At 69.4% G+C, this 57671-nt stretch carries 50 protein-coding genes and 1 tRNA gene (2 of these 51 cut by a window edge); 36 read left to right on the top strand and 15 right to left on the bottom strand.

Features of this window, described 5'->3' with window-relative positions; all coding sequences use genetic code 11:
- Positions 1–620: the 5' portion of an alpha/beta hydrolase gene (locus tag FHX72_RS16315; RefSeq protein WP_183626483.1), read on the bottom strand. It extends 217 nt beyond the left edge of the window; the window shows 620 of its 837 coding nt (coding positions 1–620); the start codon lies at positions 618–620; the stop codon falls past the left edge of the window.
- A 146-nt stretch (positions 621–766) separates the two neighbouring features.
- Here FHX72_RS16315 and FHX72_RS16310 point away from each other — a divergent pair, with 146 nt between their 5' ends.
- Positions 767–1402 (top strand): TetR/AcrR family transcriptional regulator, encoded by a 636-nt coding sequence (locus tag FHX72_RS16310; RefSeq protein WP_183626481.1) that lies wholly within the window; start codon positions 767–769, stop codon positions 1400–1402.
- Here FHX72_RS16310 and FHX72_RS16305 read toward each other — a convergent pair.
- The gene (locus FHX72_RS16305; RefSeq protein WP_183626479.1) at positions 1386–2066 is read right to left on the bottom strand and encodes a GntR family transcriptional regulator; all 681 of its coding nucleotides are present in this window, start codon (positions 2064–2066) and stop codon (positions 1386–1388) included. The genes FHX72_RS16310 and FHX72_RS16305 overlap by 17 nt on opposite strands.
- On the opposite strand from FHX72_RS16305, the gene FHX72_RS18640 reads away from it, so the two are divergent.
- Both FHX72_RS18640 and FHX72_RS18635 read left to right on the top strand, forming a co-directional pair.
- On the top strand, positions 2043–3410 hold the full coding sequence (locus tag FHX72_RS18640) for an ATP-binding cassette domain-containing protein (protein WP_221186995.1): 1368 nt from the start codon (positions 2043–2045) through the stop codon (positions 3408–3410). The two genes, FHX72_RS16305 and FHX72_RS18640, sit on opposite strands and share 24 nt — an antisense overlap.
- Positions 3407–4387 (top strand): ornithine cyclodeaminase family protein, encoded by a 981-nt coding sequence (locus FHX72_RS18635; protein WP_338110154.1) that lies wholly within the window; start codon positions 3407–3409, stop codon positions 4385–4387. The genes FHX72_RS18640 and FHX72_RS18635 overlap by 4 nt, the downstream gene beginning before the upstream one ends.
- Positions 4388–4425: 38 nt before the next feature.
- Here the strand turns inward: FHX72_RS18635 and FHX72_RS16295 are convergent, their stop codons facing one another.
- Positions 4426–5415: a Gfo/Idh/MocA family protein gene (locus FHX72_RS16295; protein ID WP_183626477.1), complete on the bottom strand. Its 990-nt coding sequence runs from the start codon at positions 5413–5415 to the stop codon at positions 4426–4428.
- Between the two features lie 105 nt (positions 5416–5520).
- Between FHX72_RS16295 and FHX72_RS16290 the strand changes: the two genes are divergently transcribed.
- Both FHX72_RS16290 and FHX72_RS16285 read left to right on the top strand, forming a co-directional pair.
- Entirely contained in the window at positions 5521–6804 is a 1284-nt protein-coding gene (locus tag FHX72_RS16290) for an acyltransferase family protein (RefSeq protein ID WP_183626475.1), read from the top strand.
- A gap of 80 nt (positions 6805–6884) precedes the next feature.
- Positions 6885–7112, top strand: a complete 228-nt coding sequence (locus FHX72_RS16285) for a hypothetical protein (RefSeq protein WP_068466719.1) — start codon at positions 6885–6887, stop codon at positions 7110–7112.
- A gap of 6 nt (positions 7113–7118) precedes the next feature.
- Here FHX72_RS16285 and FHX72_RS19835 read toward each other — a convergent pair whose 3' ends face one another.
- Both FHX72_RS19835 and FHX72_RS19830 read right to left on the bottom strand, forming a co-directional pair.
- Positions 7119–7310 carry an ArsB/NhaD family transporter gene (locus tag FHX72_RS19835; protein WP_068466722.1) on the bottom strand — a complete coding sequence of 64 codons (192 nt, stop codon included), beginning with the start codon at positions 7308–7310 and terminating at the stop codon, positions 7119–7121.
- A gap of 39 nt (positions 7311–7349) precedes the next feature.
- Complete coding sequence (locus tag FHX72_RS19830) at positions 7350–7751, bottom strand: SLC13 family permease (RefSeq protein ID WP_377604002.1); 402 nt, start codon at positions 7749–7751, stop codon at positions 7350–7352.
- Here FHX72_RS19830 and FHX72_RS16275 point away from each other — a divergent pair.
- Together FHX72_RS16275 and FHX72_RS16270 are read left to right on the top strand one after the other, a co-directional pair.
- The gene (locus FHX72_RS16275; RefSeq protein ID WP_183626473.1) at positions 7689–8411 is read left to right on the top strand and encodes an ATP-binding cassette domain-containing protein; all 723 of its coding nucleotides are present in this window, start codon (positions 7689–7691) and stop codon (positions 8409–8411) included. The two genes, FHX72_RS19830 and FHX72_RS16275, sit on opposite strands and share 63 nt — an antisense overlap.
- Complete coding sequence (locus tag FHX72_RS16270) at positions 8408–9142, top strand: ABC transporter permease (protein ID WP_183626471.1); 735 nt, start codon at positions 8408–8410, stop codon at positions 9140–9142. Before FHX72_RS16275 ends, FHX72_RS16270 begins: the two co-directional genes overlap by 4 nt.
- 3 nt (positions 9143–9145) lie before the next feature.
- Here FHX72_RS16270 and FHX72_RS16265 read toward each other — a convergent pair whose 3' ends face one another.
- On the bottom strand, positions 9146–9505 hold the full coding sequence (locus FHX72_RS16265; RefSeq protein ID WP_183626469.1) for a hypothetical protein: 360 nt from the start codon (positions 9503–9505) through the stop codon (positions 9146–9148).
- 68 nt (positions 9506–9573) lie between these two features.
- On the opposite strand from FHX72_RS16265, the gene FHX72_RS16260 reads away from it, so the two are divergent.
- Complete coding sequence (locus FHX72_RS16260; RefSeq protein WP_068493899.1) at positions 9574–10533, top strand: carbohydrate kinase family protein; 960 nt, start codon at positions 9574–9576, stop codon at positions 10531–10533.
- 140 nt (positions 10534–10673) lie between these two features.
- Here the strand turns inward: FHX72_RS16260 and FHX72_RS16255 are convergent, their stop codons facing one another.
- The 3 genes from FHX72_RS16255 to FHX72_RS16245 form a co-directional block, all read right to left on the bottom strand.
- Positions 10674–12272: an amino acid permease gene (locus FHX72_RS16255; RefSeq protein WP_183626467.1), complete on the bottom strand. Its 1599-nt coding sequence runs from the start codon at positions 12270–12272 to the stop codon at positions 10674–10676.
- Positions 12273–12482: 210 nt separating this feature from the next.
- Positions 12483–13175 carry a membrane protein YczE gene (gene yczE / locus FHX72_RS16250; RefSeq protein WP_221186994.1) on the bottom strand — a complete coding sequence of 231 codons (693 nt, stop codon included), beginning with the start codon at positions 13173–13175 and terminating at the stop codon, positions 12483–12485.
- 107 nt (positions 13176–13282) lie between these two features.
- Complete coding sequence (locus tag FHX72_RS16245) at positions 13283–14236, bottom strand: L-lactate dehydrogenase (protein WP_068478334.1); 954 nt, start codon at positions 14234–14236, stop codon at positions 13283–13285.
- Positions 14237–14355: 119 nt separating this feature from the next.
- Between FHX72_RS16245 and FHX72_RS16240 the strand changes: the two genes are divergently transcribed.
- The 13 genes from FHX72_RS16240 to FHX72_RS16180 all read left to right on the top strand — a co-directional run bounded on the left by FHX72_RS16240 (position 14356) and on the right by FHX72_RS16180 (position 32325).
- On the top strand, positions 14356–18933 hold the full coding sequence (locus tag FHX72_RS16240) for a proline dehydrogenase family protein (protein WP_183626465.1): 4578 nt from the start codon (positions 14356–14358) through the stop codon (positions 18931–18933).
- Positions 18934–19468: 535 nt separating this feature from the next.
- Positions 19469–20974: an FAD-binding oxidoreductase gene (locus FHX72_RS16235; protein WP_183626463.1), complete on the top strand. Its 1506-nt coding sequence runs from the start codon at positions 19469–19471 to the stop codon at positions 20972–20974.
- Between the two features lie 239 nt (positions 20975–21213).
- A complete protein-coding gene (locus FHX72_RS16230; RefSeq protein ID WP_183626461.1) occupies positions 21214–23004 on the top strand; it encodes a circularly permuted type 2 ATP-grasp protein in 1791 nt (596 codons plus the stop codon).
- Positions 22998–23939 carry an alpha-E domain-containing protein gene (locus tag FHX72_RS16225; protein ID WP_068478330.1) on the top strand — a complete coding sequence of 314 codons (942 nt, stop codon included), beginning with the start codon at positions 22998–23000 and terminating at the stop codon, positions 23937–23939. The genes FHX72_RS16230 and FHX72_RS16225 overlap by 7 nt, the downstream gene beginning before the upstream one ends.
- On the top strand, positions 23936–24784 hold the full coding sequence (locus tag FHX72_RS16220) for a transglutaminase family protein (RefSeq protein WP_068478328.1): 849 nt from the start codon (positions 23936–23938) through the stop codon (positions 24782–24784). The genes FHX72_RS16225 and FHX72_RS16220 overlap by 4 nt, the downstream gene beginning before the upstream one ends.
- A gap of 2 nt (positions 24785–24786) precedes the next feature.
- Positions 24787–25734, top strand: a complete 948-nt coding sequence (locus FHX72_RS16215; RefSeq protein WP_183626459.1) for an alpha/beta fold hydrolase — start codon at positions 24787–24789, stop codon at positions 25732–25734.
- 88 nt (positions 25735–25822) lie between these two features.
- The gene (locus FHX72_RS16210; protein ID WP_068493905.1) at positions 25823–26872 is read left to right on the top strand and encodes a lipoate-protein ligase LplAB; all 1050 of its coding nucleotides are present in this window, start codon (positions 25823–25825) and stop codon (positions 26870–26872) included.
- Between the two features lie 122 nt (positions 26873–26994).
- Complete coding sequence (locus FHX72_RS16205; RefSeq protein ID WP_183626457.1) at positions 26995–28134, top strand: DUF6177 family protein; 1140 nt, start codon at positions 26995–26997, stop codon at positions 28132–28134.
- A 2-nt stretch (positions 28135–28136) separates the two neighbouring features.
- Positions 28137–28472, top strand: coding sequence for a hypothetical protein (locus tag FHX72_RS16200; protein WP_068478322.1), 336 nt, complete (start codon positions 28137–28139; stop codon positions 28470–28472).
- A 1-nt stretch (position 28473) separates the two neighbouring features.
- Positions 28474–28842, top strand: a complete 369-nt coding sequence (locus FHX72_RS16195) for a DUF6507 family protein (RefSeq protein WP_183626455.1) — start codon at positions 28474–28476, stop codon at positions 28840–28842.
- Positions 28839–31292 (top strand): DNA/RNA non-specific endonuclease, encoded by a 2454-nt coding sequence (locus FHX72_RS16190; RefSeq protein ID WP_183626453.1) that lies wholly within the window; start codon positions 28839–28841, stop codon positions 31290–31292. The genes FHX72_RS16195 and FHX72_RS16190 overlap by 4 nt, the downstream gene beginning before the upstream one ends.
- Complete coding sequence (locus tag FHX72_RS16185; protein WP_068478316.1) at positions 31282–31752, top strand: hypothetical protein; 471 nt, start codon at positions 31282–31284, stop codon at positions 31750–31752. Before FHX72_RS16190 ends, FHX72_RS16185 begins: the two co-directional genes overlap by 11 nt.
- 63 nt (positions 31753–31815) lie before the next feature.
- On the top strand, positions 31816–32325 hold the full coding sequence (locus FHX72_RS16180; protein WP_183626451.1) for a DUF6301 family protein: 510 nt from the start codon (positions 31816–31818) through the stop codon (positions 32323–32325).
- Between the two features lie 167 nt (positions 32326–32492).
- Here FHX72_RS16180 and FHX72_RS16175 read toward each other — a convergent pair whose 3' ends face one another.
- Positions 32493–32801 (bottom strand): hypothetical protein, encoded by a 309-nt coding sequence (locus tag FHX72_RS16175; protein ID WP_068478313.1) that lies wholly within the window; start codon positions 32799–32801, stop codon positions 32493–32495.
- Positions 32802–32848: 47 nt separating this feature from the next.
- Positions 32849–33196, bottom strand: coding sequence for a hypothetical protein (locus FHX72_RS16170; RefSeq protein WP_068478311.1), 348 nt, complete (start codon positions 33194–33196; stop codon positions 32849–32851).
- A gap of 140 nt (positions 33197–33336) precedes the next feature.
- On the opposite strand from FHX72_RS16170, the gene FHX72_RS16165 reads away from it, so the two are divergent.
- The 5 genes from FHX72_RS16165 to eccCa all read left to right on the top strand — a co-directional run bounded on the left by FHX72_RS16165 (position 33337) and on the right by eccCa (position 41162).
- Complete coding sequence (locus FHX72_RS16165; RefSeq protein ID WP_068478309.1) at positions 33337–34074, top strand: FHA domain-containing protein; 738 nt, start codon at positions 33337–33339, stop codon at positions 34072–34074.
- Positions 34071–34571 carry a hypothetical protein gene (locus FHX72_RS16160; protein ID WP_068478307.1) on the top strand — a complete coding sequence of 167 codons (501 nt, stop codon included), beginning with the start codon at positions 34071–34073 and terminating at the stop codon, positions 34569–34571. The genes FHX72_RS16165 and FHX72_RS16160 overlap by 4 nt, the downstream gene beginning before the upstream one ends.
- Before the next feature lie 107 nt (positions 34572–34678).
- Positions 34679–36055, top strand: coding sequence for an EsaB/YukD family protein (locus tag FHX72_RS16155; protein WP_183626449.1), 1377 nt, complete (start codon positions 34679–34681; stop codon positions 36053–36055).
- Positions 36056–36141: 86 nt separating this feature from the next.
- Positions 36142–37176, top strand: coding sequence for a hypothetical protein (locus FHX72_RS16150; protein WP_183626447.1), 1035 nt, complete (start codon positions 36142–36144; stop codon positions 37174–37176).
- The gene (gene eccCa / locus FHX72_RS16145) at positions 37173–41162 is read left to right on the top strand and encodes a type VII secretion protein EccCa (RefSeq protein ID WP_183626445.1); all 3990 of its coding nucleotides are present in this window, start codon (positions 37173–37175) and stop codon (positions 41160–41162) included. Before FHX72_RS16150 ends, eccCa begins: the two co-directional genes overlap by 4 nt.
- A 192-nt stretch (positions 41163–41354) precedes the next feature.
- On the opposite strand, the gene FHX72_RS16140 is transcribed toward eccCa, so the two are convergent.
- On the bottom strand, positions 41355–41642 hold the full coding sequence (locus FHX72_RS16140) for a GNAT family N-acetyltransferase (RefSeq protein ID WP_068477897.1): 288 nt from the start codon (positions 41640–41642) through the stop codon (positions 41355–41357).
- Positions 41643–41768: 126 nt separating this feature from the next.
- On the opposite strand from FHX72_RS16140, the gene FHX72_RS19825 reads away from it, so the two are divergent.
- Positions 41769–42698 (top strand): D-alanyl-D-alanine carboxypeptidase family protein, encoded by a 930-nt coding sequence (locus FHX72_RS19825; RefSeq protein ID WP_183626443.1) that lies wholly within the window; start codon positions 41769–41771, stop codon positions 42696–42698.
- A gap of 69 nt (positions 42699–42767) precedes the next feature.
- Positions 42768–45260 (top strand): hypothetical protein, encoded by a 2493-nt coding sequence (locus tag FHX72_RS16130; RefSeq protein WP_183626441.1) that lies wholly within the window; start codon positions 42768–42770, stop codon positions 45258–45260.
- A 215-nt stretch (positions 45261–45475) separates the two neighbouring features.
- Here FHX72_RS16130 and pgm read toward each other — a convergent pair whose 3' ends face one another.
- The gene (gene pgm, locus FHX72_RS16125) at positions 45476–47104 is read right to left on the bottom strand and encodes a phosphoglucomutase (alpha-D-glucose-1,6-bisphosphate-dependent) (RefSeq protein ID WP_068477902.1); all 1629 of its coding nucleotides are present in this window, start codon (positions 47102–47104) and stop codon (positions 45476–45478) included.
- A gap of 67 nt (positions 47105–47171) precedes the next feature.
- Between pgm and pheA the strand changes: the two genes are divergently transcribed.
- Positions 47172–48119, top strand: a complete 948-nt coding sequence (pheA, locus tag FHX72_RS16120) for a prephenate dehydratase (RefSeq protein WP_183626439.1) — start codon at positions 47172–47174, stop codon at positions 48117–48119.
- A 26-nt stretch (positions 48120–48145) separates the two neighbouring features.
- Here pheA and FHX72_RS16115 read toward each other — a convergent pair whose 3' ends face one another.
- Positions 48146–48454, bottom strand: coding sequence for a hypothetical protein (locus FHX72_RS16115; RefSeq protein ID WP_183626437.1), 309 nt, complete (start codon positions 48452–48454; stop codon positions 48146–48148).
- A gap of 442 nt (positions 48455–48896) precedes the next feature.
- On the opposite strand from FHX72_RS16115, the gene FHX72_RS16110 reads away from it, so the two are divergent.
- Both FHX72_RS16110 and FHX72_RS16105 read left to right on the top strand, forming a co-directional pair.
- A complete protein-coding gene (locus tag FHX72_RS16110) occupies positions 48897–50243 on the top strand; it encodes a hypothetical protein (protein ID WP_183626435.1) in 1347 nt (448 codons plus the stop codon).
- Positions 50244–50365: 122 nt separating this feature from the next.
- Complete coding sequence (locus FHX72_RS16105; RefSeq protein ID WP_183626433.1) at positions 50366–51400, top strand: NADH:ubiquinone oxidoreductase subunit 4 (chain M); 1035 nt, start codon at positions 50366–50368, stop codon at positions 51398–51400.
- A 56-nt stretch (positions 51401–51456) separates the two neighbouring features.
- On the opposite strand, the gene FHX72_RS16100 is transcribed toward FHX72_RS16105, so the two are convergent.
- Complete coding sequence (locus FHX72_RS16100) at positions 51457–52647, bottom strand: diacylglycerol/lipid kinase family protein (RefSeq protein ID WP_183626431.1); 1191 nt, start codon at positions 52645–52647, stop codon at positions 51457–51459.
- Positions 52648–52731: 84 nt separating this feature from the next.
- Between FHX72_RS16100 and serS the strand changes: the two genes are divergently transcribed.
- The 5 genes from serS to FHX72_RS16075 all read left to right on the top strand — a co-directional run.
- Positions 52732–53997 carry a serine--tRNA ligase gene (gene serS / locus FHX72_RS16095; RefSeq protein ID WP_068477918.1) on the top strand — a complete coding sequence of 422 codons (1266 nt, stop codon included), beginning with the start codon at positions 52732–52734 and terminating at the stop codon, positions 53995–53997.
- Positions 53994–54830, top strand: coding sequence for an HAD family hydrolase (locus tag FHX72_RS16090; RefSeq protein ID WP_235812632.1), 837 nt, complete (start codon positions 53994–53996; stop codon positions 54828–54830). Before serS ends, FHX72_RS16090 begins: the two co-directional genes overlap by 4 nt.
- Positions 54831–54838: 8 nt before the next feature.
- Entirely contained in the window at positions 54839–56278 is a 1440-nt protein-coding gene (locus FHX72_RS16085; protein WP_183626429.1) for an LssY C-terminal domain-containing protein, read from the top strand.
- A 118-nt stretch (positions 56279–56396) separates the two neighbouring features.
- A tRNA-Ser gene (locus tag FHX72_RS16080) sits at positions 56397–56484 on the top strand.
- 29 nt (positions 56485–56513) lie between these two features.
- Positions 56514–57671, top strand: partial view of an LCP family protein gene (locus tag FHX72_RS16075; RefSeq protein ID WP_068477919.1) — the 5' portion only. 192 nt of this gene lie beyond the right edge of the window; only the first 1158 of its 1350 coding nucleotides appear in the window; the start codon lies at positions 56514–56516; its stop codon lies beyond the right edge, outside the window.

The following is a 57671-nucleotide window of genomic DNA, read 5'->3' as shown; positions in this document are numbered from 1 at the left end:
AGGGGTGCCCGGTCGCTCCGGGCGTAGTCGACGTGGCTTGCGCCGCCCTCCTCGTTGAAGGCCGCGGCGACTCCTTCGAAGAAGACCCTGTTCACTGAGTTGACGGCGAACTCCTCCCAGAGCTTGTCCGACTCGGCGCGGCTGAGGTCGTTGCCAAACGTGTAGTGGAAGTGCGCCTTCGAGATGGGGGACGCCCCGTTCTTGTTGAACGGATTGCGGAGGACGGGGAAGCCGGAGCGCACGGTGGAGAAGGGCAGCGTCGTGATGCCGGCGGGCTGGCCGGGGGTGACGCCGACGTAGGCAACGCCGAGGTTGCGGTCGGCGAGCATCTGCGTGAGGAGTCCGCCGAAGGAGTGGCCCATGATGATCGGCTTCTCCGGAAGGGCGCGGATGATGCGCTCGTAGTGGTCGGCGATCTGCGCGAGGCCGACCCCCTTGAGGGCCGCGGGGTTGCGGCGGATGTCGCCGACGCTGCGGTCATCGATCCCGGGCCAGCCGGGCACGATCACTTCGTGGCCGCGGGCCCGGAAGTGCTCGGCCCACGTGTTCCAGCTGGTGGGGGTCATCCAGAGCCCGTGGATGAGGACGATGGGGGTCTTGTGCTGGTCGTTGCTGTTCATCTTGATCTCTGTGGTGCGTCTGGGTGGTTCTGGGGTCTGTGTCTGGCTGTGTTGAGTAGAACGATCGTTCTATCTTGCTGGAACCATACTTCGGAGATTCAGAACTTGTCAAGCGAAAAGAGAAAGATCGTTCTACTATTGGACACATGGCCAAGCGAACAACCGCAGGCGGCGCATCCGCTGCCCGAGAGCGACTTCTGGCGACGGCATCCGCCCTCTTCTACGGGGAGGGGATTCACGCGGTTGGGGTCGACCGCATCGTGAGCGAGGCCGGCGTGACCCGGGCCACGTTCTACCGGCACTTCCCGAGCAAGGAAGACCTCGTCGAGGCCTACCTCGGGGTCGAAGACGCGCGCATTCGCGAAGCGCTCGAGGGCGCGGAAGCGATGGCGCAGGGCCCGGAGCAGCTCATCGAGCTCGTCATTGGCGGCCTCGCCGAGGATGTCGCTCGCCACCACACGAGGGGCTGCCCGTTCATCAACGCGGCGGCCGAGTACCCCGCGAGCGACAGTGGCGTGCGCGTCTCCGTCGCTCGGCACCGCGAGTGGTTCAGGGGTGAGCTGCAGGCCATGCTCGAGGGCGCGCAGCATCCGGAGCCGCAGGCGGCCGCTGCCCAGTTGGTCCTGCTGCGCGACGCCGCGATGGTGGGTGGCTACCTCGACGGCTGGGAGCGGGTGAGCCCCGCGTTCACCGCGGCGGCACGCGCTGCGTCGGGGGTGGATGCTCGCGCCGGGTCGGCCAGCGAGTCCGGCGTCGAGGTTGGGGCTACTGAGGGGAGGTAGCCCGTCGGCGCCGTGCCTTCACTGCGGGCGCCTCGCGCGGCAGCTGAGCTTCAAGGAGCGGCATGGATTCGATGCGGCCGCGCTCCACGTGCGCCGCGTTCAGCAGTTCTGCCACGTCGGCCTGGCCCGCGACGATCGCGTCGACGATGTCGCGGTGCTCGATCCACATCGCTGCGGTGTCGCGCTGGGGGGTTAGGCGGAAGAGCCAGCGCACGCGGCCGCTCATGAGCTTCGTGACGCGGCGCAGCAGGGCGTGGTCTGCCAGGGCGATGATCTCTTCGTGCAGGTCGGAGTTGCGTGTCGAGGGTGGGGCGTCCGATGGGGCATCGGGGGTTGATGCGCCGTGTGCCGAGCGCAGGGCGGCCAGCATGGGGGTGACGTCTGCTCCGGCGCTCGCTCGCCTCGCTGCGAAGGCTGAGGCCATCGGCTCGAGCTGGCGCCGCAGGTCGAAGACCTCGGTGGCGTCGGTCACGGTGAGCACGTGGACAACCGCGCCACGACGCGGCTGGGAGGTGATGAACCCCTCCGATTCCAGGATCGGCAGCGCTTCCCTCACTGGGATGCGAGAAACCTCGAGTCGTTCCGCGATCTCGCGCTCGTTGAGCTTCGACCCCATCGCGAGCTCGCCCGTGATGATCTGGTGGCCGCCGCCGTGCGCGTGCACCAGCCCATGAGCCGCAGAGCGGCCCGCGAGCGAGCCGTCGAGCTGTTGACCGCCGTCGGCGTCCGGGATGCGGTCGAGCGCGCGGCCACCCGCCTCCACCAGTGGTCGGGCGGCATGCGGCAGCGGGCAATGATCGCGATGGCCATCGCCCACGACCCGCTCCTCTTGATCGCCGACGAGCCAACGACCGCCCTGGACGTGACCGTGCAGGCGCAGGTCATGGACCTGCTCGCCGAGGTGCGCGAGCGCACTGGGTCTGCGCTTGTCCTGATCACCCACGACTTGGGCCTCGTCGCCGAGAACAGCGACCGGCTCGCCGTCATGCAGCACGGCCGCGTCGTCGAGACCGGCGAGACGCGGGCAGTGCTCGACCACCCCGCCGAGGACTACACGAAGCGCCTCATGGCGGCCGTCCCGGCTGAGAGCGAGCGCGTGGCGCGGCCGGTGTTCGAGGGCGAACCGGATGCTCTGGTCGCCGATCGGATCGTGGTCGAGTACCACGGGCACGGCCGTCGCAAGTCGGTGCGGGCCGTTGACGGGGTCTCCCTGCGCATCGCAGCTGGCGAGACCGTCGCCGTCGTCGGCGAATCGGGATGCGGCAAGTCGTCGCTGGCCAAGGCCGTGCTTGGCGTGCAGCCAGCGGCCGAGGGCACCATCGAGCTCGGCGGCGTCGATCCGTGCCAGCTCGACCGCGACCCGGCGAGGCACCTCGACCTCGTCTTCGGGCTCGCCGAGAAGTTCGACGCGCCCATCGACATCCACCTGCACGAGCCCGACCAGCTCGCCCGCTTCTCCGCCGAGCTCATCGTCGAGCGCACCCGTGCGCTCGGCATGACCGGCAGGGTGACGATCTCGCACGGCTACGGGTTCGCGGAGCTGCCGCGCGAACAGCTTGTTCCACTCGTGGAGCAGTTCGCCGAGCTCGACGTCGCCTGGGCGACCATCGCGCCGGCCAAGCCGCTGCCCACGCTGCTGTTGGCCGAGCACGGCATCCGTGTCGGCCTCGGCGAGGACGGCCAGCGCGACTACTGGTCCCCGTACGGCAACGCCGACATGCTCGATCGCACCTGGCAGCTTGCCTTCACCAACGGGTTCCGGCGCGACGAGGACATCGAACACTGCATGGCCATCGCCACGGTCGGCGGCCGCTCCGTGCTCGGCACCGCGCCCGCGCTGCGGGGCGCGCTCGACCGCCCAGGGGTCGTCATCGGCGACCGCGCCGACCTGCAGCTCGTCGCGGGGGAGACCGTGACGAGTGCGGTCATGGACCGCCTCCCGGACCGCACCGTGCTCTTCGGCGGGGCTGTCGTGGCGGACGCGCTCGAACTCGTGGCTACCTCGTGATCGTGCTCACCGCCTCGCAGCTCGAGGCGCTGGTCGACCGCTCGGCGACCGAGCGCGCGGTGGCGGAGATCTTCGTGGAGATCGCTCGCGGCGCCGCCGACCAGCCGCCGCCCACGTCCATGAAGACGGATGCGGGCACTGGCCGCTACGTGCTCATGTCGGCGCTCTCGGAGGCCACGGGAACCGCGGCCGTGAAGCTGCTCGCCGATGTTCCAGACAACGCCGCGCGGGGGCTGCCGACGCAGCGTTCGATGATCACGGTGCTCGACCGAGAGCTCGGGTCGCCGGTCGCGCTCCTGCACGGCGGCGTGCCGACTCGCGTGCGCACGGCCGCGGCGAGTGCCGTGGCCACGCGTGCGCTTGCCCGTGAGGACAGCCGCGTGCTCGGCCTCGTGGGCGCCGGTGGGCTCGCTCGAGAGCACGTCGAGGCGCTTCGCGGCGTGCGCGACTGGGATCGACTCGTCATCTGGTCGCGCACTCGCGAGCGGGCCGCCGCGCTCGCCGACTCACTCGAGTGGTCGGGCGGCATCGACGTCGTCGACTCCTGCGAGAGCGTCTTCGAGCGGGCGGACACGATCTGCACGCTCACCCCGTCGGTCAGCCCGATCGTGCGTGGCGAGTGGCTGCGCCCTGGTCAGCACCTCAACGTGGTCGGGGCCAGGCCGCGGGCCGACGAGCGCGAGGTGGATGCGCTCACGATGTCGCGCTCGTCCGTCTGGGTCGACGACCAGGCGACGGCGCGCTCGAAGTCGGGCGACCTCATGCTCGCGGTGGCCGAGGGCGCGCTCAGCCTGGACGACGTCGTGGGCACGCTCGGCGAGGTGCTGGCCGGGGTGCGACCTGGCCGCACGAGCCCGCAGCAGATCACCCTGTTCGACTCCGTGGGGATCGGCGCCCAGGACCTGGCGATCGCAGACCTCCTCGTGCGCGAGGCGCGCTCGCGCGGCGTCGGGATCGAGCTCGACCTCGGCGCCTGAGGAGCTGGTGGGGCGCGGCTGGGGAGTATCGGACCCGGCTAGTTGGCTCCCGCGAGCACGGTCGCGTGCCAGGCGTCGAGCAGGCGCGCGACCGTGCGGGTCTGCTCCCAGGGCATTGCGCTCGACTCGAGCCGCCCGTCCCTGAGCGCGCGAGAGAGCGCATCCGCTTCCTCCGCGAACGGGTGTACCTGGTCCACCTCGATCGTGTCTCGTTGCCCGTCGTGGAAGTGGTCGAGGGTCTGCGGCGAGAGGTCGCGGTCGCCGTAGGCGCTCTCGAGTGTGATCCAGCCGCCCTCGCCGACGATGTCGGCCCGCTTCGACAGCTGGGTGTCGATCGAGCAGTCGACGTAGGCGGTGAACCCCTCGGCCTCGAGTTGGGCCGAGGAGTAGACGTCGACGCCCGCCTCGACGCGTCCGTGCGCTTGCGTGAGGTTCAGGTGTTCGAGCGCGATTCCAGCTGATGCCGCGGCGGCGACAGCGAAGGAGACGGGGTAGCCGCCGACGTCGAAGATCGCCCCGCCTGCGAGCTCAGGGTCGAAGAGGCGACCGTCAGCGCTGCCGGCGGTGAAGCCGAACTGCGTTCGCACCTTGAGCGGGGTGGCCGGCTGACTCGCCTCCAGCCGTCTGTCGACGGCCCGTGCGAACGGGCTGAAGCGGTGCTTGTAGGCCTCGACGACCGGAAGTCCCGCCCGCTCCGCGGCGGCGAGTACTCGCTCTGTCTCGGCGGCACTCGGCGCGAGCGGCTTCTCGCAGAGCACGGCCTTGCCCGCCTCGAGCGCCGCGATCGCGAGCTCAGCGTGCGTGGTGTGCACGGTCGCGACGTAGACGGCGTCGACGTCGTCGCGGGCCAGGATCTCGGCGTACGTGCCGGAGATCTCCGCGCCGTAGCGGGCAGCGAACACGGCTGCCCGCTCGGGGTCCCGGCTCGCAATGGCCCGTAGCTCGCCATGTTCGGAGCTTGGCAGCCACTTCGCGAACGACTCCGCGATCGCGCCCGGCCCGAGGATCGCCCACCTGGTCTTCTGCATGCGCCGAAACTACCGGAGCAGCGCGACGAACACCCACAAGTCGATCCAGATTGGGGTGGTTGGCGGTAGGTTCTGGATTCAGCAACACCAGGGAAGGGCGACGACGTGGGCGAGACGAAGCAGCGGTCAGTCGCCATCGACCTGTCGAAGCGTGACCTGACCCTCGATCTCGCGCGGGTGTTCTGCGTGCTGCTCGTGGTTGTCATCCACCTCCTCATGGTCGCGATCGGGGTGGATGCGTCGGGGCAGCTGGTCGTGACGCGGCCGCTCGAGGCGCAGCCCTGGTTTGCGCTCGCCACGTGGGCCGGCCAGATCATGCCGCTCTTCTTCGTCGTCGGTGGGTTCGCATCGATCACGGCGTGGCGCAGCGCGGTTCGCCGCGGCTCGACGCCGAGCGACTACGTGCGCTCGCGGGTGCTGCGGCTCGCGCAGCCGGCGCTGCCCCTCTACGCCTTCTACCTTGTGGCCATCGGCGGGGCGACGCTCGCGGGTCTCGACCCGGCCCTTGTCGACATGGCCGCGTCCGGCGCGGCCACGCCCCTGTGGTTCCTCGCCGCCTACACGCTCTGCCAGGCCGTGGTGCCGTGGATGGCCGGCTGGCACGCTCGGACGCCCCGCGCAACGCTTCTGGTGCTGCTGGCTGGGGTGGTCCTCGTCGATGCGGTTCGCTTCGCCACCGGGATAACCGAGATTGGGCTCCTCAACCTCTTCTTCGTGTGGGTCCTCGTGCAGCAGCTGGGCTTCTGGTACGCAGACGGCTGGCTCGACCGCCGCCGCCCGCTCACGCTCGTCGGCATCGCGGCGCTCGCTTACGCGGCGCTCGTGCCGCTCACGACGCTCGGGCCCTACTCGCCGGACATGCTCTTCAACCTCAACCCGGCGACGCTCCCGCTTGTGGTCCTCGCCGTCGCGCAGGCCTGCATCCTTCGCCTCCTGAAGCCCGCGCTGGCGCGGCTCATGGAGACGACGGGAGCGCGCGCGGTCGTGTTCCTCGTGGGCTCGCGACTCATGACGATCTACCTCTGGCACCTGCCCGTCATCCTGCTCGTCTCCGCCGTGGCGCTGCTGATCCCGGGCGCGGCGCCCGAGCCCGGGTCCGCGGCGTGGTGGTGGAGCCGCATCCCGTATTTCCTCGTCGTGCTCGGTGTGGTCTATGGGCTGTCGTTCCTCGTGGGGCGGTGGGAGACGCCGCGCGAGGTGGGCAGCACCCCGCCAGCTTGGGTTGTCGCGCTCGCCGTGATCTGCGCGTTTGTGCCGTCGTTCCTCGTGCTCCAGTTCTTCATGGACCTGACCCTGGCGGCCATCGGTACCGCGCTGTTGAGCGCGGCCATCCTGCTGCTCGGGCGCTGGCCGTCCCGCACCCCTGTGCATCGCCCCCAGAGAACCTGATCGTTCGCCTCCCGAGCTCGTCTGCGGCCGGGGCCCCGCCAGAATTGGCCCACAGCTTTCGACGAGGACCGGAGACGACCGTGACCGCACCGAAGCAAGGCGAAGACCCCGTGAGCAGCTACCGGCCCCGGCTTGTGCCGTGGGCGCTCGGCATCGCGATCGGGGTGGCCATCGGGGTCGTGATTTCGGTCATCCTTTCGATGAGCGCCGGGTTCACGATCGCGTTCCTCATCATGGGTGTCTGCATCGGCGTGGGCTTCGCGATCGCGCTTCAGGCTGCCTTCGACGACATGGCGAGCAAGAAGTAGTAGGGGTCACGCGGTCGCGGCGAGGGCCAGCGTCGCGAGGGGCACGATGATCGCGACCCCGACCATCCCGAGCAGTACGAAGCGCAGCCAGGAGATCGTGACGCCGAGCGCCACGAGCCGCTCGTGCCAGAGCAGCGTTGCGAGCGACGCCCACGGGGTGACAAGCGGGCCGAGGTTGACGCCGATGAGCAGCGCCACGAGGCGGGCGGGGCTGTCGGCGACGGGTTCGAGCGCGAGCTAGGCGGGCAGATTGTTGACACCGTTGGCGCTCGCGGCGCCGAGCGCGGCGAGCTGCAGGAGGCTCAACGGGTCGTTGCCGCGCCCCGAGACCGAGGCGAGCAACTCGCTCAGCCCGTGCGCGTGGGCGGCCTCAACCAGGACGAACAGGGACCCGGCGATACCGAGCGCCTGCCACGGCACGAGGCTGAAGCGCAGGGACTCGCGGCGGCGCACCGCGAAGGCGACGAGCAGCAACACCGCCGCGATCCCTGCGGGGATCGCCACCTCGATGCCGGAGACGAGCAGCGGCAACAGCAGCACGGTGACCACTGCCGAGAAGATGAGGAGCGGGCGGTCGTGGATGCTCGTGGGCACGGGCATCCGGTATCGACGGTCGAGCTGTCGATCCCGCGCGGGCAGATCACCGGGCTTCTCGGGCCGTCTGGCTGCGGGAAGACGACGCTCATGCGCGCCATCGTGGGAGTCCAGAAGATAGCAGGCGGATCGGTGTCCGTGCTTGGGCAGCCGGCCGGTTCCAAGCGGCTCCGCTCGAGAGTCGCCTACGCGACCCAGTCCGCATCCGTCTACGACGACCTCACCGTCGCGCAGAACCTCGCCTGCTTTTCGAGCGTGCTCGGCAGCGGGCGGACAAAAGTGGATGCGATCATGAACCGCGTCGGCCTGGCCGCGCAGGCGAAGCAGAAGGTCGAGTCGCTGAGCGGCGGTCAGAAGAACCGCGTCTCGCTCGCAGTCGCGATGCTCGGCGACCCGGAGGTGCTGGTCCTCGACGAACCGACCGTTGGCCTCGACCCGGTGCTGCGCGAGGACCTCTGGTCGCTCTTCCGGTCGCTTGCCGATGGCGGCGCGACGCTCTTCGTCAGCAGCCACGTCATGGACGAAGCCATGCGCTGCGACCGCCTCATCCTCATGCGAGACGGTCAACTCATCGCCGACACAACCCCGCCGGAGCTGCTCCGGGAGACCGGGACCCACGATGCCGATGCCGCGTTCCTTGCCCTCATCGAGCGGGGCGAGAGTACCGGGCGTCACGCCGGTCCGGTCGAAGGGGACGCGTCATGAGCCCCACCAGGACCTTCGCGACGGCCGGCCGCGTGCTCAGCCAGATCCGGCACGACCCGCGCTCGATCGTCCTCATGGTCGTCGCCCCGAGCCTCCTCGTCGGCCTCTTCTCGTGGCTCTTCTCCGAGCAGGACGGCGTCTTCCAGCAGCTGGGCCCAGCGATCCTGGCGCTGTTCCCGTTCATCATCATGTTCCTCATCACGAGCATCACAACGCTGAGGGAGCGCCGCTCGGGCACGCTCGAGCGGCTCATGACAACTCCCCTCGCGAAGGGCGACTTCATCGTCGGCTACGCGCTCGCATTCGCCGTTGCCGCGGTGGTTCAGGCCGTCGTGACCGTCGCGTTCGCGGTGGTCGTCTGCGGCCTGAGCGTCGAAGGTCCGCTGTGGCAGCTGGGCCTCGTGGCGGTCGCGGACGCGCTCCTCGGTACGGCCCTTGGGCTCCTCGCGAGTGCGTTCGCCCGCACCGAGTTCCAGGCGGTGCAGTTCATGCCCGTCCTCGTGATCCCGCAGATCCTGCTCGGAGGTATCCTCATGCCGCGCGAGAAGATGCCAGATGCGTTGCAGACGATCTCCGACTGGCTGCCGCTCAGCTACGGCATCGACGCCATCAACGGGGTCACCGCCGGTGAGACCGGCTGGGACCTCTGGGCGCCCATCCTCGTCATCTTCGCCTTCGCTGTCGGCGCGCTGATCCTCGGCTCGCTCACCCTGCGCCGTCGGACCGGGTAGACGCTACTTCGCCGCGACGCTGTCGAGGTGCTCGCGGAGGGCGATGATGATGTCGTCCCGCGTCGTGTTGCGAGCGTGCGCGAGCTCCTCGATGAGCCAGTCGAGGGTCATGTAGTTGGCGTGCAGCAGGTTCGAGAGTTCGATGTTGACCTTGACCTGGTTTGGCCCACCATCGGCCGGCTGCTCGGCGTCCGGGTCGAGGTCGGCGTCGAGTCCCTGCCCCTGCTCGACCTTCACGACAAACGCCCCGACCTCGACGAGACGCTCGTACGCGAGCGCCGCGGCGTCGGGGGAGACCTCCGTGGCGGAGACGGCGTCGAGCAGCACATGCGCGGCTTCTCGGCTGGTAGCAGGAGTGGACATGCAACGAGGATAAGCGCGCACTTCGAACAGACAGTCAGGGTCCATCCATGCAAGGCACAATCAGGGACATGAGCAGCAAACCCACAGCGAAAGCACGCCCGACTCCCGACGCGCCCGTCGTCGTCATCGGCGACGCCATCGTCACGGAGCTGCAGGAGACGGAGGCCCGCGGCGGCCTCACGAGCCGCAGCTACGTGAGCGGTTCGGCCCTCAACGTCACCATGGCGCTCGCTCGACTCGGCGTGCCCGTTGCCCTCATCGCGAGCATCGGAGACGACCCGGACGGCGTGCGCATTCGTGCCCACCTACGCAAGCACGGCATCCGCTTCGCACCGTCGGTGTCGCTCGCCGGAACAGGGCGGGCCATCGGCGAACCGGCGGACGGCGAGCCCCTCTACACGTTCGACGATGCGGCTCGCGCTCGGCGCATCCGCTTCGACGACGAGCAGGTGGCGCTCATCCGCGCCGCCCCGTTTGTTGCCATCTCCGGCTTCGCGTTCGACGACAAGAAGCAGCACAGGCGCCTGCTCGAGGCGGTCATCCGGCCGCAAGAGCGGCTGCTCCTCGACCCGAACCCGCGACTCGGCCTCGTCGAGGACCCGGTGGCGTTTGTCGACAACTTCGAGCGGCACGTCTCCAGCGCCCTCTTCACGCACCTTTCCGACAACGACGCCGACCTGCTGTTCGAGGCGCCCCTCGACGAGGCGACGAGCGACATGCTCGACCTCGGCGCGACGCACGTGCTCGCGACGGAAGGCAACCGGGGCGGTCGCTGGGTCAACCGCGCGGGCATCGACGTCGCCGAGCCCATCGTGGACCTGCCCGGCGACATCGTCGACACGATGGGAGCTGGCGACGCAGTGTTCGCGACAGCGGTCGCCTCCATCGCCCAGGGCGGCGTACCCCGGGAGGGGGCGGATGCGCGGCGCATCCTGCAGCGCGCCATGACCGTCGCGGCGGCCACCGTGCGAGTCACGGGGAGCTTCCTCGCCGCAGACGACGACCTGCCATCGGCTGCCGGAGCGTAGCCCGAGCCCGCCTCCGCCCGCGCCCGCTACCGCTCGCGCCCGCTACCGCGTCGACTCGGGATGGGTTTCTCACTTCGGGATGGCTTGCAACCCATCCCGAAGCGTGGAACCCATCCCGAAACCGTGGGGTGGTGAGGAAACTACTTCGGCGCCGTCGCTGAAGCCGAGCCCGAACCCGAACCCGAGCCCGAGCCCGAACCCGAACCCGCAACCGCCGCCGCGGCGCGCTCGCGCTTCTGCTTGCGCTGCACGTAGACGCCCGCGACGATCGAGATGCCCGCGATGACGAAGCTCGTCGTGACCTCGATGAGGCGCGTCTCGCCCGCGAAGAACATGTAGATGAGCAGCGCGGACAGCGCGACGATGACCACCCAGGTGAGCCACGGGAAGCCCCACATGCGGATGGCCCCCTTGGTGATCTCGTTCGAGTCCTTGCCTGCTGCGACGGCGTCTTCCGCGAGGATGCGGCGCGAGCGCAGCTGGGAGACGGCGATGACGATCCACACGAAGATCGCGACGGCGCCGGTCGAGTTCACGAGGAACGAGAAGACGTACTCGGGGGTCGTGTAGTTGAGCACAACCGAGAGCAGACCGACGACGGCGGATGCGAGGATCGCGACGTACGGGGTGCCACGCTTCGAGACCTTCCGGAATGCCTTGGGCGCTTCGCCGCGGCGCGACAGCGAGAAGGCCATGCGGGAGGCCGTGTAGAGCGACGCGTTGAGGGTCGAGAGCAGGGCGGAGAGCACAATGATGTCCATCGCGAGGGCCGCCCAGCCGATGCCCGCGGCGTTGAGCATCGTGACGAACGGGCTCACGCCTGCCGTGATCTGGTCCCAGGGCAGGACGATGAGCACCACGAGGATCGAGCCGATGTAGAAGAGCAGGATGCGCCACACGACCGAGTTGACGGCCTTGCGCACGGCCTGCGCCGGCTGCTCGGACTCGCCCGCCGCGATGGTCGCGACCTCGGCGCCGAACATCGAGAAGATGACGGGCAGGAGGGCCGCGAGGATGCCCGCGACGCCGAACGGAGCGAAGCCGCCGTCAGCCGGGGCGAGGTTGCCGAACGTAGCCGTGTTGTTCGGGATGACGTGAGCGATGAGGAGGGCGCCGACGATGATGAAGATGATGATCGAGACGATCTTGATCGACGCGAACCAGAACTCGAACTCGCCGAACGACTTCACGCTGATGAGGTTCGCGATGAGGAAGACGAGCGTGATGACAAGCGCGGGGATCCACTGGGGGACCTCCGGCAGCCAGCCGCTGATGATGACGGCGGCCGCGGTGGCCTCGATGCCGACGACCACGACCCAGAACCACCAGTAGAGCCAGCCGATGGACAGGCCGGCCCACGGGCCGATGAAGCGCGTTGCGAACGCCGAGAACGAGCCCGTCTCTGGTGAGATGGAGGCCATCTCGCCGAGCATCCGCATGACAAGCACGACGACGACCCCGGCGAGGGCGTAGGCGAGGATGACGGCTGGGCCTGCCGCGAGGATCGCGGTGCTCGAGGCGACGAGCAGGCCGGCGCCGATGACGCCGCCGAGGGCGATCATCGACAGGTGTCGCGGCTTGAGCGTGTTGGCGAGGGCCTCGCCCTGCTCGACGGCCGGACCGCGGCCTGGCTGGTGGCCGCGTTCGCTCAGATCGCGGCCCTTCTCGGTGAAGACAGCCTCGGTATGGGGCGCCGGCGCGCCCTCTGGAATCTGGCCGTCAGCGCTTGGGGACGTCATGGATCACGTTTCTCCTGGTGAAGGGGACCCCGGGTGCCGCGTGCTCGCTGAAGAATCAGCACGTGAGGGGGAGGAGCGCGGCGGGCGCCTCGGGATCTGTACCGAGCAAGAGTAGGACCCCGCGCGCATCCAGTTCACCTTGTGTTCATAAGTGACGTGGGGAGAAGTGCCTTCCGCGAGGCTCAGTGGTCGCCGTTCGAGCGGATGTGCTCAGCTCGCGGGCGAGTCGCCAGGCAGCGTCTCGGGGTCGCTCGGCTCGACGTTGCCTCGTGCTTCGCGCTCCGAGTGGGTCTCGGCTTCGCCCGCGCCTCCGATGTCGACCGTGAACCAGCGGATCGCAACCGCGCAGATGGGGCCGATGAGCAGCGCGAACGCGACGGTGCCGATGCCGACGTCGCCGCCGAGCATCCAGCCGATGGCGAGCACGACGACTTCCAGGCTCGTGCGCACGATCCAGATGCGCCAGCCGGTCACGCGGTGGAGGCCCGTCATGAGGCCGTCGCGGGGGCCGGGCCCGAAGAGCGCGCCGATGTAGAGCCCGGTCGCGAGGCCGAGCGTCAGGATGCCCCCGGCGAGCAGCAGGATGCGCCACCACAGGTCGAGGCCCTCGGGAATGAGCCACAGACCCAGGTCGGCGCACGGGCCAACAAAGAGGGCGTTAAAGAGCGTGCCGAAGCCGGGTCGTTGCCGCAGGGGGATCCAGATCAGCAGAACGACGACGCTGATGAGTACCGTGATGAGCCCGAACGGCAGGCCCGACTGCACCTGGATGCCGAGCGTCAGCACGTCCCACGGGGAGACGCCGAGCTCGCCCCTCACGATCATGGCGATGGCGAGGCCGTAGAGGAGGATGCCCACGACGAGTTGCGTGGCGCGTCGTGGCAGTCGGACGATGGAGCGCATCCGCTTATCTAAGCCGCGCCCGGCCCGGCGCGGCGCGGTCCAGTCCGGAAGAGTGGATGTGCCCGGCCGGGCGGCGAGGGAGGCGCGAGCTGGAGGTGTCTGACCGGTTAGCTAACGGAGCGGACGGTTGAGCGGATCTCCTCGGCGGAGGCAAGGAACTTCTCGAGCTCGCTCGGAGACATTGGGGTGTCGAGGATGCGCTCGACGCCCTTGGCGCTCACGATCACGGGTGTCGAGATTGCGACGTCGTCGATGCCCCACTGCCCCTGGAGGAGTGTGGAGACGGGCATGATGGCGTGCTCGTCGTTGATGATCGCCTCGGCGATGCGCGCCCCGGACAGGCCGATCGCGTAGTTCGTGGCGCCCTTGCCCTCGATGACCTTGTACGCGGCTGTGCGCACGTCGTGGGTGATGCTCTCGAGGGTCTCCTCGGTGAAGGGGCGCTCGCCGTCGCGCTCCCAGTCGAGGATCGGGATAGGGCCGATCGTGGCTTGGGACCAGAGCGCGAACTCGCTGTCGCCGTGTTCGCCGACGATGGTGGCGTGCACGCTCGTTGGGGCGAGGCCGCCGGCGAGCTTGGCGATGATCCAGCGGAGGCGGGAGGTGTCGAGCACCGTGCCGGAGGAGATGACGCGGCCCGGCGGGAGGCCGGAGATGCGCTGGGCGATCACCGTGAGCACGTCGCACGGGTTCGTGACGAGCACAAACACGGCGTCAGGCGCGAGCTCGACGAGCCTGGGCATGAGCGACTCGAGGATGCTGACGTTCACGCCGACGAGGTCGAGGCGAGTCTGGCCTGGCTTCTGCTTGGCTCCCGCGGTAATGATGACGACGTCCGCGCCCGCGACGGTCGTGATGTCGCTCGAGCCCGTCATGACGCTCGAACCCGTGAACTGCGTGCCGTGCGCGAGGTCGAGTACCTCGGCTTCGACCTTCTTCGTGTCGATGTCGTAGAGGGTGATCTCGCGGGCGACGCCGCGGATGAGACATGCGTACGCGAGCGACGTGCCGACGCTGCCGGCCCCCACGATCGCGACCTTGGACTGCTTCTGCACGGGCATGGTGCTTCCTTTCGGGAAGATCAGCGACCCTCTGATCGTATGCCCGCCCGCCCGCGCCCTGCGGCGTGTCGCGGCGCGGCTCGGGTTGGCCTGAAGGTGCGCTGGTTACGCTCGTTCGCATGCGCATCCCGTCGGAACAAAGTGAAGAATCACGGCACCACGGCGCGACTCCTCCTCCGAGCGGTTCGAACGACCGTGCCAGTTCGAGCGGAGTGGGCGGATCGGGCGGACGCGGCGACACCGATCGCCGCGCGCGCGGGCTGGAAGAGGTCGACGCCAGGCGGGTTCAGCGTGCCGATTTTGTGAAGCAGGTGCTCGCGAAGCGCGAGGGCGGGGCGGATGACGGCGACGGGGCAGGCGCAGACGTTCTGGGCGCTGGTGCTTCTGGCGCTGACGGCTCGGCTGCCGGTGCGGCCGACACCGCCGGGGTGGGCGCCGACGAGCAGCTCGAGGCCGAGCTCAGCGGGGCCTTGCAAGCGGATGAACCGGCCGGCCCCGCCGCAAACGAGACCGTGACCGTCGACAACTCGATCGTGGAGGCGCTGCGCGCCGAGGGCCGAACCGCCGGCGGGCCGCGCGCGGACGACGCGCCAGGTGAGAACGAACCGCACGCCGACGCCGCCCCACGAGTCGACCAGACTGTTGCCGTTGACGACTCGATCGTTGCCGCTCTACGCGCGCAGGGGCGCACAGCTCCCGCGGACCGCGACGCGGCGGCTGCTCCGACTGCTGACGAGACCCCGCGCGTCGACCAGACCGTCACCGTCGACGGCTCGATCGTCGCGGCGCTCCGCGCCGAGGGGCGAACGGCGACGAGCGATCGCGACGCGAGCGACGCGGCCCCCGCGTCCAAGCCCTCCGTAGACGCGGCGCCTCCGACCGCCGCGATGCCCGTCGTCACGCAGCTGCGCGACGTTCCCGTCTCCGAAGCGCTGCCGGCGGCGCTCGCGGTGCTGCGCGGCTGGCGCGAGCAGGCCGCCGCCGCGGACGCGCAGCGGGCCGCCGCCGTAGAGGCCGCCTCGAGCCAGCGCGCGAAGCGTCGCGCCGATACGACCTCAGAGCTCGACCGCGTGCTCAGCGGCCCTGACGGCGAGGACTTCCTCCGCTCTCTCATCGATGAGGTGATCCGGCCGGACGACGCCATTGCGGCAGGAAACGGCCTCGGCGACCTCGCCCCGAAGCTCCCCGCGAGCCTCTCGACCGGCACGAAGCGGGCGTTCCAGCTGGGCGCCTTCGCCGGTCCCGGGGTGCCGTGGCTCGCGGTGCCGCTCATGCGCCGCGCGACGTCGGCGTTCTTCGGCGACGACACTGTCCGCAACCTGCCGTCCGAGATCTCCGCCGCGACCGAGCGCGCCGCCTCTCGGGGAGCCGTGTCGCGCATCCGCCTGCTCGGCGATGCCGTGCTCGGCGAGCGAGGCTCGAACGCGAGCCTCGAGACCTACACGCAGCTGCTCGCGGCAGGCCAGGTCCGCGAGGTCGAGCTGCGGGTCGTCGACATCGAGGCGCAGCCGGCCCTCTGGGACTTCGACGGCACCCTTGAGCGCGTCGTTTTCAAGCTCTCGGCGCTCGGCCGGGCCGCGCTCACCGCGCCGACGCCGCCGCTCATCATGCTGCGCGCGCAGTCGTCCGCCGACCTCGAGCTGACGGTGCAGGCGTTCATGCGCGCCTTTGAGCAGGAGGAGCTGCGCGGCCTGCACGTCGGCATTTCCTTGCCGGCCCAGTTCCCCGAGACTCCCGGACTGCTCCGCCGCATCGGCGGATGGGCGCACATGCGTCGCGAGGACCTTGGCTCCGACATCACGGTCGCCATCACCCGCGACGCGAACCACGAGCTCGAGCGGGCCGACGCCGTCATCAACGGCTGGCGCCTCGCCACCTACGCGTCCGAGGCCGACGTCGACGCCAACTTCGCGCGCCTCCTCGACGAGGCCCTCGCGATCGACCACGTCGCCGCGTTCAGGGTCGAGGTCGAAGCGGATGCGCGACGGGACGTCGCCCTCGCGGCCGCCATCGCGAAGGCTCGCGGTCTTCCGAAGCCTGTGCGGGTTGTCGTGCCGCGCTCCGTGGATGAGGCCACGCTCGAGCGCATCCGCTCGGCAGGCGTCGAGCTTGTCGAGCGCACCCCCGTCGTTGCCGGCACCACGCAGCGCCACGCGGCCAGCTATCTGCAGCACCGAGTCGACGTGCGCGCCAGGCAGCTCGGTGCGGAGCCGGCAGAAGCGGCGCAGGCGGCGATCGCTCCCGGCGTGGGTGCCGACGCCGTGCATCCCGACGACGAGCGCCTCCTCAGCGCGACGGCGCGCATGCGGCAGATCGACTCGGGCCCGAACCGCGAGCAGGACCGCGTGCTGGCCGACGACGCGGCGACCGTGACCGCGAGCATCCAGCTCGAGCTCTTCCCAGAAGGGCTCTTCGAGGACGAGGAGCCCGCAGCCGAACGGCCAGCGCGCGTGAAGAAACTGAAGCCGGCCGCGAAGCCCGTCATCGAAGACGAAGAAGAGGTCACCGAGAACCCCGCAGACACCGGGCCGAGCCCCCGCCTCACCGAGGTTGTGCTCGGCCTCAAGCGGGGCAGGCTGCTGCGCAACACGTTCCGAAACGCTCCAGGCACCGACCCGTCGCTCGCCAGCAACCGCGAGTGGCTGCTCTCCATCCAGCGCCGAGTGCCGCGCAGCGAGCTCGGCGTCGACGAGGTCGAGCGGCACCTGCTGCACGAGCCGGGAGACGTGGATGCGCTGCTCTCGCGAGCAGAGCGTGCGGCCGAGCCGTGGGCCCAGAAGCCAGGCTGGGAGCGGGCGGCTGTGCTCGAGAAGGTGGCGAAGGCGCTCGAAGCGAACCGGGCGCGCCTCATCGAGGTCGCGGTCTCCGAGACGGGGACACCGCTGCCCGACGTCGACGCCGATGTGAGCCGCTGCATTGACCTCGCCAACTACTACGCGCACCTGGCCCGCCAGCTGGACCGCATGCAGGGCGCCGACTTCGAGCCCGTCGCCGTCACCGTCGTCACGCCCTCCTGGGTCCCGGCCGTCGCCGGCAGCGCAGGCCACACTGCGCAGGCGCTCGCGGCGGGCAGCGCGGTTGTGCTGAAGCCGTCGCCGCGCACGCGCCGCACCGCCGCCGTCTTCGCGGAGGTGCTCTGGGACGCCGACATCCCGCGCGACCTCGTGCAGCTCGCGATCTGCGACGAGAGTCTCCTCTCGGACGAGCAGCTCGGGCAGATGCTCATCACCGACGACCGCGTGCAGCGCGTGCTGCTCAGCGGCAACTGGGAGACGGCGCGCTCGTTCCTGCGCTGGCGCCCCGACCTGCCGCTCATCGCCGCGACGAGCGGCAAGAACTCCATGATCATCATGCCGAGCGCCGACCTCGACCGGGCCGCGCTCGACGTCGCCCGCAGCGCGTTCCTCAGCGCGGGGCAGCGTCCCGGCCACGCCGGCACGGTCATCCTCGTCGGCTCCGTGGCGCGCTCGAAGCGATTCCACGAGCAGCTCGCCGACGCCGTCGCGTCGCTGCGCATCGGCTACCCGAGCGACCCGGGCGCGGTCGTCGGTCCGCTCGTCTCGCCGCCCGACTCGCAGCTGCGCTTCGCGCTCACCTCGCTCGGCGAGGGGGAGTCGTGGCTCGTCGAGCCACGCCAGCTCGACGACACGGGCCGCCTCTGGTCGCCTGGGATCCGCGTCGGCGTGAAGCCCGGCAGCTATCAGCACGTCACCGAGTTCTTCGGCCCGGTGCTGAGCGTCATGCACACGCACACCCTCGACGACGCCATCCGACTGCAGAACTCGACGCAGTACGGGCTGACGGCGGGCATCCACTCGCTCGACCGCACCGAGATCGCCGAGTGGCTGCGACGGGTCGAGGCGGGCAACCTCTACGTGAACCGCGACATCCTCGGCAACACGCCCCAGCGGCAGCCGTTCGGTGGCTGGCTTCGCTCGATGGTCGGCACGGCCACGAAGTTCGGCGGCCCCAACTCGCTGCTGTCGCTCGGCACGTGGCGCTCGAACCACGGCGAGCAGTCGCAGACCCTGCACCTTCGCGGTATCGACGAGCAGGCGACGGCGCTCATCGAGTCGGCGGCGCCCTTCATGGACTACGAGACCTTCGACCGCCTCCGCCGCGCCTCACTCAGCGACCAGATCGCGTTCAACGAGGAATTCGGCGAGGTCTCCGACGTCTCGAACCTGAAGTTCGAGCGCAACCTCATGCGGTACATCCCGGCGCGCGCCACGATCCGCGCCGCCGAGGACGCCACGCTCGCAGACCTCATCCGCGTCATCGTCGCGGCCCGCATCGTGCGCGCGAAGCCGCTCATCACCTCGGGCATCGAGGTGCCGGATGCGGTTCTCGCCGAACTGCACGCGCAGAACCTCACCGTGCAGCGCGAGACCGACGCCGAGTTCGCTGAGCGTGCGCGCACAGGCGGCATCGAGACGCTGCGCGTGCGCCTCGTCGGCGGCAAGCGGCGCGAGTTCTGCGACGCCCTCCAGGGCGACCCGGACATCTCCATCTGGTCGGACGAGGTCACGCCCGCCGGCCGCATCGAGGCGCTCCCGTTCCTCCGCGAGCAGGCGATCTCCATCACCGCACACCGGAACGGGCACCCCGACCCGCGCATGCAGCAACTGTTCCCGTACGAGCAGACCATCGACCCGGATGCGCCCATCACGCAGGGCCCCATCAAGTCCCGCGGGTAGGTCCCCCGCTCGTCGCGAGGCGTGTGCATGGGCATGCGGCGCGAGCGTGGGCGTGGGCGTGGGCGCGGGCTTCGGGCTCCTGGGTCGCCGGGGTTCTGGGTTGGGAGGGTACTGGGGGCGCCGGGCTTCCGGTCTTCTGGGGACGCAGGTTTCTGAGCTGCAGGGCTTCCGGGGCTGCGCGGCCCGCGGCGGCGTCCTTCGCGGCGCGCTGTCCAACATCAGTGCGATTTCGAGCTGAAAGCGCGGTTGGAAGGTTTCAGGTTCGGATTTTGCACTGAAGTTGGTCAGCGACTCCGGTGTCTGCAACGTCTCCGGCGTCTCCGGCGTGGGCAGCGCCCGGCCCCAGCCGAAGCGCTCGCCCAGCGTCTGGAGCGTCTGCCCCGGCTGCCCGCCCTTGACAGCGGAAGAGTCAGCCAGATGCAGGCTCCCGCGCCGCCCGACAATGCGTCTGGCTCACTCTTCGCGGCCGAGGGGGCGGCAGGGGAACGGCAGCAGAGGCAGCCGCGGGGCAGGCGCTTCGCCTACGATCGGGCGCATGTCTGCCGATGTCGCCGGAGCCCCCAAGCCCCTTCAGCCTGCCGTGTCGCCTCAGGCTCCCGAGCCTCCTCAGGTCGCCGAGTTCCCTCAGGCCCCCAAGTCTCTTCAGGGCCCCAAATCTCCTCAGGCCGCGCAGTCGGCGGAAGCCCTCGACGCCCTCAACCGCGAACTGCCTGGCCGGGTGGTGACTGACCCGGCGGTGCTCGAGCTTCTGCGCGTCGACCGCTCCGGTGTCGTCGCCGATGGGCTGCCCTTGGCGCTGGTCGAAGCCGAGTCGGTCGCGGATGTGCAGGCCGTGTGCCGCATCGCGAGCGCGTTCGGGGTGCCGGTCGTCACCCGAGGCGCTGGCACAGGCCTCGCGGGCGGCGGTGCGGGCGGCGCTGGCGAGATCGTGCTGTCGACGCTGCGCATGAACCGCATCCTCGAGGTCTCGGCCGCCAACCAGCTCGCGGTCGTGCAGCCCGGCATCCTCAACGGGGCCCTCAACGAGGAGCTCGAGGGTCACGGCTTCTGGTGGGCGCCTGACCCGGCTTCGAAGCACATTTCGACTGTTGGCGGCAACATCGCGACCAATGCTGGTGGCCTGCTCTGCGCGAAGTACGGGGTGACGCGCGAGGCGGTGCTCGGGCTCAAGGTTGTGCTCATCGACGGGTCGCTCATCGACGTCGGCCACCGCACGGTGAAGGGCGTCACCGGCCTCGACCTGTGCGCGCTCATGGTCGGTTCGGAGGGCACGCTGGGAGTGATCGTGGAGTGCACGCTCAAGCTGCGCCCGCTTGTGCCTGGCGTGGTGCCGACGATCGGCGCGTACTTCGCTGACGTGGGGAGCGCGGCGCGTGCATCCGCCGCCGTCACTGCGTCGGGCATCCAGCCGGCCATCATGGAGCTGATGGATGCGGGCGTTCTGCGCGCCGTGTCCGCGTACACGGGCGTTGACCTCGCCTCGCACGGTGACTCGTATTTGCTCATCCAGACGGACGGCGCGAACGCGGTCGCCGAGGCCGAGGGCATCGTGGACGTCTTGCGCGCCAACGGCGGAACAGTCGGGATGACCACCGACCCGCAGTCCGCGCTCACGCTCGTGGATGTGCGGCGCCAGGCCTACGCGGCCAAGGAAGCACTCGGGAAGGTGCTGGTCGAGGACGTGTCGGTGCCCCGTGACAAGCTGCCGGCCATGTTCGCGAAGATCGACGAAGTCGCGGCGCGGACCGGAACCACGATCGTGACGGTCGCGCACGCGGGGGACGGCAACCTGCATCCGACGTTCATCTACGACCGAGCGGAGCCCGTCGTGCCGCAGGCGGTGTGGGATGCGGCCGACGAGCTCTTCACGTACGCCATCTCGATCGGCGGCACTCTCACTGGCGAGCACGGCGTCGGCCTCCTGAAGCGGCAGTGGCTGGGAGAGGAGCTCGGCGAGCGCCAGTACGAGCTGCAGCGCGGCATCAAGCGGCTCTTCGACCCGCAGGGGCTCCTCAACCCCGGCAAAGTCTTCGCCAAGTAGCCTGCGTCCGCGCCCGCGCGCTCACCGTGCGTCGGGTCCGGCCCCGGCCAACTCCCGTGATGGCTGCCCGCTTCGCCGCCTCTACGGGCGATGCAGGCCGGATCGATCACGCAAGTTGGACGCGTGCCACCCCCACGGCGCTCTCGATTGATGGGAAATTTTGCGGGACCTCGGGCGTGCCGTCCAGGAGGGCAGTCCGCGAAACAAGAGCGTCACATTCCGTCCACTAGGCTCGGGACATGGGTGACCTTTTCGATGGCTACAGCCAGGCTCTGACCAGGCAATCCCAAGCGGCGCTGTCGCCGCCATTTGACGAGATGTTCATGGGGGAGGCGCCTGAGGGCGAGCTGGATCCGCGGCGCACGTACCGAGATCTCTACGACGTCCTTTCGGGGATGACGCAGGAGCAGATCCGGCACCGTTCAGATTCGCTCGCTGACTCGTACCTCGCTCAGGGCGTCACGTTCGACTTCGCCGGCGAGGAGCGTCCGTTCCCCCTCGACGTGGTTCCGCGCGTCATCGAGCGCGCCGAGTGGCAGAAGACGGAAGCCGGCATCAAGCAGCGTGTGCGCGCGCTCGAGGCGTTCCTCGACGACGTGTACGGCGACCAGCGTGCCATCGCCGACGGCGTCATCCCCGCGAGCCTCATCGCCTCCTCCGTGCACTACCACCGGGTCGCGAAGGGTATCCGAACGGCGAACGGGGTGCGCATCCACGTCTCGGGCATCGACCTGATTCGGGATGAGCACGGCGAGATGCGCGTGCTGGAAGACAACGTGCGCGTGCCGTCCGGCGTCTCCTACGTCATCTCGAACCGTCGCGCCATGGCGCAGACGCTCCCCGAGCTCTTCTCGCGCATGCGCGTTCGCCCCGTCGGTGACTACCCGAACCGTCTGCTCGGGGCGCTGCGCGCTTCGGCGCCCGACGGCATCGAGGACCCGACGGTGGTTGTCCTCACGCCTGGCGTCTACAACTCGGCGTACTTCGAGCACACGCTGCTCGCCCGCCTCATGGGCGTCGAGCTCGTCGAGGGCCGCGACCTCTTCTGCTCCGGCGGCAGGGTCTGGATGCGCACGACGGCCGGCCCCCAGCGCGTGGATGTCATCTACCGCCGCGTCGACGACGACTACCTCGACCCGCTGCAGTTCCGCCGCGACTCGATGCTGGGCTCGCCCGGCCTCATGATGGCGGCTCGCCTCGGCAACGTGACGATCGCGAACGCCGTGGGCAACGGCGTCGCCGACGACAAGCTCGTCTACACGTACATGCCGGACCTCATCCGCTACTACCTGTCGGAAGAGGCGATCCTGCTGAACGTCGACACGTGGCGCCTCGAAGAACCGTCCGCGCTCGAGGAAGTGCTCGACCGCCTCGACGAGCTTGTTGTGAAGCCCGTCGACGGTTCCGGCGGCAAGGGCCTCATGATCGGCCCGAGCGCCAACAAGCAGGAACTGGACGAGATGCGGGTGCGGCTGCTCGCCGACCCGCGCGGCTGGATCGCGCAGCCGGTTGTGCAGCTCTCGACGATCCCGACGCTCGTGGAAGACGGGATGCGCCCGCGTCACGCGGACCTGCGCCCGTTTGCTATCAACGACGGCCACGACGTGTGGGTGCTGCCCGGCGGCCTCACCCGCGTGGCGCTGCCGGAGGGGCAGCTGGTTGTGAACTCGAGCCAGGGCGGCGGTTCCAAAGACACCTGGGTCGTCGGCGCCGAGCGCAGCTTCTCGAAGCCAGTGCCGCACGGCGTCGAGGAACTCCTCGACGACCAGGCCGATGTGTCGGAGACTCCGCACCCCGTGACGGGCGTGCTGCGGGTCATCCCGCACCGCCAGGACCACATGCCGCAGGACGCCCCGAAACGCGGCGACCAGCAGCAAGTGCAGCAGCAGACGCAGGGCCGGCAGTCGCAGGCCCAATCTCACTCGCACGCGCAGTCGGAACAGGTCCAGCAACAGCAGCAGGCGCGCACTGACGCGCACGCTCCAGCCGGGGCAGCCGCCACGAACCAGAAGGGAACGGACGCATGCTGAGCCGTATCGCCGAGTCGCTCTTCTGGATCGGCCGCTATGTCGAGCGGGCCGACGGCACCGCGCGCATCCTGGATGTGCACCTGCAGCTGCTGCTCGAGGACCCGTGGGTCGACGAGGCGACGGCCTGCCGGTCGCTCCTGAGCGTCATGGGCGCGGCGGATGTGCAGCCGGATGCGGAGCTCACCCGCTCTGACGTGCTGAACCTCATGGCCGTCGACCGCTCGCAGCCCGCCTCGATCGCCTACTCGGTGAACGCGGCCCGCGAGAATGCCAGGCGCGCTCGCGAGATCGTGTCGACGGAGCTGTGGGAGTGCCTCAACGCGACGTACTCGCGCATGCCGTTCAGCGTGCGCCAGGAGAAGGTGCACGACCTCTTCGCGTGGGTTCGTGAGCGCTCGGCGCTCGCGGTCGGTGTCGTGAACTCGGCCGCGAGCCGCGACGATGCCTACCAGTTCATGATGCTGGGTCGCTCGCTTGAGCGGGCCGACATGACGGCCCGTCTGCTGGCGACGCGTTCGCTGACGGAGGCGTCTGGCGCATCCTGGACGACGATCCTCCGCTCGTGCGGCGCCTACGAGTCGTACCTGCGCACGTATCACGGCATGCCCTCCGCGGCGAACGCGGCGGAGTTCCTGCTCCTCGACCGGCTGTTCCCGCGGTCGATCCAGTACTCGGTGTCGACGGCGCTCTCGTGCCTCTACGACATCCAGCCGCGCCACGAGCGCGGCGGACGCGTCGGGGTCACCGACCAGGCCCAGCGCCTGCTCGGCCAGATCTCGTCTGACCTCGAGTACCGCCCCATCCACGACACGCTTGCTGACCTGCCCCGCTACATGGATGGCGTGCAGGATGCGGTGTCGCGGGCGTCCGAGGCGATCCGCCAGCGCTACTTCCCGTCGATCACAGCCCCGAGCTGGGTGGGAGACAACTCATGAGCCGCATCCGCATCCGCCACTCCACCGGCTTCCGGTACGAGGGCGACGTCACGACCTCGTACAACGAGGCCCGCATGCTGCCGATGGCCAACAACGGCCAGTTCGTGCTGTTCGGGCACCTCGACGTCACCCCGCATTCGTCGACGCACAACTACTCCGACTACTGGGGCACGAAAGTGACGGCGTTCGAGGTGCTCAACCCGCACTCCGAGCTGTCGCTGACGGCGTCGAGCCTCGTCGAGGTGCGCCAGCGCCCCGAGGCTGGGCAGCTGTCGCTCAGCTGGGACGAGCTCGCCCGCGAGCGGCTCCGCAGCGTGGAGCTGGTCGAGCAGACGGCGCAGACTCGCCTGACGATGCCGCCGGAGGACGTGAAGGCCCTCGCGGCCGAGGTGAAGGGCGCGAACAGCGGGCCAGCATCCACGGCCATGGAGATCTTGCACCTCGTCTACGAGGCGGTTGCCTACGAGGGCGGCGTGACGGGCGTGCGTACGACTGCGGCCGAGGCGTGGGAGCACAAGCGCGGGGTCTGCCAGGACATCTCGCACATCGCGCTCGGCGCCCTGCGCTCGGCCGGGATTCCGGCGATCTACGTCTCCGGCTACTTGCACCCGCGCCCGAACGCCGAGATCGGCGAGACCGTGAGCGGCGAGTCGCACGCGTGGATCGAGTACTGGGACGGCGAGTGGCGCGGCTGGGACCCGACGAACGACATTCCGATCGGCGAGCGCCACGTGCTTGTCGGCCGCGGGCGTGACTACAACGACGTGCCTCCGCTGCGCGGCGTGTACGCGGGCCCGTTCTCGTCCCAGCTGTTCGTAAAGGTCGACATCACGCGGGAGGCCTGACCATGTCGGGTTCGGGGGACGGCCAGGTGCCGCGCAACGGTTCGCACGGTGAAGCGGATCCGCGGGGCCCGGTCGCTCCCGGGCCCACCCCGTCCGGCGACCCGGTCACGTTCATTGTGCCCGTCGGCCACGGCGTCGACGTGCACGTCTACGAGTGGGCGTGTGCGTCGCCGCGCGGCGTGATCCACCTGTCCCATGGCTCCGGCGAGCACGCGAAGCGCTACGACTCGTACGCGCGCGACCTCGTCGCTGCCGGCTACTCGGTTGTCGCGCACGACCACCTCGGGCACGGGCAGACGGCGCTCGGCTCGCACGGGCTCTCTGTGCTGCCGACCACCGAGAACCGGGCGGCGCTCGAGGCGCTCGAGGACATCTCGGCCTGGGTGCGTGATCGCTACCCGGCTCTCCCGCTGATCCTGCAGGGGCACTCGTGGGGGTCGCTGCTCGCGCAGCAGCTGCTCGCACGTGACTCGGCGTTCTTCTCGGCGTGCATCCTCACGGGCACGACCCTCGCGGTGCCGGGCTTCATCAACGCGGGCAACCTCAACAAGCGGTTCGAGCCCGACGAGACGGGGCTCATGTGGCTGAGCCGCAACCCAGACGCGCGTCGCGCGTTCGCGTATGACGAGCTGTGCTTCGACATCGCGAAGATGCCTGTGTGGTCGACGAGGGGTGCGCTGCAGCTGGCGCACATCCCTCCGCGTGCCGCCTCGGGCAAGATCGACGACGTGCCCGTGCTCATCATGGCGGGGTCCGAGGACTCGATCGGCTTCGGCGAGCGCGGGCCTCGCGCCCTCGCGCGGCTGTACCTGAAGCGTTCGAAGTTGAGTGACGTGACGCTCAAGATCTACCCGGAAGCGCGGCACGAGCTGCTCAACGAGCTGAATCGTGACGAGGTCATCGCCGACATCGTCGCGTGGTTGGATGCGCGCATCCCGCTGCCCGTGTAGCTCAGCGGTGCCGCGCCGATGGCACCGATCTGGTCGTGCGGATACTTGCCCGCGCCCGCCAGGCATCCGCTCGCCGTAGAGTGCTGTCATGCACGGTGAGTACAAGGTTCCTGGCGGGAAGCTCGTCACAGTCGACCTCGAGGTGGAGGGCGGCCGGATCGTCGACGCGCACCTCGCCGGAGACTTCTTCCTCGAGCCGGATGAGGCGCTCGATGACATCAACGGCGCCCTGAACGGGCTGCCGGGGGACGCGAGCGCCGAGGAGATCACGGCCGCGGTGCGCGATGGCCTGCGCGAGGATGCGCAGCTGCTCGGTGTCACGCCGGAAGCGGTTGGCGTGGTCGTTCGACGGGCCGTGCTGGGTGCCCGCGACTGGCGCGCGTACGACTGGCAGATCTTGCACCCGGGACCGCTTTCGCCGCGCGAGCACGTCGCCCTCGATCAGGTGCTCACGGAGGAGGTCGGCGCTGGGCGCCGCCCCGCGACGCTGCGCCTCTGGGAGTGGGAGGAGACAGCCGTGGTGCTCGGCTCGTTCCAGTCGGTGAAGAACGAGGTCGACCAAGAGAACCTCGACAAGTACGGGGTGCAGCTCGTGCGGCGCATCACGGGTGGCGGCGCCATGTTCATGGAGGCCGGCTCGGTCGTGACCTACTCGCTGTACGTGCCGAGCGATCTGGTGCACGGCATGTCGTTCGCGGAGTCGTACGCGTTCCTGGACTCGTGGGTGCTGGATGCGCTGCACGGGCTCGGCATCAACGCCCGGTATGAGCCGCTCAACGACATCGCGAGCCCTTCAGGAAAGATCGGTGGCGCGGCGCAGAAGCGGCTCGGCTCCGGTGCGGTGCTGCACCATGCGACGCTCAGCTACGACATCGACGGTGACCGCATGACGGAGGTGCTGCGCATCGGCCGCGAGAAGCTGAGCGATAAGGGCACACAGTCGGCGAACAAGCGCGTGAGCCCGCTGCGGTCGCAGACCGGCATGGAGCGTTCGGCAATCATCGAACATTTCAAGCAGACGTTTGTCGAGCACTACGGTGGCACGCCGGGCGAGCTGACCGACGAAGAACTGGCAAGGGCGCGCGAGCTGGCGCAGTCGAAGTTTGCGTCGCGCGAGTGGACGCATCGGGTTCCCTGAGCGCCTGAGGCGCGGAACCTGAGAGTCGAGCCCGCGTAGGGGAGAAGTCCCCATCGCGTCTCTCGCGATGCGTGGTTACGCTGGCGATTCATCCGAGAATTCCCCGAAGGATCCGCCATGTCGTGCCCACGAAGCTTCGCCCCCAGCAGCGCAGGGGCGCCCGCGTGACCGCGTTCATCGACCCGCTTTCCGACGAGCGGGGGCCCGACGGCGCCGGCGGCGGCTACACCGTCTACTGGGCGTCTGCCGAGCGGGTCACGCTGTCGAGGCCCCTGCAGCGGTTCCTCATCGACGCGCAGTTCTCGCGCCTCCGCCCCATCCTCGTGACGACCGACCAGGCGCACGTGTCGAGCTTCGTGGCGGATGCGTTCCAGGCGGCCGGCGGGTACTGGGCCGTTTCGCACGGCGGCGCCATGTTCGACGCGTTCCGCGGCACGCGTATCCGTAGCTTTGGTGACTTCTGGATGCCCCAACCCGGTCTTGAGCCGGAACCGCACCCGACGCTTTCGCGCCTGCGCGAGCACTCAGTGCCGTCGTTCGTCTTCGACGTCTACGTTCGTGACCGCGCCGACGACCGCACCCTCATCGGGGGCGCCGCCGACCTCCTCGTGGCGGGTCTCGGCGGTGCCGGCATCGAGCGCTGGGGCCTCGTCGAGCCGCTCGCGCAGCGCTGGTCGCACGCCGCCGTCACGGAGTCGATGCGCCGGCAGATGCCCGTCACCGAACGGCACTACGCGGCCGGCAGCGACGGCTCGACCGTCAGCTTGGCGGTCTCGCGCACGAAGTCCGGCATCCTCGAGCACGTTCGAGGCGCGGTTCCGATCCGCGACGCCGACCTCGCGGCGCTCGCCCGCGACCCGCGAGGCTCCCTCGCAGCGCACCCCCGCGTGCTCGACACCCTGCGCGAGCTCGCCGAGGCGAGCCGCGTCAACGTCGCGCTACTCTCGACCGGCGAGGTCGAGGAGCGGGGCGGGTCGTTCGGGCGTCTGCCCGGCGTCCGGCGCCCGGAGCAGCCGCTCGCGGTGCTCCTCGGCGCCCGGGCCGTGCGCGACCTCGCCGTCGACGTGGATGCGCTCGCCGAGCAGCACGACGTCACGACCGTTGGTCTCCGCCGTGCGCCCGCGATCATCGTGCGGCTCTCCGGCGGCGACCCGCTCTGGTACCAGCTGCGCGCCTTGGCGACGGACCTCGACCAGGAACACCTCGCATCCGCCCTCGCCGTGGAATTCGCCACGGGCGACACCAACACAGGGAAGAGTTGACAGTGCCCATCGAACTGGTCCTGCTGAGCGAGGTCGCGCCGAGCGACGAGGCCATCGCGCGCGTCATCGCCGAGACGCACCCGGACGGGCAACTCATCTCCTTCGAGAACGGCGCGGTGCGCCATGCCGTCGACGGGGCGGAGGCGTCGCTGCTCACGGTGTTCGAGAGCCAGCCCATCGCCGACCCGACGAGTGCGGCCGCCGCCGTTGCGCATCCGCCTGTCGCGTTCGGACTGTGGACGGACCTGACAGTTCCGAGGAGCGAGCCGCAGCGGGGCCGGGCCCTAGCCGAGAAAATCGCCGCCGCACTCGGTGGCACCGTGACAGAGAGGGTGTGACATGGCCGACTGGAAGATCGACCCCACGGGGGTGCAGACGGTGCTCACGAGCGTGCAGACCACGCAGGGTGAGCTCGCGACCGTCATCACGGAGGCCGGCATGAACGGCGTCATGGCCGGTGTCGCCTGGGGCGGCGGCATCACGGTTGGCGTCTCCGAGGCCCTCGCGGGTCTCCTCACGGAGCAGCAGTCGAACGTGACCGCCGTCGGCAATACCGTCAACGCGAGCGTGGCGGGCGTCGCCAACGCCGTCTACGCCTACAACACCGGGCAGGAGCAGATGGCGCTCGAGTTCCAGGGCGCCATCGCCGACGGCTCGGCCGGCGACTTCAGCTTCTTCGAGCAGCACGGCTACCGGGAGGACGCATGACGATCGAAGTCTGCACGGGTGACGGGCTCATCGACCCGTCCGCGTTCGTCTGCAAGAGCGCCGATCTCGACACGTCGGCCATCGAGGGCTCCGCGACGTCACTCGAGGGCATGGGTACCGGCCTCGTGGAGAAGGTGTCGACGATCAGCTCGACCTGGTCAGGCATCGGCGCTTCCTACCAGGCACCAGAGCAGGAATCGGTGTACGCCGCGATCACGCCGGCGAGCAACGCCGCCACCGACGTCGAGACGAGCTTCTCGAGCGCCGCAGGCTACCTGCGCACGTACGCGGAGGAACTGCAGGGCGTGAAGACGACGCTCCAGGATCTCGAGGAGCGGGCGGCGACGTTCCGGCAGGAGGCGCTGCGCGGCTACAACGTGACGATCTGGGATGCGCACGGCCTGTTCTCGTCAGAGTTCTGGACGACCGACGTGACCAAGCTGGGCGACAAGAGCGAGCACATCCCGTGGACCGAGCACGGCCCGGCCATCGAGAAGAACGAGTCACTCCTCGCCGAGTACGCCGCCATCATCGAAACCGTTTCCGCGGCCGCGACCACGTGCGCCGCGGGCCTCGAGACGCTCAGCACCGGCGCGTACGTGACCGAAGACGAAGCCATCACGGCTGAGGCGATCATGGCGTCGACGGAGCTGCCGTGGGGCTACCCGGCAGACGAGGACCGCAACTGCTCGGAGTCGGTTGCGCACGGCGCAGGCAACTTCTGGCATGGCACGTGGACGGGTGCCGCGTCGCTCATCGGCCGCGACCCGGAATCGGGTGACTGGGGTTGGGACAAGGCCGGAGCCGCGTGGGGCGGCCTCGGCAACTTCGCCCTCTCGACCGCCGTGGTGCTGTCACCGACAACCTGGGCAGTGAAGCTCGTCGCGCCGGGGTCCGAGGCGGACAAGTGGTTCGACGACCGCGTCAACGTGGCCGCGACCGGCTGGGGCAGCCTCATCGGCTGGGACCACCAGGCAGCGCTCGCGGGCGAGAACGGCTTCCACGCGTGGGAGGAGGACGCGGTAGCGACGGGCACCGAGACCATCGCGAACATCGGAACGTTCTTCATCCCGGGCGCCAACATCGCGAAGGGTGTTTCGACCGCGGGCAAGGTCGGCTCGATCGTGACGCGGGTCGGCGGGTTCGCCGCCGACTTCGCGATCCCCGGTGGCTCGCTTGCCGTCGGCCTCGCCACGAAGGGCATCAAGTTCTCGCCAGACGGCCTCAAGATCACGCCGTACGTGGGAGCGACCGGGGTCGTGGATGCGCTCTCCCCGACGGGCGGGGTGCCTCCAGTCTCGTCCCACTTCGGGCTGGATGCGCCTGGCGCTGCGGTGCCGCCCTCAGGGCCAGCGGTTACGCCGGCCCCAGGCACCGGCACCTCCACGCCCGTGGCGGCAGGTGCGCCGTCGGGCTCCGCCGGCTCCCCGTCTGGCACGACCGGCTCGTCTGGCTCGTCTGGCTCGTCTGGCTCGCCTGGCACGTCTGGCACGACCGGCACCCCTGAAGGCCCGAACGGGGTGCGCGGCCCTGAGCCGGCTCCGACGCGGACACCTGAGGTCGAGGCCGAGCATCCGTCGGGCAACGGCACGCAGGATGCAGACGGCCAGCAGAACGCCCCTGGCCAGCAGAATGGCAGCGGCCAGCAGGATGCCCCGGGCGCGAAGCCGGTGCCAGACACGAACGGCGAGCAGGCGGCGCCCGACGCAGAGGGCACGCCGCCCGGACCGGCCGCCGCTGCGTTCTACCCGGAGCCACCCACTGAGTACCCGCGCCCCGAGCCGACCCAGACAGTCGAGGTCCCGAAGGCGGACGCTCCCGGGTCCCGCACGCCGTTCGCGGCGAGCAGCGACCTGGCACCGAACAGCCTGTACCGGGTCGAGGGCCGGGGCGACTTCTACACGGACGCTGACGGCAAGGTCGTCTACGTCGAGGCGAACTATGGGACGACGGGCAACCTCAACGCCGATCTGCTCCACCCGCAGCCGAATGCAACCTACGTGGTGCATCCGAACGTCGGCGAGGTCTCAGGTGGCGCGAGCGCCGCCCACGTCTTCGAGACGGACCATGCCGGCCGCACCGTCGGTGCGCACACGGAGCAGCTGGCCCTCGGAGACGCGGACCGGTCGCCAAGCGTGCAGTCGCGCATCGGAGACGAAGGCGGCGATGGGTACGATGGTGGACACCTGTTCGGGAACGGCTTTGGTGGCGGACCAGAGGACGCCAACCTCATCGCCATGTTGAAAGAGATCAACAGGGGTGGTGGCGACAGCTACTTCAACCTGGAGAACTCGTGGCGTGAGCTCCTCCAGAAAGACCCCTCGACGACGATCGAGGTTTCGATCAAGCCGCACTACCCGGACGGGAGTACGGTGCCGGATCGCGTGCAGGTAACGTACTCGGTCAACGGCGAGATGCCCGTCAACAAGGAGTTTTCGAATGTTAAATGAACGCGGACTCATTGCTGAGCAGGAAGCCCTCACGCGGGTCGCGAAGGAACTGCACGGCCTGCTCGGCCCGGGAGACGAACGCGCCGAGTACCTCGGGACGGTGCTCGCCCCGGTCACGTCGGAGCGCGTGCGGGCCGCGAACCCGAACGGCAAGTACAAGATGAGCGACGGGCAGTTCAACGCGCTCCCGTTCACGGAAACCCTGCGTGACGCCGTCCGAGACTTGCGGTCGGCGACCTACCGCGAAGGGGCCGGCACCTGGTTCAGCGCGAAGGTCTCAGTGACGGCGCAAGGAGCAGTCTCAGCGGAGTACAACTACGACGACGAGCCAGAGTGGGATGCGCCAGTCGACGCCGTTGCGTACCTGACCGACCTCGAGCAGTTCCCGCGAGACGAGGCCAACCAGCCCGAATGGCTCAAGGCCAAGCTCGCAGAGGGGCGCGCCGCGCGTCGCTCATGACGCTGTGGGTCGGGGCGCGCACCCGAATGAGCTCGACCTCGGGTTTGGGAAGTAGACGACACCATGAAGACGCAGAACGTCGCGGACCGTAGCGCCGTTGCCCGCCTGAGCGAGGTGTTGACGGGGCTCAGTTGGCCGGTCTCGAAGCAAGAGCTGACCGGGGTAGCCGCAGTGCTGGGATGGTCGGAAGCCCGGTCGACGAGCCGCAGCGCTCGCTACCGGACCGGATACATCGAGTCGCCCGAACGCGTCTCGAACGCCTCGGCTTCCGTCAAGGACGAGTCGGTGACCGAGATCCAGGTGAAGCTCAGCGGCGCGGACGCCAGCGGTGCCGCCGATGTCGCAGGTGCCCGGCGTCAACTCGGCGCGGAGCTCGCGGAGATACTCGGTGAGGGAGCCGCACGTCAGGGCAGCGACATCGCTTGGGATCTCGACAACGGCGGCCGCCTTTGGCTAAAGTCGCTCGACACGAGCGTGGCGCTCATCGCGCTGCAGCCTGACTATGCCGACATCGAGCGCCGTGAGGAGAAGGTCGGGCTGAGCCCCGATCGAGTTCCAGGGGCCGAACTCTGACCCCACCGCTGCTCTCGCGTTCGAAGAGGCTGATGGCGATGTGGACAGATAGCGCCGAATCCCCGACCCTGCCGACCGTGAGATCGACGGCCGCGCGCGACAAAGCGGTGGCGAGCATCCCGTGCCGGATGCTCGCCGCCGCTCACGTTCGTCCGCTGCGCCGGTGCTTAGCTCGGGATCGACGCGCGTGCCGCCGACAGAGCGCGGCGTGCGACGTCGTCGTTCTCGACGAGCGAGTTGCGGATTGCGGCGATGACGTCGCGCACCTGCTGGCCGGCCGAGTTCCACTGCTGCTCGAGCTGCGCGTACTCCTCCGAGACGCCGTCGGCCTGGTAGTCGGCCATGGCCTGCTTCACGTCGGTGTCGCGGCGGTCGAGCGCCGACTCAAGCCGGGAAGCGACCTGCTCGAAGTTCGCCTGTGTCGCCTCTGAAGAGACGATGCTGTAGTCGTTGCGATCCATCTGGTTTGTGAACATGCGTGTTCTCCTCGTTCTCGTCGCGTCTGTCGTCTGAGCGCTTGGCCCTAGGCCTGCGGGCGGATGCGCGTCAGGAAGGACTCGGAGCTGAAGTCGGTCGAGTTCGCGGATGCCTCGTGCGTCGCGGCTCCGTCATCGGAGGCACCGACGAATGCCTTGTTCTGGCCACTGATCGAGGTGACGATGCCGTGGAGCGCCGAGTTGAGGGCGTTCGAGATGTCGTCGGTCTTGGCTTTGAAGTTGTTGAAGCTCGCCTTCGCTGGCCCGTTGAAGGTCGAGGAGAGCGGCTCGGCTGCGTCGAAGAGCTGCTTCACGAGCTCGCCGAGGTCGTCCGATTCGGTCTGTGACTTGTTGCCGAGCGTGACCAGGGTCTGGTCTTCCATTGCGAACTTCATGGCATCCTCTCCAGCACCGCGATCGGCGCGCGTTCTTGTCCGAGACGTCAGTCCAGCATGAGAGGGCCGCCGCCGTCCAACTTTTCCCCGGGTACTTCTCCCCTCCCAGGGTCGGGTCTGGCCGACTAGCCTTGCGACTCGTGTGGAAAACGGCCGATCTCCCAGCGGCGACCTCCCAGCTTGCCTGGTCGGTCGTCGTCGACGTGGCGCTTGGAGCTGCGCTGGCCGCGGGCCTCTCACTCCTCGCCGCGAGGCACAGCGTCCCGCTTGCAGTCGTGGTCGGCGTGTCCGCCGCTCTCGTGATGCTCGGCGCCTGGTGGTGGATGCGCGCGGCTCTCGGCACAAGCGCGGGCCACGCGCTCCTGGGGTTGCGCACCGTGGCCCGCTCGACGGGGATGCCCGGGCATCCGTTCGCAGGCGCGCGCGCAACCCTCAACATCCGGGAAGGGCAGGACCCGCTCAGGCTGGTGCCGTCCGCCATCGAACTCGCCCCGCCGACGCGCGTGCCTCAGCGCTTCTCGAGCCCAGACCTCGAGCTGAGCTTCGACGACGGGTCGAGACACGTGGTCCGTGGAGTTGTCATCGTGGGGCGAGCGCCGCAGGTCACCTCGAGGGGGCAGCGGCCTGTCGCGGTGCCGGACTTCTCGCGCAGCCTCGCCCCGACCCACGTGCGCCTCGAGCCGAACTTCGACGGCGTGCTTGTCACGGATCTCGGCAGCGTCGGCGGCACGTGGGCGTTCGCCGGCGGAGACCCGAAGCGGCTCCAGCCCGAGACGGCCATCACCGTGCCCTTCGGTACCGTCCTCGCCCTGGGCTCACGGCGTGTGCGGCTCGGCCGGCCGGGCGCGGCAGCGGTCGGAGCGGGGGTCGCGGCATGAGCGAAGCCGACCGCACCCTCATCGACACGACTCGCGCCCACCGCGAGCGGATGCTTGGCGCACTCGCGCACGGTCCGCAGGCGACCAGGCGGGTCGTGAACACGAACGTGGGGCGCATGCTCGGCTCCGTCATCCTCGGGGCCGTCATCTGCTGCGCGTGCCTCGGTACGAGCTTCGTCGTGAACCTCCTCGAGGACCGCAAGCAGCAGGAGGCGATCTCCGCGTTCCAGGCTGCGGCTGCCGCGAACCCCGTGCAGCCGGGCGGCACGGTCGTGAAGGATGAGGCCACGGGCTTCCTCCTCGACCAGGCGACGGGCCAGTACACCGACCCTCGCACGGGCTTCGTCGTGGACCCGGCAACCGGCTACGCGACCGACCCCGACGGCAAGCTCATCGACACCAGGCTCGGCTGGTACATCGACCCTGCGACGGGGTACTACACGAACCCGACGAGCGGAATCACGATCGATCCGCAGACGCTGACGGTGGTCGAGTGAGCCGGCGTCGCTTGAGCCCCCGCGGAGCTGGCGCCCGCACGACGAACGCCGGCCGTGCGCAGCGCAGCCGAACGACCGCCAGCCGAACCAACCCTGAGGAGCACTGAGTGTCGTACACGCGACTCACCGTCATCGGCACCGAGCGGAAGGCCGAACTTGCCCTCCCGAACGGCGAACCGGTCGGGGCGCTGCTGCCGCACGTGCTCGAGCTGCTCGAGGAGAAGCCGCGCGGTGGCGACGTGCTGACGCTGACGACGCTCACCGGCGCATCCCTCGACTTCGACGCATCCCTCGAAGAGCAGGGGGTGCGGCCAGGGGCGATGCTGCGCGTGACGACCGCCGACGACGCCCCGCAGGCGCCAGAGGTCATCGACATCACCGACGCCATCACCGAGGCGGGCGCCTCGCGCCGCGATGCCTGGACGGAGGCGCACACGCGAGTGACGCTCGCGGTCGCGGCCGGGGCAGCGGCGGCGGGCGCCACGATGTGGGCGATGGGCGCGTTCGCGCTTCCGGCGCAGTGGATGCTCGCCGGCGTCGCCCTGCTCGCTGCGCTCGGCGCCGGGCTCGCACGGTCAGGTCAGGGCGTCGCCGCGGTCGCGATCGCGAGCGCAGCGCTCGGCGCCGCCGTCCCCGCCGCGTTCGGTCTCGCGGCGGAGATCGTCCCTGGGGGTGGGGCTGGGGCTGGGGCTGGGGCTGGGGTCGGGGCCGAAGCTGGGGCCGGGGTCGCTGGCGCGATGCTGCCGAACAGTGTGCTCGTCGCCGCGATGGCCGCGTGGTTCGTGCTCGGGCTCGTCTGGGGCGTCGGGTTCCGGCGGAGCTCCGCGAGGTACGGGGCGGCGGTCGGTCTGCTGGCCAGCAGCATCCTCTTCTTCCTGGGCTTGGCGGGCTTCGACCGCGGCGGGGTCGCCGTCGTCGCGTCGGTGCTGAGCGTCGCCGCCCTCGGCCTGCTGCCTGGCGCTGCCCTCTCCCTGAGTGGCCTCACCTCCTACGACGACCGCATCATGCGTGGTGAGCGGGCCTCGACTCGTGACGTGCGGGCCGCGATCGCCGAGTCGTTTGCGCAGCTCACCTGGACGGTGATCGCCGTCTCCGTCGTCGCGCTCCTCTCGCTGTCCGAGCTGCTGCTCTCGACGGATGCGTGGCGGCAGGGGCTCGCCGCAGCCCTCGCCGTCGTCGCTCTGCTGCGCATGCGCACGTTCCCCCTTGCGCCGCCCCGTATCGCGCTGCTGGTGGCCGTCGTCGTGCCGGCCGTGTTGTGGCTCTTGTCGACGACGCTTGTCGGCGCCGGAGAGAAGGCGCTCATCGCCGGCATCGTCGCGCTTGTCGCGGTCGCCGCGGCGGCCTGGCGGCCGAGCGAGGTCGTCGCAGCGAAGCTGCGGAGGTGGGCCGACATCGTGGAGCTCCTTGTTGTCCTGACGGTTGTGCCCCTTGCGCTCGGTTCGTTCGGCATCTTCACCGACCTCCTCGAGGCGTTCCGTTGATCCCCGCCAGCGCGACACCCCCGCGTCCCGCCCGGCGGCAGGGGCCGGCCTTGCCGCAGGGTCTGGCCTTGCCGCAGGGTCTGGCCTTGCCGCAGGGTCTGGCTTGGCCGCAGGCGCTCACGGCGCGCGGCGCGGCCGAGCTGCGGGACCTCCGCGAGCGAGCGGCCGTTCCGCTCGCGCTCCGACGGCGCGTCGGCGTCGCATCCCTCGCCGTCGGTGCCGGATGCACGACCATCGCCGTCGAGCTTGCCCGGTTCCTCGCCGCCGTGCGCCGCGACCGCGTGCGCTTCGTGAGCGCGCAGGGGGCAAGCGCGCGTCCGGAACGCGGCCTCGACGGCACACGCGTCGAGTCGCTTGAGCTCTCGCCGACGCAGTGGCCCGCCGACGTCGACGCCTGGTGGCGTCTCCACCGCGCCTCGAGTGACGCCTACGACCTCACCGTCACGGACTGGGGTGCCACGCCGCTGGCTCGGATCCGCGACCTCGCCGAGCACTCCCACGTGGTCTGCCTCGTGACGCCGGCCGATCGAGCAAGCATCCAGCGTGCGCTCGATGTCGCGGCCGCAGTTGGCGCGAACACCCGCGTCGTGCTCGTCGCGGTTGACGTCCAGCGAGTCGCCGGCCTCGCGACCGAGAAGCTCGTCGACAACCTGCCCTTCCCATCGGTGCTTGTGCGCCACGACCGGATGCGGAACGGCACCTCCAAGCGGGGCCTCGACGGGGTACGCATGCTGCGCCTCGGCGCCAGGGTCATCGACGCGGCGGCCGGCGTGGCGGCGCCTCCTGTGCCTGTGCCTGTCCCTGTCCCTGTGCCAGTTCCGGCGTCCGCTCCGGCCCCGCCGCCCTCCGCCCCAGTGCAGGCGTCCGCGCCAGTGCCGGCGTCTGTCCCAGTTCCGGCGTCCGCTCCGGCCCCGCCGCCCTCCGCCCCGGTTCCGTCTTCTGTCCCAGTCCCGCCCTCGGCTCCGATCCCGCCGTCCGCGTCTCTACACCCGTCGGCCCCTGTACCGCCGTCCGTCTCGCGTCAGTCCGCACCTCAGGCTCCCGTGTTCCCGCCCGCCCCCAACCGGCCGGCCGCCAGCCCGACCGCCCCCGATTCCAGACGACCAGGGAGACGGCCATGAGCATCCGCGACGCCCACCGGCCCACCCGCACCGTCTTCCCGGCCTCGGCGCCAGAGCCGCGGCAGCTCGCCTCGCCACCGACCTTGAGCGACGAGGCGACCGCAACGCCGTTCCAGTTCCTGCTGCCGGTCGTCGGCGCGCTGACGTCCGTCACGATGATGGTCGTCATGCGCAACGGCCAGCCGCTGTTCCTCTTCATCGCCGGCATCGTGTTCGTCGTCGCGATCGTCTCTGGCGTCGGTTTCGCCATCTCGGCGCGCGGCAGGGCAGGGCGAGCGCTGCGCATCCGCCGCAAGCGATACCTCGACTACCTCGAACGCCAGCGCACCGAGCTCCGCGAGGAGGCGACGGCGGCCGCGCACGCGGCCAGGCTCGTGCATCCCGACCGCACCGGGCTCGCGTCGCTGGTGCACGACCCGGCCCGCCTCTGGGACCGGCGGCGAGGCGACCCCGACCACCTGCAGGCCCGTGTCGGCACGGCCACGGTGCCGTGGTTCCAGCTCGGCGTCGCAGCCGAGGACACGCCCACCGAACCGGCCGACCCCATTCTCCTGCGGGAGGCGCAGCTGCTCGCGGAGACCCACGGCGAGATCCCTGGCATGCCCGCCATCGCGGACCTGCGGGGCGCATCCGTCGTCGCCGTCATCGGCCCGCGAGAACGCACCGTGCCCCTCGCGCGCGGGCTCGTGGCCCAGCTCGCGAGTCACCAGCTTCCGGACGACGTGCAGCTCGCCGCGGCCTTCGCCTCAGATCGCGGCACGGACTGGCGCGGATTCGACCTGCTGCCGCACGCCCTGAACCCGCGCCTGTTCGACGGCCCCGTGCCCGCACGTCGCGTCGCGTCAGACCTCCGCCAGCTCGCCGCCGTGATCGGCAGCGAGCTCCTCGACCGCACGCAGACGGCGGCTGCTGCGAGGCGTCGCGGCGGCAAGGCGGCGGCGCTGTCGAGCCTCGTGGTCGTCGACGACCGCCACGGCGAACCCGCCAGGCCGCTGCAGCTGCCAGACCGCAGCTACACGCCGAGCGAGATCGGCGTGACCGTCATCCACCTCATCGACGCGCGGCTGCACGAGCCGGACGACGTCGACGTGCGCATCGAGCTCAGCCCGGATGGTGGCGCCACGCTCACGCACCACGCGGGCGGCAGCGAGCAGCGCACCCTCACGTTCGAGGCGGACGAGCTGACTTCGCCCGCGTTCGACGCGCTCGCCCGCACCCTCGCCGCGAAGCGCACCTTCGCGGCGGCGGGAGCGCGCGACGACGAAGGCCCCGCCGCCGATATCGCGGAGATCCTCGGCGTGCGCCTCGACAAGCCGGTTGCGCTCGACCGGGTCTGGGCGCCGCGGCAGCCCTCCGAGTTCCTGCGCGTCGCGTTCGGCGTCAACGACCAGGGCCGCCCCGTGCACCTCGACCTCAAGGAGAGCGCGCAGCAGGGAATGGGGCCGCACGGCATCTGCATCGGAGCCACGGGATCTGGCAAGTCCGAGATGCTGCGCACGCTCATCCTCTCGCTCGCCGTCTCGCACCCGCCCGAAGACCTCGCGATGATCCTCGTCGACTACAAGGGCGGTGCCGCATTTGCGCCGTTCGAGGGCCTCCCTCATCTGGCTGGGCTCATCGACAACCTCGCCGATGACCCGCAGCTCACGGTGCGCGCCAAGGCCTCGCTCCAGGGGGAGGTCGTGCGGCGGCAGCAGCTGCTCAAGGCCGCCGACTCCTCACCGTCCATCTCGCACTACCGCGAGCTGCGCCGAACCCGACCCGAGCTGGCGCCAATGCCGCACCTGTTTGTGGTCATCGACGAGTTCGGCGAGCTGCTCACCGCCGAGCCCGACTTCATCGACCTCTTCCTGCAGATCGGCCGCATCGGCCGCTCCATCGGCGTGCACCTGCTGCTCTCGAGCCAGCGCATCGAGGGCGGCAAGCTACGTGGACTCGACACGTACCTGTCCTACCGCCTGGGCCTGCGCACGTTCAGCGAGGCCGAGTCGCAGGTGGTGCTCGGATCTGGCGACGCGTTCCACCTGCCGCCCATCCCCGGCTACGGCTACCTCAAGGTCGACACGAGCGTCTACCAGCGCTTCCACGCCGGCTACGTCTCCGGGCCCGTCGACGAGCTGACAGACGCACGCCCTGTGACCGAGGACGAGCATCCCGCCGTCGTCGAGATCCCCGTGTACAACGGCATCGAGAGCGGGGGAGACCCGGATGCGCCGCTTGTGCTGCGTGCCCCAGAGACGCGCCGCACGCTCGTCGATGACCTCGTCGCGCAGCTCGACAGGCCCAAGAAGGTCAGGCCGGTCTGGCTGCCGCCCCTCGGCGAACGCATCTCGCTCGGCGAGGCGTTCGCCGCCGGCACCGAGACCGCGACCGACGCAGGCGCGACCGCCGGAAGCAGGCGGGAAGAGTCGCGTGACACGGCCATGCCCGGGGGAGGGCATCCGCTGCGCATCGTCATCGGCGTCGAGGACGAGCCCGCGAACCAACGGCAGGAGCCGTGGATGCTCGACCTCACAAAGTCGGGCGGTCACGCCGCGATCATCGGCGCCCCACAGTCCGGCAGGAGCACGGCCCTGCGGACGATCGCCGCGTCGCTCGCCCTGAGCGGCTCGCCCGGAGCCGTCGGCATCTACGGCATGGACCTCACGGGTGGCGGCCTGCGCAGGCTCGAAGCCTTCCCGCACGTGGGAGGCGTCGCGGCTCGAGGCGATGACTCGAGACTCGTGCGCCTCGTCGAGGAGCTCACAGCGATGCTCCGGATGCGCGAGGAGCTCTTCAAGCGCCACAGCATCGACAGCACCGCCCAGCTGCGCGCCATGCATGCCGCGGGTGAGCTGCCGGAGCTGCCGACGGCTGACATCGTGCTGCTCGTCGATGGATACGGCGCCCTGCGCCAGGACTTCGAGCACCTCGACGGCCCATTCACGAAGCTCATGCTGCAGGCGTCGAGCTACGGCATCCACCTCGTTGTGACCCTCGGCCGGTGGAGCGAGTTGCGTATGGCCCACCAGTCGCTCTTCGGGACGCGCATCGAGCTGCGCCTCAACGACCCCGCCGACTCTGCCATCGACCGCAAGCTCGCGAAGTCCGTGCCTCCGGATGCGCGCGGACGCGCCCTTACCGACGCCAAGACGCTCGCCCAGTTCGCGTTGCCGACGCTCGATCCGGTCGACCCCGACCAGGTCGGTGAGGCTCTCGAGGAACTCGCGGCCCGCGTTGCCGAGTCGTGGAGCGGGCCTGCCGCGGCGCCCATCCGCCTTCTGCCGAACAGCATCGACCCTTCGAGCCTCCCGGATGCGGCAGACGAGCCGACGGCCGTACCCCTCGGCGTCCGCCAGGACACGATGGACACGGCGTTCTGGGACTTCCTCGACTCCGACCAGCACCTTGTTGTGCTCGGCGATGCGAAGAGCGGGAAGTCAACGGCGCTGCGCGTGATCGCGAAGGGGCTCATCGAACGGTTCACGCCAGACGAGCTCGCGATTGCCGTCGTCGACCCGCGCGGCAAGGTGCCGAGCGTCATCCCCGAGGAGTACCTCGCGGCGCACGCGAAGTCTGCGGCGCAGGCGAGCGGGCTCGCCGCCTCCATCGCGAGCGAGCTCGCCGAGCGGCCAGCGCGCACCGCGGAGCAGCTGCGTAAGACACCGCGAGTGGTGCTCCTCGTCGACGACTACGACATCGTCGCGGCCGGTGGCACCGATCCGCTCGGGGCGCTTGTTCCGCACCTGCCCGCCGCGCGCGACCTGGGCATCCACATCGTCGTCACGAGGCCAGTCGCCGGCTCGACCCGCGCCATGTACGCGTCGTTCCTGCAGAGCACGAGAGACACCGGTGGTGCGCTGCTGTTGCTCTCCGGAGACCGCAGCGAGGGGCAGATCGCACCTCGCCTCTACGCCGAGCGGATGCCCGCCGGCCGCGGCAAGTACGTGCGGCGCGGTGAGGCTCCCGCCGTCGTGCAGCTCGCGAACCTGCCTGAGGCTCCCTGAAGGCTCCTGCACCCGCGCAGTGTCCCCGCCTGTCTGCGCCGCTGTTCCCCGCCCGCCCCGCGCTGAAGAGTGAGTCAGAAGCAGGTTCCAGCGCGCGGGCGAGTGTTTCTGGCTGACTCTTGCGGCAGGCTGCGCCCTTGCCTCGGGTGTGGGCATCAGCTGCGGGGCACCCGGATGCTCGAGCTCAGCAGCTCAGCGGGTGGTGAGCGGCTGGAACTCGGGGTGCTTGCGGATGAACGCGGCGACGTACGGGCACTGCGGCACGATCGTGAGCGCCGACTGTTCACCGAGGGTCGTGAGGGCCGCATCCGTCAACACGGCCGCGAGGCCCTGCCCCTGGTAGGCGGGGTCGACGACCGTGTGGTCGATGACAATCGCGTCGGCCGTCGTGACGTAGCTCAAGTAGCCGAGCTCGGTGCCCTCACCGTCGTTGATGGCGAAGCGCGAGCGGTCATGCTGATGCTGAACGGAGTTTGACATGCGCAGAGGCTACGCCGCGCCGCGGGCAAACAGCTCAGCACTTGCCGTGTTCGAGACCCGCCTCAGTGTGCGCGCCGCTCGGCCAGCCCCAGAGAGGCCCGGCCGCCCCTGTGCGAAGGTTGACCGGTGACTGAGGAGCAGCAGGTCGAAGCGTCGGACGAGCAGGGGCGTCGTGCCGAGCGCACGGGACGCACCAAGCGGCGAGCATCCGCGCGCGTGCGCCGCAACCGCAAGATCGCGGCGGCAGCCCTCGCGGTCGTGGTCCTCCTCGGCGGTGGCTTCATCTACTGGGCCGTGACGGCGGCGTCGAACGGTGCCGCCAACGTGCCGACTATCGCCTCCACATCCACCCCTGCGACGCCCACCGGCACGCCGACGCCGACGGCAACCCCCGAGCCGACGCCGACGCCGACGCCCGAGCCGACCCCGACCGAGACGCAGCCCCCGGCAACAGCGCTCGACATCACTGATCCCAACAGCATCACCGTGCTCGTGAACAAGAAGACGCCGCTCGCGCCAGCCGACTACGCGCCTGCCGACCTCGTCGCGATGTCGGACATCGGGGTCCCCTCGGCCAACGGGCACTCGCTCCGCTCGGAGGCGGCGACCGCCGTGCAGACGATGTTCGCGGCGGCCAGCGCCGAGGCCGGGCTCACCCTCGACATGACGAGCGGATACCGCGACTACGGGCTGCAGACCGAGCTCTACAACGGCTACGTCGCTGACCTCGGTCAGGAAGCAGCTGACCTCACCTCCGCCCGTCCCGGCTACAGCGAGCACCAGACGGGGCTCGCCGCTGACATCTCCTCGCAGGGGGAGGGATGCGTGCTGGAACAGTGCTTCTCGACGACAGCGGGAGGGCAGTGGCTGGCCGCGAACGCGCACCGCTTCGGGTTCATCCTCCGCTTCCCTGATGGAGCGACGGCCACCACCGGATACGAGTTTGAGCCGTGGCACTACCGCTACGTCGGCGCAGAGACGTCGGCCGCGATGCAGGCGGCAGGCGCGACCACGTACGAGGAATTCCTCGGCGCTCCCGCGGCGCCAGGCTACTGAAACGGCGAGGCTCGATAGAGTTCTGCCAGAGCTTTGAAAGCAGAAGCACTCCAAGACCAGGAGGTCGAGATGGCAACGTGCCCCACGTGTGGTGCCGAAGCGCAGGTCGGACAGAGATTCTGCGCCGAGTGCGGTACCAAGCTGACGGCCGGGCGCCCTCGCGCCTCGGAGGGTGATGGCAGCAACGCCGCCCCGCGCCGCCCCGCGGATATCGGTGCAGGCGGGTTCCGCTGGAACGCCTCAGCGCCCACCCCTCCGTCAGAGGTCGTCGGGCGCGCACGTGAGGAAGCGCAGCAGGCCGCGCCCCCCAGCGACGGCGACGACTTCTTCGCACGCTACCGGCCCAAGGCTGCGTCGCCGAGCGCCCCTGAGGCTGACGACGTCGATGGCGACAGCGAAGCTGAGGCGGCGGCCCCGGAGCCGCAGTCGTTCCTCCGCTCGCGTCGCCGCTTCAACCCAGACCTCCGCGTGACTGGCGAGCGCAACGTCGTCACCCCCGAGGCCGTCATCCCGCCAGCTCCCGCGCGACCGCGCACCCCGGTTGCTCCCGCGCAGCCGGAAACACCGGTCGAGCAGCCGGCCGCCGAAGTCGCTACCCCGCAGTCGGATGCGCCACTCGCCCCGGCAGCTCCGAACGCGACGGGCCCTGTGCGCGACGCGTTTGCATTCGAGCCGCCGACCACCGAGTTCGACGTGCTCCCCATGAACACCCCTCCTGCCAGGTCCGCTGCCCCCGCAGGAGTGCCATCTGGTGACGAGGACGAGACGCGCGGGCAGGTGCCGAACTGGTTCTCCGAGCTCGACGGCACGGGCGACCCCGCCCCTGTGGCCCCGGCAGCCTCCGCGCCAGTCGCGCCCAGCGCTCCGAGCCGAGCTCCCGAGACGGACGCAGCGGCGGCACCGCAGTTCGGCCGCCCGCCCGAGCGGACCGACGCCGCCCCCGCGGTGAACACGCCCGCTGCCGCGGAACCGCAGTCTCCGACAAGTGGGGCGCCCAGGATCCCCGCATTCCGTGCGGAGCCGCCGGTGGCGCCAACGCCCCTCTTCGTGCCCTCGCCGCCGCCCATGCCCGCGACCGGTGACCAGTTCCGTGGCGCATCCGCTGCCCCCGTGTTCCCGAGCGGGCCCGCGGTTGTGCCTGGTGAACCGCCGCGCGCCGCACCGGCAGCGAGCAGCGCCTTCGACGAGCTTCTCGCTGGCGAGCGCAGCGACGGCAGCGTCCTCGACGATTCCGATCGCCCAATCGTGTCTCGCGACTTCGAGCAGACCGGCATCGTGCCCCTGCCGTCGCGCAAGCGTGAGAGCTTCGGTGAGGCCCAAGATTCCGAGCGCCGGGATGCGGCCGAGCTGTTCGGCGCACCAGGCGCCCCTGCTGCTCAATCCGCCCAGGCCCAGGCCCAGGCCCCCGCCAGCCCAGCAGCGCAGGCGCCAAGCGCGCCCGAGGCTGAGCCGGCGACCCGCGCGCTTCCGAGGCAGGACACCGGGCCGGCACTCGGCCAGGACTTCAACCAGGATCAGGGCTTCGCCCCGAATCCGGGTGCTGCCGCTGCTGCTGGTGCTGGAGCTGCGGGGGCCGCTCGTGCCGCTTCTGCTCCCTCGGCCCCGGACTTCGCCGCCCCGTCGCGATCTCAGGGCGGAAAGGCCGACCAGGACCCAGCACGCGAGCTGCTCTCCAGCTGGTTCGACGAGGACGACGCTGACCAGCAGCCATCGGTGCCAGCATCCGTCGGAACTCGTGCGCCTCGTGCGCCCCGCCGACCAGGGCCAGCCTCGCGGGCGTCGGGTGCCCCAGCAGCGGCGCCACCAAGGTCAACGGCGTCATCGCCGTCTGGACCTGTCAGCGACGAGCCAGACCTCCAGCCTTCTGAGCGCAACCCGTTCGATCGGGTCGGCGCGGCCCTTGGCGGCGGCAGCGGGGGTGGAGGCGGACGCGTGGGCGCGGCCGTCCGCGGCCTGGACAACCGCAACCGTCGCCGCCTCGGCGTCATCGCGCTCTCGGTGGTCGGATCGATCCTGCTCATCCTGTCGGCGATCATGATCGGCAACGTCGTCGGAGCGAACCGGGACGACCCGGTGGCTGGCGAGGACCCGGCCGCGAGCGAGACCGCCGGCGAGCAGCCTGACACGCAGGAGCCGGCGCCACCCGCGGGTCCGGTTGCAGTTGCAGATCCCAACTTCACCCCAGTCACGTTCACGAGCGAGACGGGCAACATCCGCTGCCAGATCACGCCGGAGACCGGTGTCGCCTGCCAGCAGTACACGGTGAACTTCGCGGTCCCGGATCAGGTGTGCGAGGCGGGTGCGACGGGCGTCGTGGTGGGCCTCGACTCCAACGGCTACACGTTCCCCTGCCTGACGGAAGACATTCCGCTTGAGGGAGCGGTCGTGCAGCCCTACAACTCGCCAGTGGTGCTCGGTGAGTTCGTCTGTGAGATCACCTTCGAGACCGGTCTGACCTGCTTCAACGCGTCTGGCGACATCGTGAGTGTCGAGTACTCGGCGGGTATCGGCCAGGCTGGGCGACTCAGCGCGACCAACCCGACGCCCGCGGAAGGCCAGTAGCCTCCCGCAGATCTTCAAGAGCAACGCTGCCAGTCAAATGGCCCTTGCGGCACCGCCGTAGAGGGCCATTTGACTGGCAGCGACTGCCTTCCGGGGTGCGCCGATTCCCCTGGGCCGCGCCCTCGCACAAAAGCGCTGCCTGCGGTTCCGACCTCCCGACGAGCTCGGGAGGTCGGAACCGCAGGCAGCGCTTGCGTGCTGGCGGCAGCCGCCGGCTAGGAGCCGAGCGCCGCGTCGACGATGGCCTTGGCCTCCGCCTGCACGAGCTTCAGGTGCTCTGGGCCCTTAAACGACTCTGCGTAGATCTTGTAGACATCCTCGGTGCCGGATGGGCGGGCAGCGAACCACGCGTTCTCGGTCGTGACCTTGACACCGCCGATGGCGGCCCCGTTGCCCGGCGCGTGGCTGAGGCGTGCCGTGATGGGGTCGCCAGCGACCTCAACGGCGGAGATGGCGTCGCCGTCGAGCTTGCCGAGCACGGCCTTCTGCGCAGGAGACGCTGGTGCGTCGACGCGCTCGTACGCGGGGCGACCGAACTCGGCGACGAGCTCCTCGTACCGCTGCGACGGCGTCTTGCCGGTCACGGCGATGATCTCGGCGGCGAGGAGGGCAAGCAGGATGCCGTCCTTGTCGGTAGTCCAGACGGTGCCGTCCTTGCGGAGGAACGAGGCCCCGGCGGACTCTTCGCCACCGAAGACGATGGACCCGTCGATCAGGCCAGGCACGAACCACTTGAAGCCGACCGGCACCTCGACGAGCGTGCGTCCGAGCGAGGCGGCCACGAAGTCGATCATCGTGCTCGACACGAGCGTCTTGCCGATGCCAGCGGTCTCGGACCACTCAGGACGGTTCGCGCACAAGTAGTCGATCGCGACGGCCAGGTAGTGGTTGGGGTTCATGAGCCCCGCGTCCGGGGTGACGATGCCGTGGCGGTCGGCGTCGGCGTCGTTGCCCGTGAGGATGTCGTAGTCGTGGCGGCGCGCGAGCACTGAGGCCATTGCGGACTGCGACGACGGGTCCATGCGGATCTTGCCGTCCCAGTCCAGCGTCATGAACGGCCAACGTGCGTCCACGTCCGGGTTGACGACCGTGAGGTCGAGGTCGTATTCGTCGGCGATGGCCTGCCAGTAGCGCACGCTCGCGCCGCCGAGGGGGTCTGCGCCGATGCGCACGCCCTCGCGCTTGATGGCGTCGACGTCGATGATGTTCTTCAGGTCGCGCACGTAGTCGCCCTTGAAGTCGTTGCGGCCGACATTCGTCTCGTCGGGGGTGCCGCGCTTCACGCCTTCGAGTCCAGCTTCGATGAGCTCGTTCGCGCGGTTCGCGATCCAGCCCGTCGCGTCGCTGTCGGCCGGTCCGCCGTGAGGGGGGTTGTACTTGAAGCCGCCGTCCTGCGGAGGGTTGTGGCTCGGGGTGACGACGATGCCGTCTGCCTGCTCGGTGTTGGCAGGGTCGGCGTTGTAGCGGATGATCGCGTGCGAGAGCGCCGGGGTCGGGACCCACTCGTCGTCGAGGTCGGCGAGCACGGTGACGCCGTTGCCGACGAGCACCTCGAGGGCGCTGCGCTCTGCTGGCTCACTGAGCCCGTGGGTGTCGCGTCCGATGAACAGCGGGCCGGTGATGCCCTGAGCTGCGCGGTACTCGACGATCGCCTGCGTGATGGCGAGGATATGCGTCTCGTTGAACGAGGAGTTGAGACTCGAGCCGCGGTGGCCGCTCGTGCCGAACGCGACGCGCTGCGTCGAGACGGCGGGGTCGGGGATCTTCTCGGCGTACGCAGCGATGAGTGCGTCGAGATCGATGAGGTCAGATTCAAGGGCGAGGCTGCCAGCGCGATCGTGCATGTCCACAGTCTGGCACCGCGAGGTGTCCCGTGGGGAGGAACTCATGCATCGGCATAGGCTGATCTCCATGACCGATGCCAGCGCCGTGCCAGATGAGCGAGAGACGTACTCCTACCTCGGGCCGGCCGGCACCTTTACGGAGGCGGCGCTCAGGCAGGTCGAGGCCGCGCGCGGGCAGGTCTGGCGCCCGGTGAGCAACGTCGGCGAGGCGCTCGCCGACGTCACGTCTGGGCGCAGCGTGGCGGCCATGATCGCGATCGAGAACAGCATCGAGGGTGGGGTCACCGCCTCGCAGGACGCGCTCGCCACGATTCCGGGGCTGCGCATCGCGGGCGAGTACGAGGTGTCGATCTCCTTCAGCCTGGTTGTGCGGCCCGGCACGCGACTCGAGGATGTGCGCACTGTCTCGGCGCACCCCGTTGCCTACGGGCAGTGCCGCAGGTGGCTTCACCTCAACATTCCTGGGCATGAGCACGTCGCGGCGAACTCGAACATCTCGAGCGTCAACGCCCTGTTCGACGAGCGTAGCGACATCGATGCCGCGATCGCTCCGCACGGCGTGCAGGATCGCTTCGACGTGTCGGTGCTCGGCGAGAGCATCCAGGACAACCAGACGGCGCGCACTCGCTTCGCCCTCGTAAGCCTGAGCCGGGAGCTGCCCGCCAGGACGGGGGCCGACAAGACGAGCCTCATCGTGGAGCTGCCCGAGGAGTTCCCAGGCTCGCTCATGGTCATGCTCGAGCAGTTCGCGACGCGCGGCGTGAACCTCTCGATGATCACCTCGCGCCCCCTGCCCGACCGCATCGGCTCGTATCGCTTCGTGCTCGACCTCGACGGGCACATCGATGACGCGCGAGTGGCGGATGCGCTGCTCGGCCTTCGCAGGTTCAGTCCGCACGTCATCTTCCTCGGCTCGTACCCTCGGGCCGACAGGAAGCCGGTTGTCGTCGACGCTCGGTGGGGCGATGAGCACTTCGGCGAGGCCGTCAACTGGCTGAGCTCGCTGCGCAGCTGATCGTCGGCCCCCGCTGGCTTCGCCGCTCAACGTTCGAGCACCTCGAGCAGGCTCTCGCCGAGGCGCCTGGCGCTGTCGACCGTGATGTCGAGGAGCGGCCCGTCGCGCAGCAGGAGCGCGAGCCACGGAATGCGCTCGTGCGCCTCCTGGTGCTGAACGAGCAGGAGGGTATCGACGGCAAAGGCATGCAGGTCGGTGCCGCGTGATGCTGGCGCCGCCGCCCTTGAGACCACCGAGACCTCTCTGCTGACGCTGTAGTGGAGGGTCTCGTCGGCGTCGAGGTGCAGGGCTATGCACCATTCGGGGCAGTTCCGGGTGCCGGATCGGTTCGTCATGCGCGGGTCTCCTGGGCTGGGCGCGGGGTGTAGGCGGCCCCGGTCCGGCACAGACGGGGCGAAGACCGCGCGTGGCGGTTGTGGTCTGTCCGGACACTGTAAAAGTGACCGACGACATTCCGTGTTGACGGTCGCCCCGAGGTCGTCGCGCTGCGTCGCGCCGTGCTTCTTACCCCAAGATTCGCCTCCGCGCCAGGGGGAGAAGTACCCGAAATTTACCTCTCACAAAAGGTCACGTTTCTGTTACCTTGGACAAGCACTATGCTGATTCCCACCTGCCCGTGCTAGCAGGCCCCCGGCTTCTGAAGCGCAATTCTGGTGGGTGGCGGGAATCCGCCTCGGCGTCGCGGTGCGAGGATGCCCGGCCGTTTGTTCGGCTGCCCCTCGCGAAGCAGCGCCTCGCAGTACCGAGACGATCTGTAACCAACGAAGGGGCCCACGCTTGAAGAAGCAGCTCGAACAGCTTGAGTCGGAGACGGGCTCGCGCTCGAAGTCCGCCCGCGGGGGCGTCCGCAAGACGCTCGCATCCATCGGCATCGTCGGCGGTCTCGTCGCGATCTCCGCCGGATTCGGCTCCGCACCTGCACTCGCAGACACTCCGAGCGAAGACCTCACGGGTTCGCGCACCGAGCCCGTTGCGGCTCCGTCCCGCCACGGCGACGACACGCGCTCGCACCTCTCGCGCTCCATACTGCCGGTGCGCGACTACGTCATCCAGCCGGGAGCAGTGCTCCCGCCCGGAGTCACGGCCGAAGAGGCCGCCATCTGGGAGATCTACGTCAAGATCGCGACGCCTGCGTTCATCAGCGAGCACATGTCGACGTACGAGACCTACAACAACCCGAGCAGCAACACGGCAGCTTCGGTCAACCAGGATCCAGACGACGCTTCGAAGTGGCAGCTCAAGGTTAACCTGGCCTACGCGGGCGATGAGGCGATCCTCACGGAGACCCTCATCCACGAGTTCGCTCACGTGCTTTCGCTCAACACGGAAGAGGTCGACCTCACGTACGCCTCGTGCGTGAAGCTCGAGCTCTGGGAAGGCTGCCCGCAGCCTGACTCGCAGATCCTCGGCTTCTACGAAAACTTCTGGGAGTCCTACGGTGCAGCAGCACCCCCTCAGGACAACTACGACTGGAACGTCGCCAACGCCTGGTACGCGACCCACGAGTCTGACTACGTGAGCAACTACGCGGCGATGAACATCGTCGAGGACTACGCAGAGACTTGGGCGGCGTTTGTCGTCACGGACGTGCAGCCGACTGGCGACACGGTTCTCGCCGACAAGTTCGAGTTCCTCTGGACCGACGCGGAGCAGCTCGAGCTGCGGAAGAACATCCGCATCGCCCTCGGGTTCGACGTGGCACCCACGCCAACGCCCGGCACCACGGTGACGCCGACCGCAACGCCAACCGCCACGGCAACGCCGACTGCAACCGCGACGCCTGAGCCAACGGCCACGGCGACGACCGAGCCGACGGCTACGGCGACGACCGAGCCGACGGCTACGGCGACGACCGAGCCGACCGCGACCGCGACGACCGAGCCGACGGCAACGGCGGAGCCCACAGCGACCGCCACCGCGACGCCGGGCACGACCATCACGGTCACGCCTTCCGCGTCGACGTCGGCCACGCCGACCGAGACCGCGGTCGCTGTTGGTGACGACACGCTCGCGACCACGGGTGGAGAGTTCGACGCGACGCTCGCGTTCGGCATCGCAGGTTCGGTGCTGCTCGCCGGCACCGTGCTCCTCCTGGCGCAGAAGAAGCGCAAGCAGGACGCCTAAGCACACGCAGGCTCAGGTCCGGCATACCCCGGTCTGAGAGACTGAGCGGCCTACCCCGAACAGGGGTGGGCCGCTCTTCTGTGCACGGAACGTGCTCAGCCATGTCTGGAGAACCGACAGTCGTGACGTCTGCCACTCGCCACCGTCCCCACGCGCACGCGCGTTCCGCGGGCCTCTTCTTCGTGGCCGCCCTCGTCGCGCCGCTCGTCCCATGGGAGCTGGCGCAGGCCCAAGCGGTCGAGGCGGACGACTCGCGAAGCTACTCGGTCGGCGACGGCGCCGAGCTCACGCCCGCCCCGACGGCAGAGGACGCCGCCGCCTGGGACACCTTCGTGAAGATCGCTACGCCGGAAGTCGCATCCGAACTTCTGACGAGCTACACGGTGTTCGACGACCCGGAGAGCGACACACACGCTTCGGTGGGGCAATCCGCGGACGACCCAGCATTCTGGACGCTCGAGGTGAACGCGGCGCGCGAGGCTGGCCTCGAACTCGAGCAGACGATGGTGCACGAATACGCGCATCTGCTGTCGCTCAACGTCGATGAGGTGGCGCTTGATGCGCCAAGTTGCACCACCCTCGTGCTCGCCGAGGGATGCGCGCTCGCCGGGTCGATGCTCGTCTCGTTCCACGAGCAGTTCTGGGCGCCGTACGGGAGCGCCGCACCAGACGCGGACAACGCCGACGTTGACGTGGCGGAGGCCTTCTACTCGCAGCACGAGGAGGCGTTTGTCGACGACTACGCGGCGACGAACGTCGTCGAAGACTTCGCAGAGACGTACATGGTCTTTGTGGTCGAGGACCGTCCGACCTCCGACTCAGCGGTCGCGGAGAAGCTCGACTTCTTCTGGGACCGTCCGGCGGAGGTCGAGCGGCGCGACCGCATCCGCGCGGCACTCGGCTGGGAGGAGGGCGCCACGGTGGCGCCTCTGACCACGGACTCGACGCAGACGCCTGAGGACGGCGGGGATGCTCAGCAGACGGTCGAGCAATCCGTCCCCCGTATGGCGATCATCACGATCGCCGTGCTGTCTGCGCTCATCGTCGCCCTGCTCATCGCGTTTGTCGTGTGGACACGCAGGCGCGCGCACCACGAGGTTGCTGAGTGCGAGCAGAGCGTAGAAGAGGGGTCCGGGCCCGGCCCAAGCAGCCCCTAGCCCAGCGCTCGCGGCTCTCCTCGAGAGCCAGGCGCTGGACGAGTTCACGGTGTGAGCTAGACGTTCGCCTTCTCGTGAGTCTTCTCGTCGAGCGGCGTCGGCGTGCTCTCGTTCGGGGCGAGTCCGAGCCGGCGTGCGAGCGTCCGGAGGCCCTCATTCTCGAGGATCGGCTTCGGCGTGCGCACCGTGAGGCTTGCGGGCTCGATCCAGATGCGGGCCGCGGTGATCTGTCCCGCGGCGTCGCCGTCGACCTCGAACTCCTCTGGCCCAGAGTCGAGGCGGAAGGTGACTTCCTCGACCTGCGCGTAGGTCAGCGCGCGCACGCGCTTGCGGCCCTGCAGCAGGATGCGCCTGCCGACGTCCGTGCGGCGCATGATCCCGGACTGCACGACGATGCGTCCGTAGATCTGCAGCCAGCCGATGAAGCCGTTCGGGCGCATGATGGCGAGGTCGAGCCTGCCATCGTCGATCTCCGCGTCCGGGAGCAGGTGGAGGCCCCCCGGCATGAGCCCGCAGTTGCCGACGATGACGGTGGCGGCTCGCAGCGAGCGTGCGTGCGCCTTCCCGTCGACGCGCAGCCGCAGGTGGAAGTTCGGTCCGTTGGCGACGGACCTGGCGATGCCGCCAAGGTAGGCGACCCAGCCGACCTTCTTCTTGAGGTCTTCTGAGGTGTTCACGATCATGCCAGCGTCGACCCCGACCCCGCCCATGACGGTGAAGGCCATGCGCTCGCGGGTCTTGTCCTCGCGCTCGACGGCGGCCCAGCCGAGGTCGATGCGCGCATCCACCCCACCGAAGGCGACTTCGACGGCGCGAGCGAGCGTGGTCATGGGGAGGTTGGAGGGCTTAGCGCCCGGCAGGAGCGTGGATGCGTTCTGCATCATCTCCGAGACCGTGTCGGTCACGCCTCCGGCGACTTCGATTCCGATGTTGCGGGCGAGGAGGTTGCCTGTGCCACCTGGGACGACTCCGAGCGCGACGTCGCTGCCCGCGAGAGTCTCGGCGACGAGGCGAACCGTGCCGTCTCCTCCGGCTGCGATGACCATTGTCGCGCCTGCCGCGATGGCTTCCTTGGTCTGCCCTGCCCCTGGGTCGTCGACGGTCGTCTCGAACCAGAGCGCCTCTGGCCATTCGTACCGCTCGGCGCTCTCGGCGACGGCTGCGCGCAGCGCTTTCGTGTCGACCTTCACTGGGTTGACGACGATGGCGGCGAGCTTGTCTGAGCCCTGAGGGGCGGTATGCGGCATGGGCTGAGCCTAGATCAGTCCCGGTGTGCGTCTGCGGCGAGCTCGGCTCGTGCCCGAGACACCCTCGCCAGCTAGGCTTGGCCCGTGATCGACGCCCAGCTTCTCCGTGACCAGCCCGACCTTCTCAAGCGCTCGCAGATCTCGCGCGGCAACGACCCGGCGACGGTCGACGCGGCCCTCGAGGCGGATGCTGCTCGCAGGGCGGCGATCTCCGAGTTCGAGCGGCTGCGCGCCGAGCAGAACGCCGCTTCGAAGCTGGTCGCGAAAGCCAGCAAGGAAGAGAAGCCGGCGATCCTCGCGTCGGTCAAGGAACTCGCGGCAACCGTGAAGGCTGCAAGCCAGGCTGCGAACGAGGCGAGTGCCGCTGCCGACGTGGCGATCGGGCGCATCCAGAACCTGGTGATCGACGGGGTTCCCGCCGGCGGCGAGGAGAACTTCGAGGTGCTCAAGACGGTCGGGGAGCGGCCGGCGTTCGACTTCGAGCCGCGCGACCACCTCGAGCTCGGCGAGCTGCTCGGCGCGATCGACATGCAGCGCGGGGCGAAAGTCTCCGGCGCGCGCTTCTACTTCCTCCGCGGCATCGGGGCGCGCCTCGAGCTGGCCCTCATGACGTACGCCCTCGACGTCGCGATCCGCAACGGCTTTGTCATGCTCACGACGCCGACGCTCGTGAAGCCCGAGATCATGCGCGGCACGGGCTTCCTCGGCGAGCACGCCGATGAGGTCTACCACCTCCAGGACGACGACCTGTACCTGACCGGCACGAGCGAGGTGGCGCTCGCGGGCTATCACTCCGACGAGATCCTCGACCTCGAGGCTGCGCCGCTGCGCTACGCCGGCTGGTCGACCTGCTATCGCCGCGAGGCGGGTTCGCACGGCAAGGACACCCGCGGCATCATCCGCGTGCACCAGTTCAACAAGCTGGAGATGTTCGTCTACGCGAAGCCGGAGGACGCGGAGGCAGAGCACAACCGCCTCCTCGGCTGGCAGGAGGAGGTGCTGCAGTCGCTCGGCCTGAGCTACCGCGTCATCGATACCGCCGCCGGCGATCTCGGTTCGTCGGCCGCTCGCAAGTTCGACGTTGAAGCGTGGGTTCCGACGCAGGACGCCTACCGCGAGCTCACCTCGACCTCCAACTGCACGACCTACCAGGCTCGTCGCCTGTCGACGCGTCACCGCACCGAGTCGGGCAAGACGGCGCCGGTCGCGACCCTCAACGGCACACTGGCGACAACTCGCTGGCTCGTGGCTCTGCTGGAGACGCACCAGCGCGCAGACGGCTCTGTGCTCATCCCCGAGCCGCTTCGCCCCTACCTCGGCGGCCTCGAGGTCATGGAGCCAGTCGCGTGAGCGCGGAGCACGCGACCGAGGCCGTTGTCGCGGGCGGGCGGATGCTCGTCGCGCTCGACATCGACGGCACGATCCTCGGCATCGACGGCACGATTCCGGATGCGACGGTCGAGCAGGTTCGTCGCTTGCGGGCCGCGGGCCACGAGGTCATGCTCGCGACGGGCCGAAGCTGGGCGGATACGCAGCCCATCGCGGAGCGCCTCGGCCTCGACTCGCAGTTCCACGTCTCGGCGAACGGTGCGATGACGCTGGAGCGCGATGCGGTCGCGCATGGCGGCTACGCGACGCGCTGGATCGAGACCTTCGACCCCACCGAGGTGCTGGTGAGCCTCCGCGGCGCGCTCGAGAACGCCATGTTCGCGGTCGAGGATTCGCAGGGTGTGTTCAAGTACAGCGGTCACTTCCCTGACGGCAGCTTCGAGGCGCGAGGCCAGGAGGTGCCATTCGACCAGCTGCTGAACGCCGAGGCGACGCGTCTTGTTGTCATCTCGCCGGACCACTCGATCGAGGAGTTTACGGCCGTCATCGAGCGCCTCGGCCTGCACGAGGTCAGCTACTCGGTCGGCTGGACGGCCTGGCTCGACATCGCCCCGGACGGCGTCAACAAGGGCACGGCGCTCGAGCGTGTTCGCCGTGAGCTCGGCATCCCTATTGAGCGGGTTGTTGTCGCCGGCGACGGTCGCAACGACATCGAGATGCTGCAGTGGGCCTCGAACGGCGGCACGGCCATCGCAATGGGTGACGCTCCCCAGGAGGTCATCGACGCAGGCACGGTGCTTGCACCCGACTTCGCGCACGACGGTCTCGGCGTCGCGCTGAGCAGGCTCAGCTAGGCCGCGGCATGACCGTCGACGTGCCAAGGCGGCGGCGGCGACCGATTGCCGCGCTCGGGCAGGCGCTCGACGGCTTCTTCTTCGTGTTTGCGGGCCTCGCGGCCATCTGGCTTGCCGTGCTCGTCGCCGACGATTCGCTGCAGGTGGGCTGGTGGGGCATCCTGCTGCTCGTCTTCTTCTGGGGGCTGCTCGCCTACCTGGTGCTGCCGCGCATCCACCGCATCCTCACCACCGTGTACGTGCCCGACTATTTCATCGGCAGGGCACGCACCAGCGATGGGCTGCTCGGCGATCCCATCAACCTCGGGCTGCTCGGACACGAGGACGAGCTGCACGAAGCGATGCGCGCGGCGGGCTGGACCAGGGCAGACGACATCTCGCTGCGCACGAGCCTCGGGATCATCAACTCGACGATCACGCGCAGGAGCTACCACGAAGCGCCGGTGAGTCCGCTGTTTCTGTTTGGTCGCCAGCAGGACTTCGCGTACCAGCAGGAGGTCGAGGGCAACCCCGCGAAGCGGCACCACGTGCGCTTCTGGAAGTGCCCAGAAGACTGGCTTCTGCCCGGAGGTACGAGGGTCGACTGGCTCGCGGCCGGCACGTTCGACCGTGCCGTCGGCTTCTCGCTCTTCACGCTGCAGGTGACGCACAAGATCGACGCGGATACCGATATCGAGCGTGACCACATCGTCGCGACGGTGCTCGAGGGCACCCCGACGGCGTCGGTCTCGGTGCTCAAGGACTTCTCGACCGGCTATCACTCGCGCAACGGTGGTGGCGACTCGATCCGCACCGACGGCAACCTTCCTGTGCTGCAGTTGCCGAGTACTGCGGGTACTTCTGTGAGCGTTCCCTCCGCCGTTCCCGCGGTGCTCGCGACCGCGGCGGCAGGGGGAGGTGCGAGCCGCGCCGAGCTGAGTTCTCGCCAGCGTGCAGCGGAGAAGCGCGCCGCCTTTGAGACCATGAGCACCTCGAATCCGGTCGAGGTCTCGGTCGGCGAGGAGGTTCGCAGGCACGGGCGGCCGATCGCGACGACCTTCGGGGCGTTCGTCGTCTTCGGGCGCGGACTGCTCGCCGTGCTTTTCTTCGGCATCCTGGCGCTGGCCGGGCCGGACGGGATGCAGGACGTGCTCAAGGAGTTCGAGGTCAAGGACCCGGACGCTGCGTCCCTCGCGCAGCCGGTGTGGATCGCGACCATGGTCGTCGGTGCCATCGTCGTGCTGACGTCCTTCCTGCTCGGGGTGCTCGTGCTGCGCGGAGTGAATTGGGCGCGCATCACGCTGCTGCTCTACGCGACCCTCTCCATCGGCTTGCAGTTCGGGGGCTGGTGGGCCGGCGACGAGGAAATCAGGTTCAGCACTACCCTCGCGTTCACGGCTCTGGATATCCTGTCCTTGCTGGCTCTGTCAGGGAAGCCGGCTCGTCAGCACTCGCGGCAGCGTTCGTGAGGTCGTGGCGACGGCCGTGAGGCCACAATGTGTGCCCCGGTAACCAGACATTTCACTTTCGGTTACCATGGACACGCGACAAGCTCGAAAACGATACTGAATCGTTGTGAGCGAGTCTGGAGGGCTGTCCGAGCGGCCGATGGAGCTGGTCTTGAAAACCAGTGGGCAGCAATGTCTCGTGGGTTCGAATCCCACGCCCTCCGCCACCAAACCCCTGACGTGAGGAACACCGCCTGTGACGCACTCCGGACCTTCCCGCGCACGTCGCGGCTTCGTCCCGGGCCAGGGCGTCAAGGACGAAGCTCCGAAGGTCACGTCGGCGCGCCACGGCAAGCTGCACGTCACGACGCCGACGAACTCCGTCGTGAAAACGGGAACGATCGCCCTGTGCGTCGCGCTTGTCAGCGTCATGTTCGTGGGCGCGCTCGCCTGGATCAACCTGCAGGCGAAGGTCACGACCTTTGATATCGCCGACCCGTCAGGTTCTGAAGAGCCCGCGAGCTTCGCCGAGATCGAGGGCGGCATCAACGTGCTGCTCGTCGGCAGCGACGACCGCACGGGCCAGGGCGCTGAGTTCGGCGAGGGCGAGGCGGACGCTGACGGCGTGCTCAACGACGTCAACATGCTGTTGCACATCGCGGAGGACCGCTCGAGCGCATCCGTCGTCAGCATCCCGCGCGACACGATCGTGAACCAGCCGGCCTGCACCAACGACCAGGGCGTCGCCATGGATGAGGCCTTCGAGGTCCCCATGAACAGCATCCTCGGCGAGGGCGGTATGAACTGCGTCGTGTCGACGGTCGAGGCGATGAGCGGCATTGAGATCCCGTACGCGGCGATGGTCAAGTTCCGCGGCGTGATCGAGATGTCGAACGCCGTCGGCGGCGTGGACGTGTGCGTCGCGAACGAGATCAGTGACGACTACGTCGGGCTCTATCTGCAACCGGGCAACTACTCGCTGCAGGGCGAGGATGCGCTGAAGTTCCTCCGCACCCGCCACGGCGTCGGCGACGGCAGCGACCTGACCCGCATCGCGAACCAGCAGGTGTTCCTGTCGTCGCTCATCCGCGAGGTGAAGAGCGCGGGCACCCTCACGAACCCCGTCAAGCTCTACGGCCTTGGCGTCGCGGCGACGCAGAACATGACCATGTCGAGCTCGCTCACCGACCCGAACACCCTGGTCAGCATGGCGATGGCTCTCTCGCAGGTGCCGCTCGACAAGATCACGTTCGTGCAGCTGCCAACCGCCGCCTACGACTCGGCCCGCGTGCAGCCGCTTGAGCCGGACGCAACGGCCATGTGGGAGCTGCTGCGCACCGACCAGTCGCTGGAGGTTGCGGGCGCTCCCGAGCCGACGGAGACACCGGCAGACCCGAACGCAACGGTCAACATC

Origin of the sequence: Pseudoclavibacter helvolus (assembly GCF_014191305.1) — a bacterium.
Classification (GTDB): domain Bacteria; phylum Actinomycetota; class Actinomycetes; order Actinomycetales; family Microbacteriaceae; genus Pseudoclavibacter; species Pseudoclavibacter helvolus.
This window is presented reverse-complemented; position numbering and strand designations above follow the sequence as displayed.

Coding starts and splice junctions, on each gene's coding strand:
- FHX72_RS16115 (WP_183626437.1), bottom strand. CDS start 48,454: ATGACGAACCGATCCGGCACCCGGAACTGCCCCGAATGGTGCATAGCC.
- pheA (WP_183626439.1), top strand. CDS start 47,172: ATGACCGATGCCAGCGCCGTGCCAGATGAGCGAGAGACGTACTCCTAC.
- pgm (WP_068477902.1), bottom strand. CDS start 47,104: ATGCACGATCGCGCTGGCAGCCTCGCCCTTGAATCTGACCTCATCGAT.
- FHX72_RS16245 (WP_068478334.1), bottom strand. CDS start 14,236: ATGCCCGTGCAGAAGCAGTCCAAGGTCGCGATCGTGGGGGCCGGCAGC.
- FHX72_RS16260 (WP_068493899.1), top strand. CDS start 9,574: ATGAGCAGCAAACCCACAGCGAAAGCACGCCCGACTCCCGACGCGCCC.
- FHX72_RS16190 (WP_183626453.1), top strand. CDS start 28,839: ATGACGATCGAAGTCTGCACGGGTGACGGGCTCATCGACCCGTCCGCG.
- FHX72_RS16175 (WP_068478313.1), bottom strand. CDS start 32,801: ATGTTCACAAACCAGATGGATCGCAACGACTACAGCATCGTCTCTTCA.
- FHX72_RS16295 (WP_183626477.1), bottom strand. CDS start 5,415: ATGCAGAAGACCAGGTGGGCGATCCTCGGGCCGGGCGCGATCGCGGAG.
- FHX72_RS16235 (WP_183626463.1), top strand. CDS start 19,469: ATGTCTGCCGATGTCGCCGGAGCCCCCAAGCCCCTTCAGCCTGCCGTG.
- FHX72_RS16240 (WP_183626465.1), top strand. CDS start 14,356: ATGCGCATCCCGTCGGAACAAAGTGAAGAATCACGGCACCACGGCGCG.
- FHX72_RS16185 (WP_068478316.1), top strand. CDS start 31,282: ATGTTAAATGAACGCGGACTCATTGCTGAGCAGGAAGCCCTCACGCGG.
- FHX72_RS16220 (WP_068478328.1), top strand. CDS start 23,936: ATGAGCCGCATCCGCATCCGCCACTCCACCGGCTTCCGGTACGAGGGC.
- FHX72_RS16100 (WP_183626431.1), bottom strand. CDS start 52,647: ATGCCGCATACCGCCCCTCAGGGCTCAGACAAGCTCGCCGCCATCGTC.
- FHX72_RS16255 (WP_183626467.1), bottom strand. CDS start 12,272: ATGACGTCCCCAAGCGCTGACGGCCAGATTCCAGAGGGCGCGCCGGCG.
- FHX72_RS16130 (WP_183626441.1), top strand. CDS start 42,768: ATGGCAACGTGCCCCACGTGTGGTGCCGAAGCGCAGGTCGGACAGAGA.
- FHX72_RS16170 (WP_068478311.1), bottom strand. CDS start 33,196: ATGAAGTTCGCAATGGAAGACCAGACCCTGGTCACGCTCGGCAACAAG.
- FHX72_RS16215 (WP_183626459.1), top strand. CDS start 24,787: ATGTCGGGTTCGGGGGACGGCCAGGTGCCGCGCAACGGTTCGCACGGT.
- FHX72_RS16310 (WP_183626481.1), top strand. CDS start 767: ATGGCCAAGCGAACAACCGCAGGCGGCGCATCCGCTGCCCGAGAGCGA.
- FHX72_RS16270 (WP_183626471.1), top strand. CDS start 8,408: ATGAGCCCCACCAGGACCTTCGCGACGGCCGGCCGCGTGCTCAGCCAG.
- FHX72_RS16140 (WP_068477897.1), bottom strand. CDS start 41,642: ATGTCAAACTCCGTTCAGCATCAGCATGACCGCTCGCGCTTCGCCATC.
- FHX72_RS16180 (WP_183626451.1), top strand. CDS start 31,816: ATGAAGACGCAGAACGTCGCGGACCGTAGCGCCGTTGCCCGCCTGAGC.
- FHX72_RS16230 (WP_183626461.1), top strand. CDS start 21,214: ATGGGTGACCTTTTCGATGGCTACAGCCAGGCTCTGACCAGGCAATCC.
- FHX72_RS16225 (WP_068478330.1), top strand. CDS start 22,998: ATGCTGAGCCGTATCGCCGAGTCGCTCTTCTGGATCGGCCGCTATGTC.
- FHX72_RS16085 (WP_183626429.1), top strand. CDS start 54,839: ATGACCGTCGACGTGCCAAGGCGGCGGCGGCGACCGATTGCCGCGCTC.
- yczE (WP_221186994.1), bottom strand. CDS start 13,175: ATGCGCTCCATCGTCCGACTGCCACGACGCGCCACGCAACTCGTCGTG.
- FHX72_RS16195 (WP_183626455.1), top strand. CDS start 28,474: ATGGCCGACTGGAAGATCGACCCCACGGGGGTGCAGACGGTGCTCACG.
- FHX72_RS16160 (WP_068478307.1), top strand. CDS start 34,071: ATGAGCGAAGCCGACCGCACCCTCATCGACACGACTCGCGCCCACCGC.
- FHX72_RS16210 (WP_068493905.1), top strand. CDS start 25,823: ATGCACGGTGAGTACAAGGTTCCTGGCGGGAAGCTCGTCACAGTCGAC.
- eccCa (WP_183626445.1), top strand. CDS start 37,173: ATGAGCATCCGCGACGCCCACCGGCCCACCCGCACCGTCTTCCCGGCC.
- FHX72_RS16265 (WP_183626469.1), bottom strand. CDS start 9,505: ATGTCCACTCCTGCTACCAGCCGAGAAGCCGCGCATGTGCTGCTCGAC.